35 protein-coding genes and 1 pseudogene (1 of these 36 running past the window's edge) are annotated in these 57,671 nt (G+C 61.7%); 28 read left to right on the forward strand and 8 right to left on the reverse strand.

Going from position 1 to position 57,671, the window contains the following annotated elements:
- Positions 1-18 precede the first annotated feature (18 nt).
- Positions 19-13,455 carry a T1SS-143 repeat domain-containing protein gene (locus CIW50_RS24215; protein ID WP_207105018.1) on the forward strand — a complete coding sequence of 4,479 codons (13,437 nt, stop codon included), beginning with the start codon at positions 19-21 and terminating at the stop codon, positions 13,453-13,455.
- Positions 13,456-13,577: 122 nt separating this feature from the next.
- Here CIW50_RS24215 and CIW50_RS24220 read toward each other — a convergent pair whose 3' ends face one another.
- Positions 13,578-14,069, reverse strand: coding sequence for a hypothetical protein (locus CIW50_RS24220; protein WP_149533737.1), 492 nt, complete (start codon positions 14,067-14,069; stop codon positions 13,578-13,580).
- Between the two features lie 272 nt (positions 14,070-14,341).
- Between CIW50_RS24220 and CIW50_RS24225 the strand changes: the two genes are divergently transcribed.
- The 5 genes from CIW50_RS24225 (at position 14,342) to CIW50_RS24245 (ending at position 21,097) form a co-directional block, all read left to right on the forward strand.
- Positions 14,342-15,352, forward strand: coding sequence for a Gfo/Idh/MocA family protein (locus CIW50_RS24225; protein ID WP_149533738.1), 1,011 nt, complete (start codon positions 14,342-14,344; stop codon positions 15,350-15,352).
- Between the two features lie 76 nt (positions 15,353-15,428).
- Positions 15,429-16,580, forward strand: a complete 1,152-nt coding sequence (locus CIW50_RS24230; RefSeq protein WP_149533739.1) for a DegT/DnrJ/EryC1/StrS family aminotransferase — start codon at positions 15,429-15,431, stop codon at positions 16,578-16,580.
- Between the two features lie 43 nt (positions 16,581-16,623).
- Complete coding sequence (gene murJ, locus CIW50_RS24235; protein WP_149533740.1) at positions 16,624-18,156, forward strand: murein biosynthesis integral membrane protein MurJ; 1,533 nt, start codon at positions 16,624-16,626, stop codon at positions 18,154-18,156.
- 104 nt (positions 18,157-18,260) lie between these two features.
- A complete protein-coding gene (locus CIW50_RS24240; RefSeq protein ID WP_149533741.1) occupies positions 18,261-20,558 on the forward strand; it encodes a xanthine dehydrogenase family protein molybdopterin-binding subunit in 2,298 nt (765 codons plus the stop codon).
- Between the two features lie 92 nt (positions 20,559-20,650).
- On the forward strand, positions 20,651-21,097 hold the full coding sequence (locus tag CIW50_RS24245) for a c-type cytochrome (protein ID WP_149533742.1): 447 nt from the start codon (positions 20,651-20,653) through the stop codon (positions 21,095-21,097).
- 78 nt (positions 21,098-21,175) lie between these two features.
- On the opposite strand, the gene CIW50_RS24250 is transcribed toward CIW50_RS24245, so the two are convergent.
- Positions 21,176-21,598 (reverse strand): CHRD domain-containing protein, encoded by a 423-nt coding sequence (locus CIW50_RS24250; RefSeq protein ID WP_149533743.1) that lies wholly within the window; start codon positions 21,596-21,598, stop codon positions 21,176-21,178.
- A gap of 164 nt (positions 21,599-21,762) precedes the next feature.
- Between CIW50_RS24250 and CIW50_RS24255 the strand changes: the two genes are divergently transcribed.
- The 4 genes from CIW50_RS24255 (at position 21,763) to CIW50_RS24270 (ending at position 27,034) form a co-directional block, all read left to right on the forward strand.
- A complete protein-coding gene (locus CIW50_RS24255) occupies positions 21,763-22,683 on the forward strand; it encodes a cytochrome c (protein WP_149533744.1) in 921 nt (306 codons plus the stop codon).
- Positions 22,684-22,840: 157 nt separating this feature from the next.
- Positions 22,841-23,815 (forward strand): DMT family transporter, encoded by a 975-nt coding sequence (locus CIW50_RS24260; RefSeq protein ID WP_149533745.1) that lies wholly within the window; start codon positions 22,841-22,843, stop codon positions 23,813-23,815.
- Positions 23,816-24,089: 274 nt separating this feature from the next.
- Positions 24,090-25,520, forward strand: a complete 1,431-nt coding sequence (locus tag CIW50_RS24265) for an aldehyde dehydrogenase family protein (RefSeq protein ID WP_149533746.1) — start codon at positions 24,090-24,092, stop codon at positions 25,518-25,520.
- Positions 25,521-25,771: 251 nt separating this feature from the next.
- The gene (locus tag CIW50_RS24270) at positions 25,772-27,034 is read left to right on the forward strand and encodes a GGDEF domain-containing protein (protein ID WP_149533747.1); all 1,263 of its coding nucleotides are present in this window, start codon (positions 25,772-25,774) and stop codon (positions 27,032-27,034) included.
- Between the two features lie 4 nt (positions 27,035-27,038).
- Here CIW50_RS24270 and CIW50_RS24275 read toward each other — a convergent pair whose 3' ends face one another.
- Positions 27,039-27,998 carry an SMP-30/gluconolactonase/LRE family protein gene (locus CIW50_RS24275; protein WP_149533748.1) on the reverse strand — a complete coding sequence of 320 codons (960 nt, stop codon included), beginning with the start codon at positions 27,996-27,998 and terminating at the stop codon, positions 27,039-27,041.
- Positions 27,999-28,143: 145 nt separating this feature from the next.
- On the opposite strand from CIW50_RS24275, the gene CIW50_RS24280 reads away from it, so the two are divergent.
- Both CIW50_RS24280 and CIW50_RS24285 read left to right on the forward strand, forming a co-directional pair.
- Positions 28,144-28,962: an NAD-dependent epimerase/dehydratase family protein gene (locus CIW50_RS24280; RefSeq protein WP_149533749.1), complete on the forward strand. Its 819-nt coding sequence runs from the start codon at positions 28,144-28,146 to the stop codon at positions 28,960-28,962.
- Between the two features lie 88 nt (positions 28,963-29,050).
- Entirely contained in the window at positions 29,051-30,757 is a 1,707-nt protein-coding gene (locus CIW50_RS24285) for an IlvD/Edd family dehydratase (protein WP_149533750.1), read from the forward strand.
- A gap of 9 nt (positions 30,758-30,766) precedes the next feature.
- On the opposite strand, the pseudogene CIW50_RS24290 reads toward CIW50_RS24285, so the two are convergent.
- Together CIW50_RS24290 and CIW50_RS24295 are read right to left on the reverse strand one after the other, a co-directional pair.
- A pseudogene (locus CIW50_RS24290) lies at positions 30,767-31,672 on the reverse strand (ribokinase); the annotation flags it as partial.
- Positions 31,673-31,677: 5 nt separating this feature from the next.
- Entirely contained in the window at positions 31,678-32,571 is an 894-nt protein-coding gene (locus tag CIW50_RS24295; protein ID WP_149533751.1) for a sugar kinase, read from the reverse strand.
- Between the two features lie 204 nt (positions 32,572-32,775).
- On the opposite strand from CIW50_RS24295, the gene CIW50_RS24300 reads away from it, so the two are divergent.
- A complete protein-coding gene (locus CIW50_RS24300) occupies positions 32,776-33,618 on the forward strand; it encodes a VOC family protein (protein WP_149533752.1) in 843 nt (280 codons plus the stop codon).
- Positions 33,619-33,678: 60 nt separating this feature from the next.
- Here the strand turns inward: CIW50_RS24300 and CIW50_RS24305 are convergent, their stop codons facing one another.
- A complete protein-coding gene (locus CIW50_RS24305) occupies positions 33,679-34,443 on the reverse strand; it encodes a sulfite exporter TauE/SafE family protein (RefSeq protein ID WP_149533753.1) in 765 nt (254 codons plus the stop codon).
- A 245-nt stretch (positions 34,444-34,688) separates the two neighbouring features.
- On the opposite strand from CIW50_RS24305, the gene CIW50_RS24310 reads away from it, so the two are divergent.
- The 12 genes from CIW50_RS24310 (at position 34,689) to cnbZ (ending at position 49,600) form a co-directional block, all read left to right on the forward strand.
- Complete coding sequence (locus tag CIW50_RS24310; RefSeq protein WP_349636759.1) at positions 34,689-35,348, forward strand: TetR/AcrR family transcriptional regulator; 660 nt, start codon at positions 34,689-34,691, stop codon at positions 35,346-35,348.
- A 194-nt stretch (positions 35,349-35,542) separates the two neighbouring features.
- The gene (locus tag CIW50_RS24315) at positions 35,543-36,274 is read left to right on the forward strand and encodes an ABC transporter permease (RefSeq protein ID WP_502707538.1); all 732 of its coding nucleotides are present in this window, start codon (positions 35,543-35,545) and stop codon (positions 36,272-36,274) included.
- Between the two features lie 72 nt (positions 36,275-36,346).
- Positions 36,347-37,339: an ABC transporter substrate-binding protein gene (locus CIW50_RS24320; protein ID WP_149533756.1), complete on the forward strand. Its 993-nt coding sequence runs from the start codon at positions 36,347-36,349 to the stop codon at positions 37,337-37,339.
- Between the two features lie 50 nt (positions 37,340-37,389).
- Positions 37,390-38,241 (forward strand): ABC transporter ATP-binding protein, encoded by an 852-nt coding sequence (locus tag CIW50_RS24325; protein WP_149533757.1) that lies wholly within the window; start codon positions 37,390-37,392, stop codon positions 38,239-38,241.
- An 11-nt stretch (positions 38,242-38,252) separates the two neighbouring features.
- Positions 38,253-39,665: an enolase-like domain-containing protein gene (locus CIW50_RS24330; protein ID WP_149533758.1), complete on the forward strand. Its 1,413-nt coding sequence runs from the start codon at positions 38,253-38,255 to the stop codon at positions 39,663-39,665.
- Between the two features lie 2 nt (positions 39,666-39,667).
- Positions 39,668-40,819 (forward strand): Gfo/Idh/MocA family protein, encoded by a 1,152-nt coding sequence (locus CIW50_RS24335; protein ID WP_149533759.1) that lies wholly within the window; start codon positions 39,668-39,670, stop codon positions 40,817-40,819.
- Between the two features lie 8 nt (positions 40,820-40,827).
- Positions 40,828-42,027 carry a dihydrodipicolinate synthase family protein gene (locus tag CIW50_RS24340; RefSeq protein ID WP_149533760.1) on the forward strand — a complete coding sequence of 400 codons (1,200 nt, stop codon included), beginning with the start codon at positions 40,828-40,830 and terminating at the stop codon, positions 42,025-42,027.
- Position 42,028: 1 nt separating this feature from the next.
- A complete protein-coding gene (locus tag CIW50_RS24345; RefSeq protein ID WP_149533761.1) occupies positions 42,029-42,892 on the forward strand; it encodes a sugar phosphate isomerase/epimerase family protein in 864 nt (287 codons plus the stop codon).
- Between the two features lie 731 nt (positions 42,893-43,623).
- Positions 43,624-44,331 carry a TetR/AcrR family transcriptional regulator gene (locus CIW50_RS24350; protein ID WP_149533762.1) on the forward strand — a complete coding sequence of 236 codons (708 nt, stop codon included), beginning with the start codon at positions 43,624-43,626 and terminating at the stop codon, positions 44,329-44,331.
- 1 nt (position 44,332) lies between these two features.
- A complete protein-coding gene (locus tag CIW50_RS24355; RefSeq protein WP_149533763.1) occupies positions 44,333-45,529 on the forward strand; it encodes an efflux RND transporter periplasmic adaptor subunit in 1,197 nt (398 codons plus the stop codon).
- Positions 45,530-45,644: 115 nt separating this feature from the next.
- The gene (locus tag CIW50_RS24360; RefSeq protein WP_149533764.1) at positions 45,645-48,734 is read left to right on the forward strand and encodes a MexW/MexI family multidrug efflux RND transporter permease subunit; all 3,090 of its coding nucleotides are present in this window, start codon (positions 45,645-45,647) and stop codon (positions 48,732-48,734) included.
- Between the two features lie 122 nt (positions 48,735-48,856).
- Positions 48,857-49,600, forward strand: coding sequence for a 2-amino-5-chloromuconate deaminase CnbZ (cnbZ, locus tag CIW50_RS24365; RefSeq protein WP_149533765.1), 744 nt, complete (start codon positions 48,857-48,859; stop codon positions 49,598-49,600).
- A 4-nt stretch (positions 49,601-49,604) separates the two neighbouring features.
- Here cnbZ and CIW50_RS24370 read toward each other — a convergent pair whose 3' ends face one another.
- Both CIW50_RS24370 and CIW50_RS24375 read right to left on the reverse strand, forming a co-directional pair.
- Positions 49,605-51,068 carry a UdgX family uracil-DNA binding protein gene (locus CIW50_RS24370; RefSeq protein ID WP_149533766.1) on the reverse strand — a complete coding sequence of 488 codons (1,464 nt, stop codon included), beginning with the start codon at positions 51,066-51,068 and terminating at the stop codon, positions 49,605-49,607.
- A 21-nt stretch (positions 51,069-51,089) separates the two neighbouring features.
- Positions 51,090-52,331: a putative DNA modification/repair radical SAM protein gene (locus CIW50_RS24375; protein ID WP_149533767.1), complete on the reverse strand. Its 1,242-nt coding sequence runs from the start codon at positions 52,329-52,331 to the stop codon at positions 51,090-51,092.
- A gap of 161 nt (positions 52,332-52,492) precedes the next feature.
- Here CIW50_RS24375 and CIW50_RS24380 point away from each other — a divergent pair, with 161 nt between their 5' ends.
- The 3 genes in view from CIW50_RS24380 to CIW50_RS24390 are tightly spaced (each overlapping or abutting the next) and all read left to right on the forward strand, a layout consistent with a single transcriptional unit that may run on beyond the window.
- Positions 52,493-53,284 (forward strand): ImuA family protein, encoded by a 792-nt coding sequence (locus CIW50_RS24380; protein WP_149533768.1) that lies wholly within the window; start codon positions 52,493-52,495, stop codon positions 53,282-53,284.
- Positions 53,178-54,764 carry a Y-family DNA polymerase gene (locus CIW50_RS24385; RefSeq protein ID WP_149533769.1) on the forward strand — a complete coding sequence of 529 codons (1,587 nt, stop codon included), beginning with the start codon at positions 53,178-53,180 and terminating at the stop codon, positions 54,762-54,764. The genes CIW50_RS24380 and CIW50_RS24385 overlap by 107 nt, the downstream gene beginning before the upstream one ends.
- Positions 54,761-57,671: the 5' portion of an error-prone DNA polymerase gene (locus CIW50_RS24390; protein WP_246664443.1), read on the forward strand. The gene runs 437 nt beyond the window's last position; 2,911 of the gene's 3,348 nt are visible here — the first part of the coding sequence; the start codon lies at positions 54,761-54,763; its stop codon lies beyond the right edge, outside the window. The genes CIW50_RS24385 and CIW50_RS24390 overlap by 4 nt, the downstream gene beginning before the upstream one ends.

Below are 57,671 nucleotides of genomic sequence, written 5' to 3' on the forward strand. Positions count from 1 at the left end.
AGCGTGACGGCATCGCGTGTGCTCGACGATGAAGCGCAGACGGTGTTCACGCCGACCAATCCGGGTACGGGCTTCCTGAACCTGGGCGACGTGTCCCCGAACTATAATTCTGTCACCGGCGCAGCAGGTTCGCTGTTCACCGCAGGTGCCGACGGCATCAAGTCGGTGGCGCTTGCCGGACCGGCTTTCAATGTCATCTACAAGGATGCGCAGGGCTTCGCGCAGCAGGAGAGCGTGACGTGGGGGGCAGGCGTCACCGACGGCAGCGGCCACACGACGTTCACGGCGACGAGCGCGCATTATGCGGGAGCGACCGGCGCGGCGACGCTGGTGGTCGGCGTCGACGGCTCATACACACTGACGCTGTTCGCGCCGGTCGTGCAGGGTACCCAGCTTGCCGGGATCGAGGAGAACAAGACGCTGTCGTTCGGCGTGACGGTGACGGACGGCGACGGCGACCAGGCGACGGCAACCCTTCGGGTCGACGTCAATGACGACACCCCGGTTCCGGTGGCTTCGATCGTATTTGCCTCGCAGGTCATGGATGACGAGGCCCAGACTCTGTTCAGCCCGGTCAACAACGGCGGCATCGGCGACGTATCGCCGAATGTCGGCGTGGTCTCCGGTGGTGCCGGTGCGCTGTTCAATATGGGGGCCGACGGCCTTGGCTCCCTGTCGGTGGGCCTGCCGGGCTTCAATGCAATCTACAAGGCCGACGGTTTTGCCAAGGTCGAAAGCGTCGATTGGAGCAATGGCGTCCGCAGCGCGGACGGTGTCACCACCTTCACCGCAACCGGCCATGCGTCGGGCAATACGGTCGGCGTGCTGGTGATCAAGGCCGACGGTTCCTACAGCTTCACGCTGTCGGAGCCGATCGCCCAGGATCTGCAGCTCTCGGGTATCGAAGACACCAAGACCCTGACCTTCACCTATACGGCCAAGGACGGCGACGGCGATGCCGCCGTTGGTTCGCTCTCGGTCAATGTCAACGACGACGTCCCGACGGCCAAGGTCGTCACCGCCAGCACGGTGCTGGACGACGAGAAGCAGACGGTGTTTGCGGGTAATGCCGGCGGCACGGGCGACGTTGCAGATAACAATGTCGCGCATGGCGATGCGGGCGCGCTGTTCAGCGCGGGCGCGGATGGCGTCAAGTCGGTGTCGATCTCGGGCGGTTCGTTCCAGGTCGTCTACAAGGACGCGAACGGCTTTGCGCTGACGGAGAGCGTGACGTGGGGTGCTGGCGTCCAGGGGACGGACGGCACGACGACGTTCACGGCGACGAGCGCGCATTATGCGACGGCGGCGACGCTGGTGATCGGTGCCGACGGCTCCTACACCTATACGGCCTCCGCGCCGGTGGTTCAGGCGACGTCCGGCACGGCGGAAGAGAACGCGACGATCAAGGTCAACTTCATCGTCACCGACGGTGACGGCGACACGGCAGCCGGCTCGCTGTCGGTCAACGTCAATGACGATACGCCGACGGCGCACAGCGTGACGGCATCGCGTGTGCTCGACGATGAAGCGCAGACGGTGTTCACGCCGACCAATCCGGGTACGGGCTTCCTGAACCTGGGCGACGTGTCCCCGAACTATAATTCTGTCACCGGCGCAGCAGGTTCGCTGTTCACCGCAGGTGCCGACGGCATCAAGTCGGTGGCGCTTGCCGGACCGGCTTTCAATGTCATCTACAAGGATGCGCAGGGCTTCGCGCAGCAGGAGAGCGTGACGTGGGGGGCAGGCGTCACCGACGGCAGCGGCCACACGACGTTCACGGCGACGAGCGCGCATTATGCGGGAGCGACCGGCGCGGCGACGCTGGTGGTCGGCGTCGACGGCTCATACACACTGACGCTGTTCGCGCCGGTCGTGCAGGGTACCCAGCTTGCCGGGATCGAGGAGAACAAGACGCTGTCGTTCGGCGTGACGGTGACGGACGGCGACGGCGACCAGGCGACGGCAACCCTTCGGGTCGACGTCAATGACGACACCCCGGTTCCGGTGGCTTCGATCGTATTTGCCTCGCAGGTCATGGATGACGAGGCCCAGACTCTGTTCAGCCCGGTCAACAACGGCGGCATCGGCGACGTATCGCCGAATGTCGGCGTGGTCTCCGGTGGTGCCGGTGCGCTGTTCAATATGGGGGCCGACGGCCTTGGCTCCCTGTCGGTGGGCCTGCCGGGCTTCAATGCAATCTACAAGGCCGACGGTTTTGCCAAGGTCGAAAGCGTCGATTGGAGCAATGGCGTCCGCAGCGCGGACGGTGTCACCACCTTCACCGCAACCGGCCATGCGTCGGGCAATACGGTCGGCGTGCTGGTGATCAAGGCCGACGGTTCCTACAGCTTCACGCTGTCGGAGCCGATCGCCCAGGATCTGCAGCTCTCGGGTATCGAAGACACCAAGACCCTGACCTTCACCTATACGGCCAAGGACGGCGACGGCGATGCCGCCGTTGGTTCGCTCTCGGTCAATGTCAACGACGACGTCCCGACGGCCAAGGTCGTCACCGCCAGCACGGTGCTGGACGACGAGAAGCAGACGGTGTTTGCGGGTAATGCCGGCGGCACGGGCGACGTTGCAGATAACAATGTCGCGCATGGCGATGCGGGCGCGCTGTTCAGCGCGGGCGCGGATGGCGTCAAGTCGGTGTCGATCTCGGGCGGTTCGTTCCAGGTCGTCTACAAGGACGCGAACGGCTTTGCGCTGACGGAGAGCGTGACGTGGGGTGCTGGCGTCCAGGGGACGGACGGCACGACGACGTTCACGGCGACGAGCGCGCATTATGCGACGGCGGCGACGCTGGTGATCGGTGCCGACGGCTCCTACACCTATACGGCCTCCGCGCCGGTGGTTCAGGCGACGTCCGGCACGGCGGAAGAGAACGCGACGATCAAGGTCAACTTCATCGTCACCGACGGTGACGGCGACACGGCAGCCGGCTCGCTGTCGGTCAACGTCAATGACGATACGCCGACGGCATCATGGTTGGGAGCCCAGCCCGTCACCGAGAGCACCGATGTGGCGGGCGCCTTCATCCCGTCCGTCAGCACCGGCACACTGGCATTCAGCGCGGGCGCGGATGGCGGCCAGATCACCAGCGTCGTCTATCGTTTCGGCTCCGCGATCATGGAGCAGGCCGAAGGTGCCGGCGATCCGCAGAGCTTCCCGGCTCTGACCTCACACGGCGTTGCCGTGGTGATTGGCTCGGTGACAGACGGAGCAGCGTTCGGCGGCCAGGGGTCGATCACACTGACCGGTACTGCAGGTGGCCAGACGGTATTCACCTTGGTGGTGAACCAAACGACGGGTGCCTATACCTACACGCTGAGTGGCCCGATTGATCATCCAGATATCGACCAGAGCGGGGCAGCCGACGCCCTGACCATGGTGTTCGATTTCCAGGTTACCGACGGCGACGGCGACAAGACGGATGCATTCAATCAAGGCATCTTGCAGATCGACATCCGCGATGACGCACCGACGATTGCGAGCTCTACGCTGGGTGCGAATCTGATCACGAATGGTCAGTTCCTTGACAATACGGGCTTTGGTCCGCCGCAACCGGGCTGGGGCGGCGAGACTGCGACCGGCTCGATCCTGGGCTGGGCCATCAGCGGCGTTGGCCTCGAGCGGAACCCGTCGGGATGGTACGTGGCCGATCCGGTCAACGGCGGCCGTGTCGTCGATCTCGACGCATCTCCTGGCGATGTCACGATCGCGCAGACGCTGACCAATCTGACGGCGGGTGAAAGTTATACGCTGAGCTTCGACGCCGCCAAGCCGCTCGGCTTCGATGCCACGGCACAGGTCTGGTGGAACGGCGTGCTGGTTGGCACCGTCAACCCGAGCGCCAGCGGCTTCCAGCAATTCAGCTTCACGTTCACCGCGGTCACAGGATCGAACACGCTCGAATTTCGTGAAGTCGGCGTTGCCGACAACGGCGGCACCTTCCTGGCGAATGTCCAGTTGCACACCACAGCGTCGATAGTCGATGAGGACGCACTCAACGGCGGCAATGTCGGCGGGCAGGGCGATGCGCCAGGGACTGCGATTGCCACGGGCACCCTCGGTATTCATTGGGGGGCCGACAGCAGCGACACGTCTGACGCTGGCGGCGTGCAGGACGGCGCCGGCGCTACGAACAACGTTTCCGACAATGTGGCGGCCCTTACCGGACGCGCTGTTTACTTTACAGACTCGGATTCCGTCACCGGCGGACTTCAGCCGGCTGTGATCGCAACCGCGGGCGCGACGGCCATCGCACTAATGTCCCAAGGCCAGGTCGTGCACTATCAGGTGCTCGAGAATGGCACGACGGTGGTCGGCTATACCGGTACGTTCATTGCCGGCAACACGTCGAACTGGGTCTTCAAGGCCTCGCTCTCCGACGAAGCCAATGGCAGCTACAAGTTCACGTTGTTGAAGCCGATCGATCATCCCGTTGGCGGCAGCGAGGATGATATCAGCCTGAGCTTCGCTTATACGGCGCGCGATTTTGACGGCGATACGGTGTCGGGCACATTCAGCGTAACGGTGGATGACGATACGCCGGTAGCCACTGCGCCAGCCGAGACGGTCACGGTTAGCGAAGTTGGCTTGCCTCAGGTCGATGCACATACGGGGTTCCTCAATGTCAGCTGGGGCGCAGACAAGGGCGATGCCAAGCATCTGAACTTTGCCAAGGATGGCAATGGCGTCGTCGTCGGGCCCGTACTTCATTCAAATGGTGTCCTACTGGCCTATCGCGTCGAGCCGGAATCGGCTGGCAGCGATAACGAGCGCCTGATTGCCTATCGGGTTGGTGACCCGACCCAATCAGCTGTGTTCAGCATCACGCTCTACGAACCGGGCAACCCGTATTACACGGTCGCGCTGTTCGGCCCGCTCGATCATGCTCCGGGAAGCGATCCGCTGACGCTTGGTTTCACAGTTACCGCGACCGATGCCGACGGCGACTCACTGAACGTGCCGATCACGGTCCAGATTGTCGACGATGTCCCGGTTGCGATGGCTCCCGCGGAAGCCGTGACGGTCAGTGAGGTCGGCTTGCCGCTGGTCGATGCGCATACGGGCTTCCTCAATGTCAGCTGGGGAGCCGACAAGGGTGCGGCCAAGCATCTGAATTTCGCCAAGGACGGTAATGGCGCGATCATCGGACCCGTGCTGCACTCGGACGGCGCTCTGCTGGCTTATCGCGTCGAGCCGGTATCGCCCGGAAGCGATAATGAGCGACTTGTTGCCTATCGTGTCGATGACCCGTCCCAGTCGGCGGTGTTCAGCATCACACTCTACGAACCGGGCAACCCGTATTACACCGTGGCGCTGTTCGGTCCGCTCGATCACGCGCCTGGAAGCGATCCGCTCACGCTCGGCTTCACCGTGGTCGCCACGGACGCCGACGGTGACTCGCTGAATGTGCCGATCTCGGTTGTAATCGTCGACGATGTGCCGACGATTGCCGGAACGGCAACGCCGGTGAACCTGCTCACTAATGGCGATTTCGCGGGTGGCACTTTCGCGCATACCGAATCTTGGGGGCAGTGGGCCACCGACAGCACCGGCTGGAAGATCTCCGGCACGCAGCCCGGTCAGACCGGCGTTCAGCTGGAGCGTATTGAGAGCGGTTACCTGGGCGTTGTGACGTCGAACGGCCATCCGATGGTCGATCTCGCCGCATCTCCAGGTGACATCGCAATCTCGCAGACCATCAACGGCTTGCCAGTCGGCCAGTACTACACGTTGAGCTTCGAGATCGGCGCGTCCAATCCGTCATCCGCAGGACTCGAGGTCTACTGGAACGGCGTGTTGGTCCACACCTACCAGCCGACCGGGACGATGACGGTCCAGGCGCTCGACCTGACCGCGATCGCCGGGGCGAATACCGTTTCGTTCAAGGAGATCGGCAGCGCAGGCGACAATACCGGCACCTATCTGGCGAATGTCAGCCTCGTTCAGGCGTCACCAGACTCGCTGCCCGTGTTCCACGCCGATATCGGTGAGGACGGCGCTTCCGTCGTGACGTTGGTCAACGGGGTCGATTTTCACTTTGGCGCGGATGGCCCGGGCGCGGTCGCGTTCGACACTGCGCACGCCACCATGTCGACCCCGACAGGAACGACGCTCGGCATGCCGACGCTGTCCTATGACCCGGTCACCGGCAAGCTGACGGTCGACCCGGGCTGGGGCTTCAACGGATTGAGCGATGGCGAAATCGCCACGCTGTCGGTGCCGTTCACGGTCACGGACGGTGATGGCGACACCAAGTCCGGAATCTATCAATTCACGATCCACGGCAGCAACGACGCTGTAGGGACCTCGCCTGGCTTCCCTGACACCGGGACGATGACGGAATATGCCGCAACCGATCCGCGTGCCGGATCGACGACCGATCGTACATATTTCGACGATCCTGCGGGGAATGCAGGTTATAACGGCGGCGGCTTCTACATTTACGATGATCAGGGTGACACTCATACGGTCACCGTGACGCCACCGGCGGGAGCTATCGGGTTTATCACGGCCACGATCGGTGAGGAGACCGTCAATGACGGCGTAGGCTTCGTCAATTGGCAGTATCACGTCACCGACGCGCAGCTGAATTTCCTAGGCGCCGGCGAAACCGTCCAGGAAGTCTTCCGCGTCCTCGTCAGCGACGGGCATGGTACGTCGGCCTATCGCGACATTACTGTCACGCTGGTCGGCAGCAACGATAAGCCGGTGATCTCGATCGACGGGGGCGACAGCGACTATGTGTTCTTGACCGAAACCAATACCGGCCTGACTGCCAACGGCACACTGAGCGTGACGGACGTCGATCTCTCCGACACGGTCACCGCGAACGTGTTGTCGGTGACCGCATCGGGCTCTGGAATTGAATCGCACTTCACCAATGCGCAATTGCTGGCTTTCATGACGGTTGCAACCGGTGATGTGACGCCGGCTGGCAGCGGCACCGGCGATCTTGCATGGGCCTTCAATTCGCAGGGCCAGGCCTTCGATTTCCTGCCCAATGGCTGGGAATCCGTCCTCAGCTATACGATCCAGGTTTCCGACGGCCACGGCGGCACGGATACTCATGTGGTCGAGATCAAACTGCATGGCACCAACGACGCGCCGGTGGTCGATCTGAACGGCGCTGCGACAGCGGGTAACGATGTCATCGGCACCGCGGTCGAGCAGATGCCGCAGTGGATCCTGAACGAAGCGACCCTCACCGACGTTGATTCCACGACGATGCATTCGATGAAGGTGACGTTGACAACGCAGCCGGATGGGCTCGGTGTCGAGGGTCTGTCGTTCAATACGAGCGCGACGAACGCTCTGACGACGGCTGGCCTGACCTATGGCTATGACGCGACCACCGGCGTTCTCACCGTGACCGGCGATGCATCCAACGCGGTCTACCAGACCATCATGCGCGGCGTCGTCTATCAGTACACCGGCGATGCCCCGAGCGCGGGCGACCGCACTGTGACCGTGGTCGTTAATGACGGTCTGGATAACAGCATCACGCACACGGCAACGGTGCATGTGCTGCCCATGAACGATGCGCCGTCGCTGGCAGGTCCGCTCGCGGCAACAGTGACCGAGGGCGGCGTCCATACGCTCACGGCCGCCGAACTCGGGTACACCGATCCGGACAACACATCCTCCGAAGTTGTCTTCCATGTCTCGGGCGTTCAGCACGGCACCATCGCGAATGGCGGCGCTCCGGCGACGTCGTTCACGGCCGCCGAACTCGCCGCCGGGTTGATTACCTTCACCCACGACGGTTCGGACGGTTCACCGACGACCTTCCAGGTCTATGTCGAGGACGGCAATCAGGACGGCTCGACACCGGTGCCCGGCACGTTCACATTCACCGTGGACGGCGTCAACGACGCTCCGGTCAACACCTTGCCGGCCGGCCCGCTCACGGTCGCCGAGGATACCCCGCTCGCCATCACCGGCCTGTCGGTCAACGACGTCGATGCCGGTAGCTCGCCGATCCAGGTGACGTTGTCCGTCACCAGCGGCGCAGTCACCGTGCTGGGCAGTCTGGATGTCACTGTCGCCGGCAACGGCACCGGCTCGGTCATCCTCACGGGCAGCCAGGCCGCGATCAATGCGGTGCTGGCGAGCCACAATGGCGTCGTCTACCAGGATGCACTCAACCACAATGGTGGGGCCGATCTGACCATGACGACGTCAGATCTCGGAAATTCCGGGGCAGGCGGTGCCCTGACCGATACCGATACAATCCACATCAACGTCACTCCGGTGAACGACGCCGCGGTCATCACGGGGGTGACCTCTGGTACGGCCATTGAGGCTGGCACATCCGCTGGATCTCCGGCAACGGGCGATCTCAACTCGGCGGATGTCGATAACGCCGCGGATGCCTGGGCTGCCATCGCTACGGCTACTGCGACGAGCAGTGGCTATGGCAAGTACACGATCGATGCGACCGGGCACTGGACCTACACCGTCAACGACGCGAATACGACGGTGAATGCGCTGCAAGTCGGTCAGCATCTCACCGATACCTTCACCGTACAAACGGTGGATGGCACGCCGCAGGTTGTGACGGTCACGATCAACGGCGCCAATGATGCGCCTGTTGCAAATGACGACAACCTCTTTGGCGCGGGCGTGGCTCAGAATGTCATCACGACGTTCTCGACCAGCCTGCTGCTTGCAAATGATACGGATGCCGAGGGTGACACGCTCAAGGTGACCTATGTCAGTGACACGTCCGGCGCCGGTGCCAAGCTCACGCTGGACCCAGCAACGGGCGTGATCACCTATGATCCGTCCACCTACGATCCGGCGGATCAGAACTCGATCTATATAAAAATTCTGCAGCAGCTTGCCGTCGGGCAAACCATGACCGACAGCTTCACATATGTGATCGACGACGGTCATGGCGCGCTATCGGCGGCCACGGGCTATCTCACCATCATTGGTACCAACGATGCGCCGGTTATTACGTCTGTCGCAAGCGATGCCAAGGGAACGGTGGTGGAAGACGCCCCGGTCAATGCCGTCAGCGGCCAGTTGACCGCTACCGACATCGACAATGATGCGACGCAGAGTTGGACGATTTCAGGTACGCCGACCTATGGTACGATCGCGATCGATGCGACGGGCAAGTGGACCTACACGCTGAATAACAGCCTGCCGGGAATCCAAGCTCTTGCTGCTGGGCAGAACGTCGCAGAGGTCTTCACCGCGGCGGTAACGGATGAACACGGCGCAACGGCAACCCAGACGGTGACGGTAACGGTTACCGGCACCAACGATGCACCGGTGCTGACCGGTGATCATGCCGCGACCGTGGCCGAGGGCGGCACCTACACGATCCTCGCCGCGGATCTCGGCTTCTCGGATCCGGACGGCGTTGCGTCCGGCGAGACGTTCACCGCATCGTCGCTCGTCCACGGTACGCTCCTCGTCAACGGCGTGAGCGCGACGACGTTTGCCGGCACGCAACTGGCGGCCGGTCAGGTCTCGTTCAAGCACGATGGTAGCGAGACCGGTTCGGCAAGCTTCCAGATCAAGGTTGAGGACGGCAACGAGGATAACTCGACGCCGGTCAATCAGGCCTTCACCTTCACCGTAACGCCGGTGAATGACGGTCCGGCCTCCATCTCGATCACCGATACGACCCAGACCGCGACCGCGCCGAAGGTCGGCGATGTCCTGACGGCGAGCATTACCAACGATCCGGACGGCGGCAATGGCTCGGGCGGGGTGACCTATACCTGGTACCGCGATGGCTCGAACGTCGCGATCCAGACCGGTGCGGCGGCGACATATACGCTCACGGGGAACGACGTCGGCCACGCGATCACAGTGAAGGCGACCTACACCGACGGTCAGGGCTTCTCGGAAGGGACAAACGGCTCTATCAGCGCCACCTCTGCAACGGTCGTCGCGACCGTTCAGGCGAACGCTGACGCGTTGACCGACTCGAACTGGGGCTCCACGGCGCCGATCGGAACTGGCTGGACGCAGTGGACGGTCGCCTCAGGCGGCAACGGCCACTGGTACAAAATCATCAATGGCACGTCGAATATCTCTTGGGATAATGCCAACACGGCGGCTACGGCGGCTGGCGGTTATCTCGCGACGATCACCTCGGCGGACGAGAATGCCTTCATTAACGGCATTAACTGGGTCTGGAACACGCAGTTTAACCTCTGGCTGCCCACCGCAAATTACATGTGGATGGGCGCCTCGGATAAGGAAACTGAAGGCACCTGGAAATGGCTGACCGGTTCTGAAGCCGGCACTACCGTTACTTACACGAATTGGCAAATTGGCGAGCCGAACAATTCGGGCAACGAAGACTATGCCATCGTCCAGTCCAGCTATTCTCGGAATGATACCAACTCCGGTACATGGGTCGATTTCAGCGGGACCACCAGCAACGGGGTCAAGGGTTACGTTGTCGAGTATGACGGCGCCAGCGTTCTGACCGAGGATGGGAGCAAGACCTTCTCGGCCAGCCTGCTCACGACCAACGACACCGGCACCGGCATTACGGTGACTTCGGTTGGCGATGGCACTGGCCACAGCACCAAGGGAGCCACCGTCACCCTGGTCAATGGTCAGATTACCTACGATGCCTCGGCATCCACCGAGTTGCAGAAGCTCGGCGCGGGTGAAACCGGGACAGACACCTTCAGCTACACGATCACCGACAGCTATGGCGGTACATCGACAGCGACGGTGACGATCACGGTTCATGGTGTCAATGACGCACCGGTTGCCGGCGCCGATGCGATCATCACCAACGGCTCCAGCGTCGCTATCCCGACCTGGGCGCTGCTGGCGAATGACACGGATGTGGACGGTGATACGCTCTCCATCACGGCGAGCAGCGCAGGCACGCTCGGCGGCGGATCGATCTCCGGTGTTAGCAGCGGTAGCAGCTTCAACTATACGGTTTCCGATGGGTCGAAGACCGGCACCGGCAACGTGACAGTGACGCAGGATGCGGTCGGTGCCCTGGAAGGCAATGACTCGGCCAATATTCTCGTCGCGGTCGATACGCCCGTGGCGCAGGTATCGAAGATCACCTTCGCATCTAGCTATGATCAGGGTGACAAGGTCTCGATCACCCTCGACGGGGTCACATACAACTACACGGTCGCTCCCGGCGGCCAGACTGCCGAGCTGGTCTATGACGCGCTCAAGGCGGTGAGTGTGGGCGGTGTGACGCTGGCGAACAGCCTCTCGGCCAAGGGCGTCAACTGGGCGAGCGATCTGACCAGCAACGCTGTGACGCTGACCAGCACTGCAGGCGCCAGCAATGCCTTCACTGTGGCTGCTGCTGTCGACAACTCAGCGGATGTCGGCAAGCCAGGGTCGGCGACGATCGACTTCAGCAATAACCCAACCTGGAACACAAGCGAGTCGCTCGCCATTGTCATCAACGGCACGACCTATTCCATCCAGGGGAACAATAGCTCCAACAATACCTTCGATAAGGCGGCAACTAACCTGCTGACCAGCATCACTGCGGCTGGCTACACCGCTAGCTACAACAGTTCGAGCAACACCTTCTCGATCTCGGGAGCGTCGCTGACCTCGGCAAGCGGCCGCGTCTATCACGGAAGCATGACGGACGAGACGGCCGGTTCTTCGGTCACCGCTCCGGTTGCAGCTACCGACCAGACGATCACCGTCTCGACCACGCAGACCGCATCCAATGGCGGCACCGTGATGAACGGTTATGGGGGTGACGACGTCCTCGTCGGCGGAACTGGCAACGACACGCTCAATGGCGGTGCCGGCAACGACACGCTCTATGGCGGCGCCGGTGCGGATACGTTCAAGCTCAGCACGACCTCCGGCACCGATACGATCAAGGACTTCACGGTCGGAACGGACAAGATTGCGTTGCTCGATAACGGCGATGGCAATAACGGAAGCGTCAATTTCGCCAACACGACCGGTGGAAATGCGTTGAGCGCGTCCGACTTCCTGAGCGTGGCGAATTCGGCTGCGGTGGGCGATATCGATAACCGCGTCATCCTCTTCCAGACCGCGGTGACCGATGCCCAGATCAACAGCCTAACCATGAACCAGGCTCAGAGCGACTATGTCGTCATCTACAACAGCACGCAGGGCCGGGCCGAAATCTGGTTCGATGCTGATTGGGGCAACGCGACCGGACGTACCCTGGTGGCGGTGCTGCAGGGTGTGACGCTGGCGCAGGTGAGCGGCCTCACGGCTGCAAGCTTCTCGGCCTATAGCAGTGCCACGGATCCGATCGTGCTCGATCTCGATCACAAAGGCTTCTCCTTCGTTGCGGTCCAGAACGGTGTCTCCTTCGACATCAATGCGGACGGCGCGAAAGATCAGGTGGCCTGGACCTCGACGGACGGCATTCTGGCCTATGACCTGAATGGCGACGGCAAGATCAACAACGGCTCCGAGATCTTCACGACGAACTTCAACGGCGCGCACTTCGCCAGCGGTATCGCGGCGCTGGCCTCGCTCGATAGCAACCATGACGGCAAGATCGACGCTGGCGATGCTGCCTTCTCGAAGCTCTCGGTCTGGGTCGACGCCAACCACAACGGTGTCACCGATGCCGGTGAGCTGGTGTCGCTGACCAGCCTCGGCATCGCCGGCATCAATCTCGATCCCACGGCGAATACGGGGACCATCGACGGCCAGTCCGTGGCGTCGAAGGGCACCTTCACCTATGCTGATGGGTCGCAAGGCTCCTTTGTCGAGGTTAATCTCGATACGACGCTCGGGGAGGTCACGCACAATAGCGGCGACATGGTGCTTGCTGCCGGTTCGCTGACGACATTCAGCGGAGCGCTCGACAACACCGGCACCATCTCCGGCGCCGGCCAGCTTGGCGACGATCAGCTGACGCTGATCAACGAGGGGACGATCGTTGCCGACGGCAGCAACGCGCTGGTCATCGACACCGGTGACAATGCGGTGATCAACGCCGGCACGCTGGAAGCGACTGGTACCGGCGGCCTCGATGTCCATAGCGACGTCGTCAATGACGGTGTGTTGTGGGCGAATGGCGGCAATATCGATCTCGAAGGCAATGTCACCGGCAACGGTTCGGCGCTGCTGTCGGGCCATGCGAGCCTCGAACTTGGCGGTTTCTTCAGCGAGCAGATCACTTTCGACGGCTCGGCCGAAGGTACGCTGGTGATCGACCGCTCCGCCGATTTCCACGGCATGCTCTCGGGCTTCGATGGCAACGACACCATCGATCTGACGGACATTCTGGGCAATACGGCGTCGGCGAACTACACCGAAAACGCACAGGGCACCGGTGGTGTCCTGACGGTGACGGATGGCACGCATACGGCCAACATCGCTTTCGCTGGACAGTATTCGACCGCTGACTTCCACGTCAGCAGCGATGTAAGCAATCACGTGCTGGTCCAGCTCGAAAGCCAGGCCCGTCAGTTGACGAACGCAGCCTGATTGTTGCGATAGCCTTGAAGGCACAAATAAAATCGCCGGAGGATAACCTCCGGCGATTTTATTTTGATGAGCGTTATAGATGAAGGAATGGCCGCACGGGGCGGTGAGATTGGACTTTTCCGTCAGATCTTCTGCCCCGCCGGCGCTTTCGGCCCGGTTGGCGCTGCGCCGCCACTTCCGCCCACGTCGATCCTGATCCGCTGAACCTCCGTGCGCCCGGCCGGATACTTCACTTCAATGGTCACTTCATCGCTGCCGACGAAATCGGCCTTCGATTGATAGAACGCGATGAACCCGGGCACTTCGAGCGCGAGGCATTGCTTGTAGTTGGTGGCGCTCACCTTGCCGCGCTTGATACTGATGGTGCCGTTCGCAGGCGGGGTCACCATGCGCAAAGCGGGCAGGGTGCCTGAGGTGCAGTCGGGCTGGACGTTAAGATAGACGCCGACCTGGAAGTTACGCGCGGTCGGGCCCTTGGCGGTCCGCTCGACGACAGTCGGTGTCGCGGGAGACGGCGTGGGGGCCGACGTCTGCGCCCAGACGGCGGTTCCGGCACCGGTTCCCGCCAGAGCGCTTATGACGAGACTCAGCGCGACGACCGGCTTGCGAAACATGGAATTTCTCTCGATTGGCAGGTGATAACAGCGCGTCGCGACAGCCCAAGGATGCAGCAAAAGTGCTGTCATATCAATGGATCGCACACCCATGGGCTAGGTCGATGAGGGGTGTTTGGCCGGTTTCACGACTTGGTGTAATTCTTTGAATCAAAACGTGTTTGGGTAGCTCCGCCGGGCAATCGCCACATCTGTGGCGGGCATGCTAGGAGAACGCACGGCGCCGGTATGGTGAATCGCCGCGTGCCCTTAAGAATTCTGAGGTTTATTGAATGGTGTCGAAAGAAACTTCCGCAGCGAAGGATGCGGCTCGCACGCTGCGCGTCGGCGTCGTGGGCGCAGGTGTCATGGGCACCAATCATGGCCGCGTGCTGGCCGGGCTGCCGGGCATCGAAATGGTCGGCATCGTCGATCCCATGCTCGAGCATCGCACCCGCGCCGAGAAGCTGATCGGCTGCAAGACTTTTTTGGATCTTGAGGCATTGCTCATCACTGGCGTCGATGCCGTCGTCATCGCAGCCCCCACTCACCTGCATCACGAGATCGCGCTCGCCTGCATCGCCAAGGGCATCCACGCCCTCGTCGAGAAGCCGGTGGCATCGACGGTGGAAGAGGGCCGCGACATCGTGGATGCCGCGCGCAAGGCCGGCGTGACGCTGATGATCGGCCATGTCGAGCGTTTCAATCCGGCGGTCGCCGCCATCAAGAAGGCGATCGAGGGTGAGGATATTTTGTCGATCGGCATCACGCGCGTCGGCCCGTTTCCGCCGCGCATGTCCAATGTCGGTGTCGTCATCGATCTGGCCGTGCATGACATCGACCTGATCCGCTGGTTCACCGAGAGCGACATCGTCGAGGTGCAGCCGCAGCTGGCCTCCGCCGTTGCCGAGCGTGAGGACATTGCGCTGCTGCAGTTCCGCACCGCGTCGGGCGTGCTCGCGCATATCAACACCAACTGGTTGACGCCGTTCAAGGCGCGCACCGTCACCGTCGCGACACGCGGCAAATATGTGATGGGCGATCTCCTCACCCGTCAGGTCACCGAATGCTTCGGCTTTCAGACCGACGGCAGCTATTCGATGCGCCATTTGCCGGTCGGGCAGGACGAGCCGTTGCGCGCCGAACTCACTGCGTTTCTCGATGCGGTGAGGACCGGCGGCGTGCCGGCGGTGACCGGCGAGGAGGGCGTCGCCTCGCTCGAAATAGCGATCCAGTGCCTTGAAGCGCCGAAGACGCGCACGGCCACAGCATCACGTCCGGCGCCCCGCAAGGTCGTCGGCTGACGCAACAGCGAACCGGCGCATGCATGCGCCGGCGTTCAATACAGACTTCAACACGACACTCTGCAGGCCAGGTATCATGAACCAGCACACGCGCATCGACCCCGTTCCCTTTATCGACCTCAATGCGCAGCGTCAGCGGCTGGGCACGTCGATCGACGAGGCGGTCACCCGCGTGCTCAATCACTGCCAGTTCATCAACGGCCCGGAAGTCATCAAGTTAGAGGCCGAGCTCGCCAAATATTGCGGCGCCAAGCATGTGATCAGCTGCGCCAGCGGCACCGACGCGCTGATGATGGTGCTGATGGCTAAAAAGATCGGCCCCGGCGATGCGGTGCTGTGTCCGTCCTTCACTTTCTGCGCCACCGGCGAGGCCGTGGCCTTGGTCGGCGCGTCGCCGGTGTTCGTCGAAGTCGATGAAGTCACTTTCAACATCAGCGCTGAATCCGTGAAGCGCGGCATTGCCACCGCCAAAAAGGCTGGCCTGAAGCCCCGGGCGATCATCCCGGTCGATCTGTTCGGCCAGCCGGCCGATCTCGATGCGATCAACGCCATCGCCGAGGCCGAGGGGCTATTCGTGCTGGAAGACGCCGCGCAGGCCTTCGGTGCGACCTACAAGGGCAAGCGCGTCGGCACCTCGGCGCTGGCCACCACCACCAGCTTCTTTCCGGCCAAGCCGCTCGGCTGTTTCGGCGACGGCGGCGCGATCTTCACCGATGACGACCAGCTCGCCGAGGACCTGCGCAGCATCCGCATCCACGGCCAGGGCTCGGACAAATACGACAATGTCCGGCTGGGGATCACCGGCCGCCTCGACACCATCCAGGCCGCCGTGCTGCTGGAAAAGCTGAAGATCTTCGACGACGAAATCGCCGCCCGCAACAAAGTAGCCGATCGCTACGCCCGCAGCCTCGGCAATCTCGTTACCGTGCCGCGGGTCGCCGAGGGCAATACGTCGATCTGGGCCTGTTACGTGATCCGCCTGCCGAAGGGCGCGGACCGCGACGCCTTTGCCGATGCGTTGAAGGCGCAGGGCGTCCCATCAGCGATCTATTACGCGAAGTCGATGCATATGCAGACCGCCTATAGGGACTATCCGGTCGTCGATGGCGGCCTGCCGGTCTGCGAGGCGCTGTCGGCCGATGTCATCAGCTTGCCCGTGCATGCCTATCTCGATGAGGCCACCCAGGATCGTGTCATCCAGGCTGTGCGCGACGCGCTGGCGGCTTAAGTTGAGCGTTTTGTACCGCCGCTTCATGCTGTAGAAGCGGCTGATGCTGGGACGCATTTTCACCGTCGGCGGATATACGCTGCTCTCGCGGATCACCGGCTTCGCGCGCGACATCATGCTCGCCGCGATCCTCGGCGCCGGGCCGGTGGCGGATGCCTTCTTCGTCGCGCTGCGGCTGCCCAATCATTTCCGCGCGATCTTTGCCGAAGGCGCGTTCAATGCCGCCTTCGTGCCGGCCTATGCCCATGTGACGGGGAAGGGCGGCCCGCAATCGGCGCATCTGTTTGCCGACCGCATTTTCACACTGCTGTTTGCATCGCAGGTCGTGCTGCTCATTCTGGCCGTTCTGTTCATGCCGCAAGCCATGAGCATTCTCGCGCCGGGCTTCACCGATGATCCCGCGCAGCGTCATCTCGCCATCGAGCTGACACGCATCACCTTTCCCTATCTGCTGCTGATCACGCTGGTGACGCTCTATGGCGGCATGCTCAACGTGATGCAGCGCTTTGCAAGCGCTGCGGCCGCCTCGATCTTCCTCAATATCTCAATGATGGCGACACTGGCGCTGGCTGCGTTCTTCCCGAGTGCGGGCCATGCGGCGGCCTGGGGCGTGCTGATTTCGGGCTTTCTGCAATATTTCCTGCTCGCCGGCGACTTGCAGCGCCATGGCGGACTTCCTCGTTTTGCGCCGCTGCGCCTCGACGAGGATGTGCGCGGCTTCTTCCGCGCGCTCGGCCCGGCGACGCTTGGCTCCATGGGCACGCAAGTCGCATTGTTTGCCGACACCATCATCGCGACCTTCTTGCCGGTCGGCGCGCTGTCGGCGCTGTATTATGCCGACCGTCTCAACCAGTTGCCGATCGGGGTGATCGGCATCGCCATCGGCACGGTGCTCCTGCCGGAAATGTCACGGCGGATGGCGGCAGACGATCACGTCGGCGCCATGGGCGCGCAGCGCCGCGCCTTTCTGTTCACGCTGTTGTTCTCGCTGCCCTTCGTCGCTGCATTCCTCGTGGTGCCTGATGTCATCATGCGCGCGATGTTTGCCCGCGGGGCCTTCACCAAGGCCGATGCGGCCGTCGCTGCGGCGACGCTGGCCGCTTATGCCATTGCGCTGATCCCCTTCGTGATGATCCGCAGCGCGGTCGCAACCTTCAATGCCCGCAAGGACACCACGACGCCGATGATTGCCGCGCTCACCGGCATCGCAGTCAACGTCGCGCTGAAGATTCTGCTGATGGGGCCGCTGGCGCAGATCGGCCTCGCGCTTGGCACCGCGGCTGGTGCCTGGATAAATTTGCTGCTGGTTATCTTCTTCGCCATGCGGGCCGGCTATCTCGAATTCGACCGTGCGTTCCTGCTGGCACTCGGCAAATTCGCGCTGATCGGCGTGGTTCTCGCTGCGGTGCTGTGGGGCGCCGCGCGTCTTGCGGCGGAGCAGTTTGCGGGTCTCACCAGCCTCCGCGACGAAGCGACGCTGGGCGTTCTCATCATCGTGACCGTTCTGGTCTATTCGGCATTGGTCCTGACGCTTTTCGGCAAAAGCTGGCTGCGCAGCCTGGTCCGCGGCAGATAGCTCGCTTCATCGTGTCCCAAAGTCGGGCAGGACGACGCCCCCCGTGCCACTTGCCGCCATCCTCCCGCAGTGTAGATTGAGTCTAAACTGCAAGCGGAGGAACGATGGCTCCCATCAAATTCGGCGTCGGACAGAGTGTCCTGCGCAAGGAAGACGACGCTCTCATTCGTGGCCGTGGCCGCTATACCGATGATCATGCGCCCGCCACGCTGCATGCTCTTGTGCTGCGTTCGCCGCATGCCCATGCCAGTTTCACCATCGATGTCAGCAAGGCGCGGGCGCTTCCAGGTGTCGCTGCGATTCTGACGGCAGACGACACCAAGGACCTCGGCGGTCTGCCGTGCCTGTTCAATCTCGAGGATCATCCTTTCACCGGGCCGGATTATCCGATCCTCGCCGCCGGGGAAGTCCGCCATGTCGGCGACGCTGTAGCCTTCGTCGTTGCGGAGACCGTCGCGCAGGCGCGCGATGCGATTGAGGCCATCGAGGTTGATTGGAAGCCGCTGCCGTCCGTGAACGGTCTGGTCAATGCCGTCGCCGAGGGCGCGCCGCAGGTGTGGGCCAAGCATGCCGGCAACATCCTGTTCGATGTACCGATCGGCGACAAGAAGGCGGTCGATGCGGTGTTCGCCAAGGCGCCCGTGATCGCCGAAGTGAAGATCGTCAATCCGCGCGTCATCATCAACTATATGGAGACCCGCGCGGCGATCTGCGAATACGATGCCAAGCGCGATTACATGACGCTGACCATCGGCAGCCAGGGCAGTCATCGTCTGCGCGACATCCTTTGCGACAACGTGCTGAAGATGCCCAAGGACAAGATGCGTGTGATCTGCCCCGATGTCGGCGGTGGTTTCGGCACGCGGTTGTTTCCCTACCGCGAATATGCGCTGGTGGCCTTTGCCGCCAAGAAACTCGGCAAGAATGTGAAGTGGGCCGCCGATCGCACCGATCACTTCCTCGGTGACGCGCAGGGCCGTGACAACGTCACCCATGCGCGCATGGCGCTCAGCGAGGACGGCAAGTTTCTTGCCATGGATGTCGACCTGATGGCCGACATGGGCGCGTATCTGTCGACTTTCGGGCCATATATCCCGCATGGCGGCGCCGGCATGCTGCCGGGTCTCTACGATATCCAGACATTCCATTGCCGCGTGCGCACGGTGTTCACCAATTCGGTGCCGGTGGATGCCTATCGCGGCGCCGGCCGTCCCGAAGCGGCCTATGTGATCGAGCGTCTCGTCGATCAATGCGCGCGAAAACTTGGGCTGTCGCCGGATGCGATCCGCCGCAAGAATTTCATTACGCCGAAGGCGATGCCGTACAAGACCGCGACCGGCAAGATTTACGACTCCGGCGATTTCACCGCGCATATGAAACGCGCGATGGATGTCGCGGGCTGGAAGGAATTTCCAAAGCGGGCCAAGGCCGCGAAGAAGGAGGGCCTGGTTCGTGGTATCGGCATGGCTACCTATGTGGAAGTCTGCGGCACCATGGGCGACGAGACCGCCAATGTTGCTGTCGGCGCCGATGGCGACATCACTATTCTCATCGGTACGCAGTCGACCGGGCAGGGCCATCACACGGCCTATGCCCAGATCGTCGCCGAACAGTTCGGCGTGACACCGGACCGCGTTCACATCGTCCAGGGCGATACGGCGAAGGTGGCGACCGGTCTCGGCACCGGCGGCTCCGCATCGATCCCGACCGGCGGCGTCAGCGTGCAGCGCGCCACCAGGCAGCTCGGTATCAACCTCAAGGAGCTCGCAGCGGATGTGCTGGAAACCAGCGCGGCCGACCTTGAGATCGATGGCGGCGTGGTGAAGATCGCCGGCACTGATCGCTCGGTGTCATTCGCCGATCTCGCTAAAAAGGCTAATCCGTCGAAGCTCAATGCGTCGGAAACCTTCAGCAGCGCCGACGGCACCTTCCCGAACGGCACCCATCTGGTCGAGGTCGAGATCGATCCCGCCACGGGTAAGATTGCCATCGTCAATTACGTCATCGTCGACGATTTCGGCGTCACGCTGAATCCGTTGCTGCTGGCCGGCCAGGTTCATGGCGGCACCATGCAGGGTATCGGCCAGGCGCTGATGGAGCAGGCGATCTATGATCCCGAGGACGGCCAGCTCGTCACCGGCACTTTCATGGACTATGCGCTGCCGCGCGCGGCCGACGGCGCGCCGATCTCGTTCGAAACCCATAACATTCCCTGCGTCACGAACCCGCTGGGGGTGAAGGGAGCAGGCGAGGCCGGCGCCATCGGCTCTTGCCCCGCGGTGATGAACGCCATCGTCGATGGCCTCTATCGCGAATACAAAATCGAGCACATCGACATGCCCGCAACCCCGGAAAGGGTGTGGATGGCGATTCGCGAGCACGAACGGCTCCACAGGCTGTAGGGCGCCGTCGCCGGGAATAGCCGGATGGCGGCGGGGTTCATCTACATGTTGCAAACTAGTCCTAGTCGAATTCCAAACAGGGGTATTGGTTGATGAAACGTGCGCTTCTCGTTGTCGGAGCTCTGCTGTTGGGTGTGGGCGCGGTCTCGGCCCAGCAGGAGATCGTCAAGGAACGCCAGACGCTGATGAAGTCCAATGGGCGCGCTCTTGGCGGCACGCTCAGCGCGATGGCCAAGGGCGACAAGCCCTATGATCAGGCGGCCGTCGATGCGGCTTTCGTGGTCCTCGAGGACACCGCCAAGAAGCTGCCATCGCTCTTTCCCGACAGCACCAAGGGGCTGAAAGGTGAGGGCGATTACTCGTCGTCGCCGAAGGTCTGGGAAGACAAGGCTGGCTTCGCCTCCCATGTCGAGATCTTCAGCAAGGCGGTTGCGGAGACCAAGGGTAAGGTGAAGGATCTTGACAGCCTCAAGGCCAATGTCGGAGCCATCGGCAAGGCATGCGGAGGCTGCCACGAGACGTTCAGGTTGAAGGTCTGAGCTCCACTGTAAACTCTGAATGAGAGGGCGAGTGCCGTAGCGCTCGCCCTCGTTGTCAAACCGAACGCCGCGGGATTGTTACTTCGTCACCTGTCCGCGGATCTCGCCGCCTTTGTTGGCCTCAGTGTGGACGTTGACATAGTACTTGCCGGCCAACAGGTCGGCGGCCTGTGCGTCGGTCAGCGTGGCGCTGCCTTCAGAGCCGGATGTGGCCGGTGTGATCGGGACGGCGACGCCGGCATTCTTGCCGGCTTCGGCGGGGCCGTGGAAATGCGCCATGGTCGCAGGACCCGTAAGACCGGAATAGGTCAGCTTCCAGGTGAGCTTCTTGGTAGCGGGATCGAAATCGATATCGGCGTTGCCCTTGCCGGCGCTGGTGGTGGCGGGCACTTCGGAAGCGCCATCGAGGGTCGCCTTCATCTTCTCGGCGGAAGCGGGGCCGGCAAGGGCGATGCTGGCGCCGATTGCGAGGGATGCGAGCATGATGGAACGAGGTGACATGGTTTTCTCCCTGATGGTAGCGAGGTCGTCATGGCTGGAAACATCCGAGACGCCAATTCATTCCCCCAAAAGCCTAAGGGATGGATCACGGTTTCGTTCCGGCAGAGGTTGTTCGACGGGCTGCATTTGCTGAAGTTCGACCAGGCTACCGATTGGACATGCACGTGCTGAAACGGCTTTTCATTCTTGCAGTTGTCGCCGCGGTCGTCGGCCTCGGCGCGTTCTGGTGGCTGACGATTCCCGCAACGGTGGCTGCGAGCACGCTCCCGGCGCACACGCCCGATCCCGGCAATGGTGCGGTGGTCTTCAATGCCGGTGGCTGCGCGTCCTGCCACGCCACGCCGGCGCAGCAGGATCGGCTGAAGCTCGGCGGCGGCCTGCCGCTGACATCGCCGTTCGGCACGTTCTACGTGCCCAACATCTCGCCCGATCCGGTCGCGGGGATCGGCCGCTGGAGCGAGGTTGATTTCGTCACGGCATTGTTGAAGGGGACATCGCCGAACGGCTCGCATTACTTCCCGGCCTTTCCTTACACGTCGTACCAGCAGATGAAGGTGGAAGACGCGCGCGACCTGTTCGCTTTTCTGAAGACGCTGCCACAAGTCGCGAGCAAGGCGCCGGACCATGCCGTGCCGTTCCCGTTCGACATTCGCCGCAATCTCGGCATCTGGAAATCCCTGTTTCTCGACGGCAAGCCGTTCGTGGCGGATACGTCGAAGTCGCCGCAGTGGAATCGCGGCAGCTATCTGGTCAATGCGCTGGGCCACTGCGCCGAGTGCCACAGCCCGCGCAACGCGCTGGGCGGCATCGTGACGGCACAGCGCTTTGCCGGAGGTCCGAACCCCGACGGCGAGGGCTGGGTACCGAACATCACCCCGAAGCGCCTCGGTGACTGGAGCGAGAAGGACATCGCGTATTTTCTCGAAACCGGACAGACCCCGGACGGCGACACTGCCGGCGGCTCCATGGCTCGCGTGATCCGCAATACCTCCCAGTTGAGCGCCGAGGATCGCTCGGCAATGGCGCTCTATCTGAAGTCGCTGCCCCCGGTTGAAGGGCCGCCAAGGCCCGCTAAAAAGGGCTAAAATCGGCCGCGCAAGGTTGGGTTGTGGCGAGGTGCAGCCTTGCATGGAAACCCGCCAAGCCATGTCGCATCGGCGGTTTTCGTGACGGGCCTCACGTGATTGTGTGCTGCAACATGAAGGCCCCCGCGATTCCCCCGATCTCCATTCCCCCGATCTCATGAACATCCTTAAAGCCGTGTCGCTGAAGATTGCCAGCACCATGGCGTTTGCCATCATGGGCGCTCAGGGCCGCTATCTCGGCAGCGACGTGCCGCTCGGCGAGATCGTATTCGCCCGCGGACTGTTTGCGCTGATCCCCATCGTGCTGTTCTTCGGTTGGCGCGGCCAGTTGCGCGGAGCGCTGCGCACGAACCGCGTCTCTGCGCATCTGGTGCGTGGCTCGTTCAGCGTCATCGGGACGTTCTGCACCTTCGGTGCACTGGCGCGGCTGCCGATCGCGGATGTCACGGCCATCGCCTTCATCGCGCCGCTGATCACCGTGGTCTTTGCGGCGATCTTCCTGAAAGAGGAGGTCCATGCCTATCGCTGGTCGGCTGTGGCGATCGGCTTTTCCGGCGTCATCCTGATGCTGTCGCCGTATTTCCACGACCATGCAGCGTTGACCACATCAATGATCATCGGTCTGTCGCTGGCGTTGCTGAACGCCTTCTCGTCGGGCGGAGCGACCATTCAGATCCGCCGGCTGACCGCGACAGAATCGTCCTCGGCCATCGTGATCTTCATGACGCTGATCGTGATGGCGGCGTCGCTGCTCACCGCGCCATTCGGCTGGCGCTGGCCGACGGACTTCGAACTGGCGCTGCTGGTCGGCATCGGCATTTCCGGTGGGCTCGGCCAGATGCTGTTCACCGAGAGCTATCGCTATGCGCCGGCGTCCTTTCTGGCGCCGTTCGACTACACCGCGATGCTGTGGGCCTTCCTGCTCGGCTTCTGGATGTTCGGCGAGGTACCGACGCCTTACGTGGTGGGCGGTGCGGTGATCGTCGCGGGGGCGGGCATTTTCGTTATTCTGCGCGAGCGGCATCTCGGCTTGAAGCGGCTGCGTGACACACCGATGTCGCCGATCTCCACCATGGCCGATGATGAGGCCGACCCGGATGCGCCCATCGCAGTTCGCGTAAAGTCGCGCTGATTTCTTGTTCAATTTGCTGCAATGCACACCACGTTTTAACGGCAAGTTGCGGGATCTCGATTTTAGAACGCGCGCAAAACTCGGGGCCTTGCTCCTGCCACGCGGCTGGATTTATATGCATTTGCTGCTTTCACGCGGCATCCCGTGCATGACGGGCTCATGAGGCGAAATGACCGCGCAAGGGTGCTTGCCGGACGTGTCGTTCTTTCCCAGATAGATCCGGCTGCACAGAATTTTCTGACGACAGACGTTCCCGAAATCAAAGAGGTTACCAATGGTCAACCGCCTGCAATTCTACATCGATGGCGCCTGGGTCGATCCCGTCGTCAAGAAGACTACCCCTGTCGTTAATCCCGCGACCGAAGATGCGATGTACGACATTGCGCTGGGCTCCAAGGCCGACGTCGACAAGGCTGTCGCGGCTGCCAAGCGCGCCTTTGAGACATTCTCCCAGACCACCCGCGAAGAGCGCATTGCGCTGCTCGAAAAGATCATCGCGGTCTACAAGACCCGCATGTCGGATATCGGCGCGTCGGTCTCCGACGAGATGGGCGCTCCGCTGCCGATGGCCGAGAAACTGCAGGCCGGTGCCGGCCTCGGTCACCTCGTCGCCACGCTCGACGTGCTGAAGACCTACAAGTTCGACGAGCCGCACAACGCCGCCATGATCACGAAGGAGCCGATCGGCGTCGTCGGCATGATCACGCCGTGGAATTGGCCGCTGAACCAGATCGCCTGCAAGGTCGCGCCTGCGCTCGCCGCCGGCTGCACCATGCTGCTCAAGCCGTCGGAATACACCCCGACCTCGGCCTTGATCTTCGCGGAAATCCTCCATGAAGCCGGCGTGCCGAAGGGCGTGTTCAACCTCGTCAATGGTTTGGGCCCTGACGTCGGCGTTGCCATGAGCGAACATCCCGACATCGACATGATCTCCTTCACCGGCTCGACCCGCGCCGGGATCGACGTTGCCAAGCGCGCCGCAAACACTGTGAAGCGCGTCAGCCAGGAACTCGGCGGCAAGTCGCCGAACGTGATCCTCGACGGCGCCGACTTCGTGAAAGCCGTCACCGGCGGCGTCGCTCACATGTTCAACAACTCCGGACAGTCGTGCAACGCGCCGAGCCGCATGATCGTGCCGCAGGCGAAGATGAAGGAAATCGCCGCCATCGCGAAGACGCAGGCCGACAAGACCAAGGCCGGCGATCCGCGCGCTGATGGCACTGTCATCGGTCCGGTGGTCAATCGCGGCCAGTGGGACAAGATCCAGGGCCTGATCCAGAAGGGCATCGAGGAGGGCGCCACGCTGGTCGCCGGCGGTCCCGGCCTGCCGGAAGGCGTCAACAAGGGCTTCTATGTGCGTCCGACGATCTTCGCCGACGTCACCGAGAACATGACCATCGCGCGCGAGGAAATCTTCGGGCCGGTGCTCGTGATCATGGGGTCCAAGGACGAAGCCGATGCGCTCCGCATCGCCAATGACACCCCGTACGGCCTCGCTGGTTACGTCTCCGCCGACACGGTTGAGAACGCCCGCAAGTTCGGCCGCCGCATCCGCGCGGGCAACGTCAATCTGCAGGGTGCTCCGAACGATCGCACCGCGCCGTTCGGTGGCTACAAGCAGTCCGGCAACGGCCGCGAATGGGGCAAGCACGGTCTCGAGGACTTCCTCGAGGTCAAGGCAATCGCCGGCTACACCGCGGCGTAAGACCGCGTCATCGAAGCGAGAGCTTCGTGACTGAAAACGCCGGTGCAGGAAACTGCATCGGCGTTTATGTTTTTCGCGAGAACTGACAACGCCGCTCGTTGGTTTGCGCCGACCTGCACTCCCATCGATCGACTTGCCGCATGCTGTTAACGCATCGTTTATAATGTCCCGATCGATCCTGCCGAATATACCAGTCCGTTAGACATCGAGGGCATGATCGCGGCCGGGGCTTATGTTGATTGAGTTCGGGCATGATGTGGCTGGTCGGAAGACAGATGATGGAGAGCCTGCGCGCGCAAGTTGCCGCGATGCGCCGCGTGATGTCATCAACGGCAGGTTTGATCGGATCCGACTACGCGACGAAAGAGCAGGCGTGGGAAATGCTGGAGGGGCTCTTTAGCCCGTTCGCGCACGCATTGACCGCGACCGCGATCGCGCTCATCGCCTGGTATAACTGGTACGCCGACGGCTCGCTTGCCTCCGTTCCGGCTGCTGTCATGGTTTTAGGAACGTTCAGTCTTCGCGTGGTTTTTGCTCGCCGTTATCATAGGCGTGGGCCGGACGCACGGGTTTCTGACTGGATTCGTCTATCGGCCAAATCGAGCTTCATCGCCGCACTGGGCTGGGGCTCCAGCCTGTCAATCCTGATTTTTACGACCGAGGGGCCGGCCCGCTTCGCTGTCTTCGCGTTGATCAGCGCGCCGATTCAGGGAGTCACCGCGCGCGCCTACGCGATGCCGGCCGTGGTGATCGTCCATATCAGCATCGTGCTTGGAATGGTCGGTATGGCCGCCACGATTTTCGGGATAGCAGTCGCAATTCCGCTCGTGCTTCTCTATCTGTGGTACCAGATCGGTTTCGTTTTCGAATTGGTCGCACTGCGCACGAAAATGCTGAAGGCCGATCACGATCGGGTCGCGTTGCTGGGCCAGGTGACGCGCTACAATTCAGATCTTGCGGTCGTGAATGCGCGGCTATCGACGTTCGCGCTCACCGACGGCTTGACCGGCGTCAGTAATCGGCGGGATTTTGACCAGAAACTGAAACTCTGTCTGCAAGATCAGACGACGTGCGCCGCGCCGCTGGCTTTGCTGCTGATCGACGTCGATCATTTCAAGCGCTTCAACGATACATATGGGCATCTGGTCGGCGACGAATGCCTGAAACTGGTGGCGGCTGCGATCCGAACCGCGGGGCGCGTCAACGATTTCACGGCGCGCTACGGCGGTGAGGAATTCGCGCTTATTCTGCCCGCGACGACGCACGCCGACGCGCTGGTGATCGCCGAACGGGTGCGGCAGGCCGTTGAAACCATGGACCGCGCAGCGTTGCCGCAACCGGGTGAGCGATTGACCGTCAGCATCGGTGTTGGCATCGTGGCGGCCGGCGCGAGTATTCAACCGCACGAGCTGGTCGAGGCGGCTGACAGTGCCTTGTATCTGGCCAAGCAGTGTGGACGTAACTGCGTCAAGGATGGCGTTGCGGCACGACAACCGCTGCAGCAGATTGCCTGATCCATCAGCCGCCAAGCGCGCCCTGCGTATTGACATAGACCGCATAGATCGACTGGCTTGAGGCCATGAACAGCCGGTTACGTTTCAAGCCGCCGAAACAGACATTGGCGCAGCGCTCGGGTAGCGCGATGCGGCCGATCTGTTCGCCGTCGGGCGCGAAGATGAAGACACCGTCCAGCTCCGGCTTGCCCATGCCCCAGCCGCACCAGAGATTGCCGTCTATATCACAGCGCATGCCGTCGGGCGTACCCGGGCCCGCATCGATCAGCACGCGCTTGTTCTTCAGCGTCTTGCCGTCGTCGGCAACGTCGTAAGCGAGAATCTTGCGGTTCGGCACGCCGCGCGATTCCACGACATAGAGCAGCTTCTCATCCGGCGAGAAGCACAGTCCGTTGGGACCGAGCACATCGTCGGCGACGATGGTGGACTTCAACGTGTCGCCGTCGATGCGGTAGATATTCTGGCCGATTTCGGACGGCGCTTTGTTGCCCTCATACTCGCTCATCAGACCGAAGGGCGGATCGGTAAACCAGATCGAGCCATCGGATTTCACCACGACATCATTCGGCGAGTTCAGTTTCTTGCCTTCGAAATTATCCATCAGCACGGTGATGGCGCCGTCATATTCGGTGCGGGTGATGCGGCGACCGTGTTCGCAGGTGATCAAACGTCCCTGGCGATCCCGCGTGTTGCCGTTGCCGTAATTCGACGGCTTGCGGAAATCGCTGATCGCGCCGGTTTCCTCTTCCCATTTGATGATGCGGTTGTTGGGAATGTCCGAACACAACAGATAGCGCCCGTCGCCGAACCACACCGGCCCTTCGGCCCAGCGCATGCCGGTGGTGATGCGTTCGATGGCGCCGAGCTTGATCCAGTATTTTTCGAAGCGAGGATCGAGAGCGTGAATGGCGGGGTCGGGATAATAGGTCGCCGGGCGCCAGCCGGGCGATGACAAGTCGGACATTGGTGTCTCTTTCTTTGCCGTTTCCTCACCCCGTTGCTAGCATCGGTAGGGATGGGCGGCAAGCAACGCCGGTTGCGCCGCCTTGCTGAGACGTCGGCGCTGCGCCATACTTGTCTGACAACTGACAACATTACGAGGGACGGGAATGCCAAGGATCTTGATGACTGGTGCATCGGGCGGAATCGGCACGCGCTTGCGGGAACTGCTGCCGCCGATCTATCCGGACCTCGTACTCAGTGATCTCACGCCGCCGCCAAAACTCAAGCCGACCGAGAATTTCAAACAGGCGGATCTCGCCGATCTCGCAGCAGTCGAAGCGATATGCGAGGGCGTCGACGGCATCCTGCATTTCGGAGGTTTCTCGGTGGAGGGTCCGTGGGACACGATCCTGCAGGCCAACATTATCGGCGGCTACAATCTGTTTGAGGCCGCGCGCAAGAAGGGCGTCAAGCGCATCATCTTCGCGTCGTCGAACCATGCGGTCGGCTTCTATCCGCGCCACAGCAGGATCCCGCCGGACGTCACCGCACGACCGGACAGCCGCTACGGCGTCAGCAAGGTGTTCGGTGAGGCGGTGGGCTCGCTCTATGCCGACAAATATGGACTGTCGGTGACATGTCTGCGGATCGGCAATTTCGGCGACAGGCCACTGGACCAGCGCCGGCTGTCGATCTGGCTGAAGCCTGAGGATCTGGTGCAGCTCTGCCGGATCGGCCTCGAACATCCCGCGATCCATTTCGAGGTGCTGTATGGCGCCTCCTATAACGAGCGCGCCTGGTGGGATAACTCCCGTGCCTACGAGCTCGGCTATCGTCCGACCGGCAAGGCGGAAGATCACCGCGAGCACGCGATGGCGGAACAGGCAAAAATGAAGCCCGATGCCGTCAGCGACTTCTATCAAGGAGGCGCATTTTGCAGCGCCGAATTCGCCGGTGACTTCAGCAAGGTGTGGGAGCCGAAATAGGGCCCAGCCAGTCCGTTCCGCACATTGACAAGAATTTTGGCAGCTTCATAAGAAGCATTCAAAAACAAGCTTGGAATGGGAACGCGACATGGCCGACGGATTGCGCAAGGGGCTGACCAGTTACGGCGATGCCGGCTTTTCGCTGTTTCTGCGCAAGGCTTTCATCAAGGCCATGGGCTATTCCGACGATGCGCTGGACCGGCCGATCGTCGGCATCACCAACACCCATAGCGATTACAATCCCTGCCACGGCAATTCGCCCCAGATCATCGAGGCCGTGAAGCGCGGCGTGATGCTCGCCGGTGCGCTGCCGATGGTATTTCCGACCATCTCGATCGGTGAAAGCTTCGCGCATCCGACCTCGATGTATCTGCGCAATCTGATGGCGATGGATACCGAGGAGATGATCAAGGCGCAGCCGATGGATGCGGTCGTCGTGATCGGCGGCTGCGACAAGACGCTGCCGGCGCAGATCATGGCGGCGCTCTCGGTCGATCTGCCGACGGTTGTGATCCCGGTGGGCCCGATGGTGGTCGGCCATCACAAAGGTGAGGTGCTAGGCGCCTGCACCGACTGCCGGCGCATGTGGGGCAAGTTCCGCGCGGGCGAGATCGACCAGCAGGAAATCGACGACGTCAATGCGCGCCTCGCGCCGTCCGTCGGGACCTGCATGGTGATGGGCACGGCCTCGACCATGGCCTGCATCACAGAAGCGATGGGCCTGTCGCTGCCGATGAGCGCGACGATTCCCGCACCGCATGCGGAGCGTTTTCGCTCCGCCGAAGCCAGCGGCAAGGTCGCAGCGACACTCGCCAGGAACAAGGGACCGAAGCCGAGCGAGTTTCTCACGCCGGGTTCCTTCCGCAATGCGCAGGTGGTGCTGCAGGCGATCGGCGGCTCGACCAACGGGCTCATTCATCTGACCGCGATGGCCAACCGCACGCCGAACCGGATCGATCTCGCGGCCTTCGATGAACTTGGTCGTGATGTGCCGGTGCTGGTCGATCTGAAGCCGTCAGGCGATCACTATATGGAGCACTTCCATCATGCCGGCGGCGTGCCGAAGCTGATGCAACAGCTCGGCGATCTCATCGATCTCGATGCAAAATCCGTCAACGGCGAGACGCTGCGCGAGATCGTGGCGAATGCCGAAGAGGTGCCGGGTCAGGACGTGATCCGCTCGAAGGACAATCCGATCAAGCGCGAAGGCGGGCTGGCGATACTGCACGGTAATCTGGCGCCGCGCAGCGCCGTCATCAAGCATTCCGCCGCGTCGCCGAAGCTGATGCAGCACACCGGCCGTGCCGTGGTGTTCGAGTCCGTCGAGGACATGACCAACCGCGTCGATGACCCTGATCTCGATGTAACTGCCGATGACGTGCTGGTGCTGCGCAATGCCGGTCCGAAGGGTGCGCCGGGCATGCCGGAGGCGGGCTATCTGCCGATCCCGATGAAGCTGGCGCGTGCCGGCGTGAAGGACATGGTCCGCATTTCGGACGCGCGCATGAGCGGCACGGCCTTCGGCACCATCGTGCTGCACATCACGCCGGAGAGCGCGGTGGGCGGGCCGCTGGCACTGGTGAAGAACGGCGACATGATCCGGCTGGATGTGGCGAAACGGTCGATCGATCTCCTGATTGACGAAGCCGAGTTCGCGAAGCGGGCTGCTGCACTCGTGCCAGCCGAGACGCCGGACTGGGCGAAGCGCGGCTACGCACATCTGTTCCACACCACGATCCTGCAGGCCGATGACGGCTGCGACTTCGATTTCATGACGGCGAAGGGGAAAGGCTGACGCTATTCGGAGCGCGGCCGACACATCTTGCGCGGTCGGCATCGCTGGCCCGGCGCCCATCCGCTGTACGCAAAGCGAGGCGGCGACATTGGCATAGCCGATGGCGCTCTGCAGTGAATATCCATCCGCAAGCTGCGCGGCTATAGCACCGACGAAGCAATCGCCGGCGCCGGTGGTATCGATGGCCTTGACGAGGCGGGCGGCTTCAAGATGGACCTGTCCGTCGATCAGCGCGATCACGCCGCGTTTCCCCAGCGTGACACAAATGTTTGGCCGATGATCTATCTGCAACGTCGAAGCAGCGTCGATGAATAGCACATCCGGAGCCGTGTCGCGCAGTTCGACACCTGCGAGCAGGCCGAGCTCGCTTTCATTGAGGATCAAGACATCGACCAGGGCCATGAGCTCACGGCCGATCGGCATCGCCGGTGCCGGATTGAGAATTGTGGTTGCACCGGATGCGCGCGCCCGCGTGAAGAAAGCCGTGATGGCGGGCTGCGGAATTTCAAACTGGCTGACGGCAACATCACCCTTCCGGAGCACGGGCGCGCTCACATCTGCGGCGTTCACCAGCGCATTGGCGCCGGGCACGACAATGATGGTGTTGTCGCTATTCGCAACGGTGATGATGGCCGTTCCGGTGCTAACGCCTGTGACCTCACGCACGTAAGCGAGATCGACGCCCTGCATGGCCAGAAATGCCCTGGTGTCACGCCCGAAGGCATCCGCACCCGTACAGCCGATCAATATGGTCGCTGCGCCGAGTTTCGCCGCAGCAACGGCCTGATTGCCGCCCTTGCCGCCGGGAAAATACAACACCTCGCGGCCTGCCACGGTTTCGCCGATCGCCGGATGGCGATCAGCTGTTGCGACCACGTCCGTGTTGATGCTGCCGGCGACGAAAACCTGGCCCATGGTGCTCACACCTGTGCCCGATACTCCTCACGGACCGCCGCGATATCCGACAATGTCGGTAGTCCCGCTTCGTTGCCCAGCCGCTGGATCTTGAACGTCGATGCGGCGCGCGCGAATTTGAAATGCTCGGCCCAGCTATCGCCGGGATTGGCAAGATACGAATAGACGTAAGCGCCGTGGAATACGTCACCGGCGCCGTTGGTGTCGATCACCTTCTCACGCGGGATCGGTAGTGCGGGCAGCGTATGCACCGTGCCGGCCTCGTCATACCAGAGCAGGCCCTTCTCGCCGAGGGTGACGCCGCCGACGCGGCAGCCGCGGGCCTTGAGATAATCGAGCATCTTCTCCGGCGTCAGATCCATCTGCTCGCACAGACGTTCGGCGACGATGGCGACGTCGATGAACTCCAGCAGCTCATGGGTGTTGGTGCGCAAGCCGCCGCCGTCGAGTGAGGTGAGGATGCCGGCCTCGCGGCATAGTTTCGCATAGTGGATCGCGGCATCGGGCTGATGGCCATCGATATGCAGTGCGCGGCAGGCGCCGAGATTGAGCAGCGGGAAAGGATGGATGTGTTCGTCGTCGCGGCAGCGGACGATGGCGCGCTTGCCGTCTTTCGGCATGATGAAGGACAGCGATGAACTCGCCACTTTGCGCGGATGGACCTCGATGGCGTATTTCGCCGACATGTCCATGAACATGCGGCCGAGCCAGTCATTGGCCACTGTGGCGATCAGATCGGGCACGATGCCCAGCTTGGCGCAGCAGAAGGCCGCCGTCACCGCATTGCCGCCGAATGACACGGCATAGTCGGAAGCGACGTGTTTCTCGTCGCCGGTCGGCATATGGTCGGTGATGAACGTGACGTCGATATAAGTCTGTCCGATAAAGAGTGCCTTCATGAATCCGTCCGTCTCGCCTGAGGGATGGCTGCATCCGTCCGGAGACGGCGCATCCGTCAGCTTAACAGCGCCTGCGACGAGGTCACCACCGAAATTGTGCGATGCCGCAGGATGCCCTGGCCAGTTGAACGCGGTTTCCAGCATTCTCGCTGGAAAACTGGCATAGTCGGATCATAACAACACTACGACATCGGGAGGGATGCGATGATCACCGGGCTGGATCATGTCGTCATTTTGCTGGAGGACCTGGAGGCAGGGATCGCTACCTATCAGACCCTGTTTGCCCGTGCGCCCGCCTGGCGCAGCACGGGCGAGGGGGCGGCAATGGCGATGTTCACGGTCGCCAACATGTCGGTCGAGCTGATGGCACCCGTCGGCCATGGTCCGGCGGCTGATCGTATCCGCGCTGTGCTGCCGGAGCAGGGCGCCAGTCTGGCCAGCATCTGTTTCCGGACCGGCGATATTGCCAAGATGCATCGCCGGCTCGATCGCCTGGCACTCAAGCCTGATCCTATCGCCGAGGTCGAGAGCAGGGATACCGAGACCGGCGCCACGCTGTCGTGGAAGCGCACCCGTGCAGCGACGGATACGACGCGTGGTGTTCGGCAATTCTTTCTCGAAATGTCCGACGAGCGACCGGTGTCGTCCGCGGTGGGTGATGCGCCGTTCCTTGGCCTCGACCATATCGTTGTCGCCACGCAGGATCCCGAGCGCGCGGCCGCGCTCTATGGTGCGCGACTGGGCCTCGACATGGCGCTGGACCGTTCCAATCCGGAATGGGGCCATCTGATGTTCTTTCGCTGCGGCGATCTGATCGTCGAGGTGGTGCATCGTCCCGACGACAAGGCGGACAGGAATCGCGACAAGCTCTGGGGCATGACCTGGCGCGTTGCCGACGTCGATGCCGTCCGCGAGCGCTTGCTCGCCGCGCATGTCAATGTGTCGGAGGTGCGTAACGGCCGCAAGCCGGGCACCCGCGTCGTCAGTCTGCGCGACGGCACCTGTGGAATTCCAACGCTGTTGATCGAGCGGACGGGGAAGGATTGATGCAGTGATCGTAGGGTGGGTAGAGCGGAGCGAAATTCATCCTACGCAATCGCGTTTCCACTACCCCCGCCACAACACCGAACACCCCTGCCACAGCAGTACCAGCGAGATCACAAACAGCAGCGCATATGCGATGTTGTAGAACAATGCGGTGGGCGTGTGCTTCACCAGCCAGATGCCCATGAAATTCGCGACGATGGCCATCGGCAGCAGCGCTACCGATGTTGCGAAATTGCCGGCGTGAAATTGGCCGAGGGCGAAGTAGGGCACGATCTTCAGCGCGTTGACGACAGCGAAGAAAATCGTCGTGGTGCCGACCAGCACCAGCTTCGGCAGCCGCTGCGGCAGCACATAGACCTGGAACGGCGGACCGCCAGCCTGCGTCATGAACGACGTGAACCCCGACACCGCGCCCCAGAATACGCCGCCGGCCGGACCCATGCGCGTTGGCTCGATCCTGGCGCGCTTGCGCCAGACATCGATCACGAAGATGAGGCCGATCAGGCCGACGGTGATGCGCACTGCATTGTCGGAAATGTAGGAGGCGAGCAGCCACGCCAGCGTCATGCCGGCGACCGCGCCGGGCAGCATGATCTTCAGATTCGAGGCATCCCATTCGCGCCGATAGACATAGATCGAGATCAGGTCCTGCGTGATCAGCACCGGCAGCAGCAAGGCGGCCGCCTCCAGTGGTGGCAGATACAGGGCCAGCAGCGGCGTGGCGGCAATGCCGACGCCGGAGAAGCCGCCCTTGGAGAGGCCGAGAAAAATCACCGCGGGAATGGCGACGACGTAGAAGAACGGGTCTGTGATGATGGCGGGCACGGGCAGGTCCGGTTGGGGCAGGGCAGTGATAGCGACGGTACCCGCAAAAGGCGATGCCCGTTTGCGCATATGGGCCAGAAGATGCTTTGTTCTCAAGGGCGCAAACGCGTGCTACACGCGAAGAGCGTGTAGCTGTGGACTTGCGGCTGTTGCGTCATTCCGCTGAGCGACGGGATCCGGGTTTGGCAAAAACAACTAAAAAAGCGCCGAAGAAAGCATTGAAGTGGCAGCGCGACCCGGAAGGGATGCGCTTGCGCATTCTCGAAGCCGCCAAGAAGGAGTTCGCAAGCAAGGGCCTCGCCGGTGCGCGCGTCGATCGCATCGCCGCGCAGGCCGGTGCCAACAAGCGCATGCTCTACTACCACGTCGGCAACAAGGATGCGCTCTATCTTGCGGTACTCGAAGGTGCCTATGAGCAGATCCGCGCCGAAGAACGCACGCTCGATCTCGAACATCTCGATCCGCCTGAGGCCATCGAGAGCCTGATCGGTTTCACCTGGAACTATTTCATCCGCAACCCGGAATTCCTCGCGCTGCTCAACACCGAAAATCTGGAGCGGGCGAAGCACATCAAGCGCTCCACCAAAGTGAAGTCGATGCATTCGCCGTTCGTGGAGATGATCCGTACGGTGGTGTTGCGCGGCGTTGCGTCGGGCGATTTCAAGGTCGCGATGGATCCGGTGCAGCTCTACATCTCCATCGCCGCACTGAGCTTTTTCTATATCGGCAACAACGCCACGCTGAGCGTGATCTTCGGCCGGGACCTCCTGGCGAAAGAGGCGCGGGACGAGCGCCTGGCCCACATGGTGGCGTTGGTTCTGGCGGCACTCACCGGGCGTTCGGTCGCCGAATTCCAGTTGCCGCCGACATCGGTTGTCCACACCCCGACGCGTCAAACCGCCTGAAATCGCTACGTAATTTCCGCTAGTTCAGCGCGCAATTGACAACAGCGAAGGCATGCGCTGTATTTATCCAACGAGTTAAATGCGACCGCGAAGCCGGCATCTGGGAGACGAAACGCGTGAGTGAGAAGAAAGCACCCGGCAGTGTATCGAAGCTGCTGAACGCCTCATGGCTGCGTCCCTTCGTGCTGTTGGTGATGATCGTCGTCGGCTGGGATCTCGCAATCCGCATCTTCAACATTCCCGCCTATCAGATCCCTGCGCCCGGCGATGTCGTGAAGGTGCTCTATACCGACTGGCCCGAGCTGCTCGCGCAGTCAGGGCCGACGACTTACGCAACGCTGCTCGGCTTTCTGGCGTCTGCCGTGTTCGGCATTCCGATCGCCATGCTGATCGCCGGTTCGCGGACCGTCGAGAGCTATGTCTATCCGCTGCTGGTGTTCTCGCAGTCGATTCCGAAGGTCGCCATCGCACCCTTGTTCGTGGTGTGGTTCGGCTTCGGCATCGTGCCGAAGATCATTGCCGCCTTTCTGCTCGGATTCTTTCCCGTCGTTGTGTCGGCGGTGCAAGGCTTCAAGTCGGTCGATCCCGACATGGTCGATCTCGCCCGCGCCATGAAGGGCAGCCGCTTTCGCGTGTTCTGCGCGGTGAACCTGCCGCACGCGCTGCCGGCGATCTTCTCCGGCCTCAAGGTCTCCGTCACGCTCGCCGTCGTCGGCGCGGTGGTCGGTGAGTTTGTGGGCTCAAATTCCGGCATCGGTTATGTGCTGCAGCGGTCGATCGGCACCTTTGATTTGCCGACGATGTTTGCGGCTCTCGTGATCCTCGCGCTGCTCGGCGTCATTCTGTTCTGGCTTGTCGATCGTATCGAACGCTTTGCGATACCCTGGCATGTCAGTCAGCGCGCGGATGTCTTCGTCGGATCCTGATCGGGACGTGCAATTCCAAACAAGCGGTCCGGCGAAACGGGCCGCAATCACTGCTTCAATGGGAGGCTACAAATGCTGAAATGGGTTACTGCTGTTTCGACAGCTGCGATCACCGTCACGCTCGCACTCGCCACGCCGGCCGCTGCCGCCGACAAGGTGACGCTGATGCTCAACTGGTATGTCTATGGCGAGCATGCGCCGTTCTATTACGGCAAGGCCAAGGGCATCTATGAAGCCGAAGGCATCGATCTCGACATTCAGGAAGGCCGCGGTTCAGCTGCGACCGTGCAGGCCGTCGCCGCCAAGAGCGTGAATTTCGGCTATGTCGATGTCCCCACCATGATGCGCGCGGCCGTGAAGGGCGCCCCGGTGATCGCCACCGGCGTGCTGCTGCAGACCTCGGCCATGTCGGTGATGGGCTTCGTCGACAAGAACATCAAGAAGCCGGACGACATCAAGGGCAAGACCGTGGCGATCACGCCGGCGGATTCCATGACCCAGATCTGGCCGCTGTTCCTCAAGAAGGCCGGCCTCAAAGAATCGGATTTCAAGACCGTTGCCGGTGACGGACAGACCAAGCTCAACGCCGTCATCAACGGCCAGGCTGACCTGCTGCTCGGTTACGTTATGGACCAGTCCATGAAGATCAAGGATGCCACCGGCAAGGATGTCTATCCGATCAAGTTCGCCGATTACGGCATTCATCTGGTGTCGTCGGGCATCATCACCAACACCGATTATGCCAAGGCCAATCCGGATCTCGTGAAGCGCTTCATGTCGGCGACCACCAAGGCCGTAGAAGCGGCATCCAAGGAGCCGAAGGCTGCTGCGCAGTCGATCCTCGATGCCAACCCGAAGGGCGGCAAGATCGAGACCCTGACTCAGGGGTTCGAACTCACCATCCCGCTCTACACGACGCCGGAAACCAAGGGTAAGCGCCCGTTCCAGGTCACCGACCAGAACATGAAGGACTCGGTGGACCTGATGGTCGAATACGGCGGTCTGGAAGCCAAGGCCAAGGAAAACCCGAAAGCCTTTTACACCAACGAATATCTGCCGAAGTAACCGGCCCGGTTGCTTCGACCGAACTGACGAAACCAACAGGACTAGCCTTCATGACTGCAGCGATGAGGACCATGAGCGTCGATCAACCGAGTGCGCATCTTCGCGTCGTATCAGAGCAGTCCGCGCCATCGACGACGTCGGGGATCAATCTCTCCGGCGTCTCCAAGACCTATGGGACCGGCGACGGCAAAGTGCCGTCACTGCGTCCCCTGGACTTCCACATCAATGACGGCGAGTTCTTCGTCGTGGTCGGCCCATCGGGCTGCGGCAAGTCCACGCTGCTCAAGATGATCTCGGGACTGCTTCCACCGACGACCGGCGAAATCCACGTCGACGGCAACAAGGTCACCGAGCCGCATGGCGATGTCGGCATCGTGTTCCAGAACGCGCTGTTGCTGCCGTGGCGCAACATCATCAATAACGTGTTGATGCCGATCGATATGAAGAACCTGCCGCGCGCCGATTATATGGACCGCGCCAAGCAGCTTCTGAAAATGGTTGGCCTCGAAGGCTTCGAGAAGAAGCTGCCGTGGCAGCTCTCCGGCGGCATGCAGCAGCGGGCCTCGATTTGCCGTGCACTGGTTCACGATCCCAAGATCATGATGATGGACGAGCCGTTCGGCGCGCTGGACGCCATGACGCGCGAGAAGATGAATGTCGAGCTGTCGCGCATCCAGCGCACCACTGGCAAGACGATCCTCCTGATCACCCATTCGATTCCGGAAGCCGTGTTTCTCGCCGACAAGGTGCTGGTGATGACCGAACGCCCCGGCGGCATCGCTGCGATTTACGACGTGCCGCTCGGCCGCGAGCGCACCCTCGATGCGATGGCCAACCCGATCTTCATCGATCTCGTTGCGCGCATCCGCAAGCATTTCATGACCAACAGCGCGCTGGACTAAGGCACACTTCCATGTCGCCACGCATCGCCTTGCGAGACATTACGCTGTTCGAGCGCCACGTGGCGTTCGTGCGGCCGTTTCGCTTTGGCGCCGTGACGGTCAATGCCGCGCCGCAGGCTTTCGTGCGCGTCGAGCTCGAGGTCGAAGGCAAGGGCGTGTTTGTCGGCGCCTCGGCCGAGCTGATGGTGCCGAAGTGGTTCGACAAGCGGCCGCATCTCGCCGTTGATGACACCGTGAATGAGCTCCGGCAGTCGCTGGTCATCGCCAAAGAACTCTATCGCGCGCAATCCGGTTTCATTTCCGCCTTCGGTCTGCATGCGGCTTGTATCGGCGAACAGATGAAGGCCTGTGCTGAACTGGACATTCCACCTCTGGCCGCAGGCTTCGGCCCGGCGGAAATCGACAAGGCTGTGCTGGACGCGCTGCTGCGTGGTCTCAATCTGAATTTCTTCGACGGCATGGTTGCAAATGTCGCCGGCCTCACGGTGCGTCTTGCGCCCGATCTCGGCGCTGACGACATCGCGACGTTCCTCGCGGGCCGTGAGCGGCTCGAGCGCGTCGCGCTTCGCCATACCGTCGGCCTCGATGATGTGATCGAAGGCGAGGGCGGTGTCGCCGACCCCCGCGAAAACAGCGGCGCACGCTACTTCAAGCTGAAGATGAACGGCGATCCGGAAGCCGATGCAGCACGGCTGACACGCATTGGTCAGGCACTGACGACGCTGCCTTGCGATTATCAGGTCACTCTCGACGCCAACGAACAATATGCCGATCTTCATGCACTCGGGGCACTGGTTGATCGTCTCGATAACGACAGCGCACTTACGACCATCGCATCGAAACTCCTGTATATCGAGCAGCCGATGCCGCGCGACATTACGCGGGAGTCGCCGTTGGGCCGACTGTCATCGCGAAATTTCATCATCGACGAGGCCGACGATAACTGGGACGCATTCCCCGCCGCCAAGGCGCTGGGCTATCGCGGCATTTCCTCAAAATCCTGCAAGGGCTTCTACAAGTCCGTCGCCAATGCGACGCGCGCCGCGGCGTGGAGCGCGCAGGGCGTCGAGCATTTCATCACCGGCGAGGATCTCACCTGCCAGGCCGGGCTCGGTGTGCAGCAGGATCTCGCGCTCGGTGCGTTGATCGGTGTCACCCATGCCGAGCGCAACGGCCACCATTACGTCGATGGTTTCGGCAGCGCGCCGGATGGCGAGGCAGAGGCATTCCTCAGGGCTCATCCCGATCTCTACAGCCGGGATGGCGACACCATCCGTCTGTCGATTCACGACGGCGATCTCCTCACGGGATCGCTGACCTCTGCCGGATTTGCATCCGGCGCATATCCGGACTGGTCGGTGCTGTCGCCGCTCCAGCTCGCTTCATCCGATCATTCCCAAACTAAAGTTCTCCAGGAGTCCTGACTATGGCTGTCCACCGCCTCGGCATCATCATGAACGGCATCACCGGCCGTATGGGTCTCAACCAGCATCTCGTGCGCTCGATCGTTGCGATCCGTGCGCAAGGTGGCGTGACCCTGAAGAACGGCGACCGCATGATGCCGGATCCGATCCTGGTCGGCCGCAATGCCGAGAAGATCGAGGGCCTCGCCAAGAAGTACGGCATCGAGCGCTGGACCACCGATCTCGACAAGGCCTTCGCCGACAAGAACGACAGCATCTTCTTCGACGCGGCGACCACGCAGGCACGCCCGGGTCTGCTCAACCGCGCCATCGAGGCCGGCAAGCACATCTATTGCGAGAAGCCGATCGCGACCAATCTGGAAGCGGCGCTCGACGTCATCAAGAAGGCGAACGCCAAGGGCCTCAAGCACGGCACGGTGCAGGACAAGCTATTCCTGCCAGGCCTGAAGAAGCTGGCGATGCTGCGTGACTCGGGCTTCTTCGGCAAGATGCTCTCGGTGCGCGGCGAGTTCGGCTACTGGGTGTTTGAGGGCGACTGGCAGGAAGCCCAGCGCCCGTCCTGGAACTACCGCGCCGAAGACGGCGGCGGCATGATCCTCGACATGGTCTGCCACTGGCGCTACGTGCTTGATAACCTGTTCGGCGAAGTCGAGAGCTTGACGTGTTTGGGCACCACCGACATTCCGGCGCGTTGGGACGAGCAGGGCAAGAAGTACACGGCGACCGCCGACGATTCCGCCTATGCGACCTTCAAGCTGAAGGGCGGCGTCATCGCCCATATGAACATGTCCTGGGCCACCCGCGTCTATCGCGATGACCTCGTGACCTTCCAGGTCGATGGCACCCACGGTTCGGCCGTTGCCGGTCTCACCGAGTGCATGATCCAGGCCCGTCAGGCGACGCCGCGCCCGATCTGGAATCCCGACGAGAAGCGCACCCACGATTTCTATGCCGACTGGCAGAAGGTTCCGGACAACGCCGTCTACGACAACGGCTTCAAGGAACAGTGGGAAATGTTCATTCGGCACGTCTGCGAGGACGCGCCCTACAAGTACACGCTGCTCGAAGGCGCCAAGGGCGTGCAGCTCGTCGAATGCGCGCTGGAAAGCTGGAAGGAGCGTCGCTGGATCGACGTTCCCGCACTCAAGGTCTGAGGTTCGCCATGAACAAGCCAGTCATGCCCACATCGACCGCGTCGTCGCTGTCGCTGAAACTGCCGAAGGCTGATCGTTCGATCGAGACCTATCGTCTCGCAGCGTCGCGCACGTTTCCGGCCAAGTTGGACGGCACGCTGAACCGCATCGCCTTCTCGGCGGCGCATATCGTCGCCGACCCGCTGGCGGAGTGCGATCCGTGGCTCAATCAGACCATCGATTGGGACCGCACCATCGCGTTTCGTGAGCATGTCTGGGATCTCGGTCTTGGCGTCGCGGAAGCGATGGACACCGCCCAGCGCGGCATGGGCATGGACTGGCCGACCTCGCTCGAACTCATCACGCGCTCTGTCGCGGCGGCGAAGCCGCGCGGCGCGCTGGTGTTCTCGGGTGCCGGCACCGATCACCTCGCGGTGGAAGACGCAAAGTCCATTGATGATGTGATCAAGGCGTACGAACAGCAGTTCGAAGCCATCGAGAAAATCGGCGGCCGCATCATCCTGATGGCGTCGCGCGCGCTGGCCAAGCTCGGCAGGAGCGCCGAGGATTACGGCCGCGTCTATGACCGCATCCTGTCGCAGTCGGCGCAGCCGGTGATCATCCACTGGCTCGGCGACATGTTCGATCCGGCGCTGGCGAATTATTGGGGCACGCCGAGCCTCGACACCGCGATGGATATCGCGGTCGACGTCATCAACCGCAACGCCGCCAAGGTCGACGGCGTCAAGGTCTCGCTGCTCGACGCGCAGCGCGAAATCGACATGCGTCGTCGTCTTGATCCCAAGGTCAAGATGTATACCGGCGACGATTTCAACTATGCCGAACTGATCGCCGGCGACGACAAGGGCTTTTCGCACGCGCTGCTCGGCATATTCGACGCTATCGCACCGGCCGCGTCCTATGCATTGTCGCGTTTGGCGGCGGGCGACGAGGCCGGCTTCCACGATGTGCTGGGTCCCACGGTGCCGCTGTCGCGTCACATCTTCAAGGCGCCGACGCGGTTCTACAAAACGGGGATCGTGTTCATGGCCTATCTCAACGGCCATCAGGACCACTTTGCCATGATCGGCGGCCAGGAAAGCACGCGCTCGACGCAGCATCTCGCCGAGTTGTTCCGTCTCGCCGACAAGGCCGGTCTCTTGGCCAATCCCGAACTGGCGACGCAGCGCATGAAGGCGATTATGGTCACACGCGGGATCGAAGCCTGAGATGCGTGATTTCTCGAATGACCATCGCTGGCTGTCGCTGAATACGGCGACAGTGCGCAAGCAGGGCGACTTCGTCGCCATCGCCGAGGCCTGTGCGCGTCACAAGATCCGCGGTGTTTCGCCGTGGCGCGATCAGGTCGCGCTTGTCGGTCTCGACAAGGCCGTGAAGGCGGTCAGGGATCACGATCTCGAACTGTCCGGCTATTGCCGCGGCGGCATGTTCGTCTCCGACGAAGCCCATCGCCAGCAGCAGCGCGATGACAACAAACGCTGCGTCGATGAAGCGGTAGCATTGGGCTCACCTTGCATCGTGCTGGTCGTCGGTGGCCTGCCGCAGTATTCGCGGCCGGGCTCTGCGCCATCGAAGAACATCATCAATGCGCGCGCGCAGGTCGATGACGGCATCGCCGAAATGATGGAATATGCCAGGCAGGCGAAGATGCCACTGGCCATCGAGCCGCTGCATCCGGCCTATGCGGCCGACCGCGCCTGCGTGAATACGACGGAACAGGCACTCGATATCTGCGACCGGCTCGATCCCAACCGCACCGGCATGCTCGGCGTCGCCCTAGACGTCTATCACATCTGGTGGGACCCGGAGATGCATGGGCAGATCGCACGGGCAGGACAGGACCGTCTGCTCGCATTTCACGTCTGCGACTGGCTGGTGCCGACGAAGGACATCCTCAACGACCGCGGTATGATGGGCGACGGCGTCATCGATATCCGCAGCGCACGTGCTGCTGTGGAAGCGCAGGGCTTTGCCGGTTATTCCGAGATCGAGATCTTTTCGGAGAACTGGTGGAGCAAGTCGATGGACGAGGTACTGACCACCTGCATCGAGCGACACAAGACGGTGGTATAGTAGCTGAACTCGTCATTCCAGGGCGTGCTTCGCGGCGAAGCGGGCAAAGCACGAGCCCGGAAGCTCGATATGTTTGGCGCAGTCAGAGCTTCCCGTGTCGGGATTCTCAGCCACTCCAAGTAGAGTGCTGAGGCTCTGTGCCGTCGCCTTCTGCGCCGGTGCCACCCCGGAATGACAGTTTGGGACTAGAGCACCTAAACATTTTTTTCCTATTTATTTTTGACAATAATCCAGAAAGGGTTGTAACCCGCGCACCTCGTTCGCGAGGGGGCGCTTCGAGAGGCGTCTCGAGGCGGAGCGGGATGTGGCGCCTGCGGGCGAGGGAGGACGTATCCATGCGTAACCGGGAGGCCTCGGGTCGCCGTCCGGGGCCACTACAGGGGTCTGCCGCTATCGTGCGGCTTATTGGTGCGGGTGAAGGCGGGAAAACCGCTGGTTGACGGGCGCGATGCCCATGCCCAGTACAGGAAGAATGGTCCCGTCGCCCAAGATCGCCACGGTGGCGCGCCCTCAAGGCGTTGCGCGGGAGCCTCACGGCCTCGCGCCACAAACCATCCCTTGCGCCTTATGGCGCGCCGCCACCCCTCATCTTGAGGGACTGCTCACATCTCGACGCTCCGGCGTCGCGAGAATGCAACACTGTGGCGGCGCGATACCACCTGCAGTCATTCTCCTGACGCGACGCACCATTTTGTTGACAGAAACTTGGGTGAGTGCTTACTCACGACGCTATGAGCACACTTCGAATGACCCATGACCTCAGGCGCGAGCTGATCCTCAGCGCAGCGAAGCGATGCTTTGCGCGCAATGGATTTGCCGGCACCACGACCAAGAGCGTCGCGGCTGCAGCGTCGATTTCGGAAGGCCTGCTGTTCAAGCACTTCCCGACCAAGTCTGCGCTCTATGCCGAGATCCTGGCGGAGGAATGCGAAGCCGACCCCGGGCTCAACAAGCTGCTCGGTCTGCCGCCGTCGACCGAGACGCTGGTGATTCTGATTCGCGGCATGGTCGGACACTTCCTCGACATTCCGCGCGATCCCGATCCCGATCATGAAGAGGCGCAGCGCCTGCGGCTGATGGTCATCAGCCAGTTGCAGGACGGCGAATTCGCCCGGCTGCTGTTCGACAAGATCGGCGAACTGATTGGCCCGACCTTTACGGCGTCACTGGAGCACGCTGTCGGGACGGGTGACGCGGTCCGGGTCGGAAGAGAGCCGATGGGTCTTTTCTGGTTCGCGCACCACACCGCGATGATGGCGGCATTATCGCGCCTTCCCTCGGTTCCCTGTTTGCCTTATGCCAGCACCGCCGATAATGAGCGGCAACTTTGCGAATTTATTCTCCGCGGAATCGGACTGAAAGACACGGCGATCGCGACGTATATCGATCGCGAGCTTCCGCCGGACCTGATGCCAGCGAATACGACAGAAAGCGCATGACATGACACTCACGACCGAACCCAACAGCACTACGGCGCCGCGTGCGACTGTCGAGAAGCCCCGTCCGCGTCCGCGGATGGTGCGTTGGTTCATCATCGTCGGCATTCTGCTCGCGATCCTGGTGGGCGGCCTTGTGGGCTTCAACGCGTTCCGCGCCCACATGATCAAGCAGTTCTTCGCCACCATGAAGCCGCCGCCGACTGTGGTGAGTGTTGCGGATGCCAAGTCCGAAGTCGTGCCCAACCTGATCAGCGCCGTCGGCGATCTCGCCGCTGTGCATCAGGTCAACGTCACCTCTGACGTCAATGGCCGCATTACCGATATTCAGTTTACCGCGGGCGCGACCGTCAAGGCCGGGCAGCCGCTGGTGCAACTGTTCGACGGTCCGGACCAGGGCGACCTCGCCAACTTCAAGGCGGCTGCCACCGTGGCGCGCATCAATCTCGATCGCGCCAAACAGCTCGCCGAGCGTCAGGTTGGTCCGCAGGCCACCGTCGACACCACGCAGGCCGCGTATGATCAGGCGCAGGCCAATATCGCCAAGACCGAAGCGGTGATTTCGCAGAAGCAGGTGCGTGCGCCGTTCGACGGCGTGCTCGGCACGCGTCGGGTCGAAGTCGGCCAGTACCTGACGGCTGGCACGCAGATCGTGTCGCTCACCGATCTGTCCGCCGTCTACAACAACTTCACGGTCACGGAAAAAGACTCCGGCAAGCTGCAGGTCGGTCAGGCTGTGCGCATTTCGGTCGATGCTTATCCGGGCCGCAAGTTCGAGGGCAAGATCACTACGATCGAGCCGCAGATATCAGCCGATACGCGCAACATTCGCGTCCAGGCGACGCTGCAGAATCCGGAAGGCATCCTGAAGCCGGGCATGTTCGCGACCACGACCGTCGTGCTGCCGAGCAAACCGGCTGTCATCACCGTGCCGGAAACCGCAGTCGACTACACGCTCTATGGTGACTCGGTTTATCTGATCACCGAGAAGAAGAGCGACGATGGCAAGACCGAACTCTCGGCGGTGCGGACCTTCGTGCGCACTGGCGATCGTCTCGAGGGCCGCGCCGTGATCACGCAAGGCCTGAAGGCCGGCGATCGTGTCGTCGCGGTCGGCCAGCTCAAGCTGCAATCCGGCGCGCTGGTGTCGATCTCGACCGATCCGATCCCGCAGATTCCGGCGAAGCCGCCGCTGAACTGAGACCCGATGGACGGGCCGCGACATGCGGTCCGTCCCGGTTCATCTGAATGATTTTCTCGCATCGTCGCGCGGCCTGTGATGGCCGGCTGATGATGCCGATGACGGAGCGACCGCAATGGTCTTCACGGATATCTTCATCAAGCGCCCGGTGCTGGCGCTGGTCGTCAGCCTGCTGATCCTGCTGATCGGTTTCAAGGCTGCAACCAGCCTGCCGATCCGTCAGTATCCGAAACTGTCGAACACCGTGATCACCGTCACCACGGTATATCCCGGCGCGTCGCCGGACCTGATGCAGGGCTTTATCACCACGCCGATCGAGCAGGCCGTCGCGGCTGCTGAAGGCATCGACTACATGACGTCGGCATCGACGCAGGGCCAGAGCCTGATCTCGGTCTATATCAAGCTCAACGTCGATCCCAATGCCGCGCTGACCGAAGTTCTGTCGAAGGTCAATTCGGTCAAATACCTGATCCCGAAGGAAGCCAACGATCCTGTGATTCTGAAGTCTACCGGATCGACCACGGCGGTGATGTATCTCGGCTTCTCCAGTGAGGAACTGTCCGGTTCGGCGATCTCCGATTATCTGACGCGCGCGGTGCAGCCGATCCTGTCGACGGTCGACGGCGTGGCATCGGCCGAAATTCTCGGCGGTCAGACCTTCGCGATGCGCCTGTGGCTCGATCCGCTCCGCATGCAGGGCCGCGGTGTATCTCCGGATGATGTAGCTGCGGCGATCCGCGCCAACAACTTCCAGGCGGCAGCCGGTCAGACCAAGGGCTATTACATCGTCTCCAATGTGACGGCGAATACCGACCTGCAGAATGTCGACCAATTCAAGCGCATGACGGTGAAAGCCAAGGACGGTGGCTTTGTGCGTATGGAGGATATCGCCACCATCGAGCTTGCCGCGCAGAGTACGGACGCGAGCGTGGCGTTTAGTGGCGAGCGCGCGATCTTTATCGGCGTGCAGTCGACGCCGCTCGGCAATCCGCTCAACATCGTCAAGGGCGTGCGCGCGCTGTTCCCCGAACTTGAGCGCAACCTGCCGCCGTCGCTGAAGATGAAGGTCGCCTACGATTCCACCAAGTTCATCACGTCGTCGATCGAGGAAGTCGAGCACACGCTGATCGAAGCGGTCGGCATCGTGATCGTGGTGATCTTTCTGTTCCTGGCTTCGTTCCGCTCGGTCATCATTCCCGTCGTCACCATTCCGCTGTCGCTGGTTGGCGTCTGCAGCCTCATGCTCATCATGGGCTTCAGCATCAATCTGCTGACCCTGCTGGCGATGGTGCTCGCCATCGGCCTCGTGGTCGACGACGCCATCGTGGTGGTGGAGAACATCCACCGCCATCTGGAGGAGGGCAAATCGCCGGTGCAGGCGTCGCTCGAAGGCGCGCGCGAGATCGTCGGTCCGGTCATCTCCATGACCATCACGCTGGCGGCGGTGTATGCGCCGATCGGCTTCATTGGCGGTTTGACCGGTGCGCTGTTCCGCGAATTCGCCTTCACGCTGGCGGGCTCGGTGATCGTATCCGGCGTTATCGCGCTGACGCTGTCGCCGATGATGTGCTCGGTGCTGTTGAAGCAGGAAGAGCCGGGCTGGTTTGCCAAGAAGGTGGACAAGGTTTTCGGCGCCACCACGCGTTGGTATGGCCGGCAGCTTGATCGCTCGCTGGACTATCGTCCCATCACGGCCATGTTCGCCGTTGTGATCCTCGGTCTCGTCGGCTTCATGTACATGAATACGTCGAAGGAACTGGCGCCCGAGGAAGATCAGGGCATCCTGTTTGCGGTGACCAAGGGGCCGAAATACGCCAATATCGACTACGCGGATTTCTACGGCGATCGCATGGACGAGGCGTTCAAAAAATTTCCGGAAACCGACCTGCGCTTCATCATCAACGGCACCAACGGTCCGAGCAACGGCATCGCCGGCATGCTGTTGAAGCCGTGGGACGAGCGCAAGCGTTCGTCCACACAGCTGAAGCCGCTGGTGCAGGCCGAACTCAGCAAGATCGAGGGTGTCAACGCCTTCGCATTCAACCTTCCCGCGCTGCCGGGCGGTCCTGGCGGTTTGCCGATCCAGATGGTGATCAGCTCGACCAACGGTTTCCAGTCGGTCTATGAGGAGATGGTCAAGTTGAAGGACACCGCGCGCAAGAGCGGCCTGTTCATCGTCAGCGACAGCGATCTCGATTTCAATCAGCCGGTGGTTCGCGTCTCCGTCGATCGTTCCAAGGCCAACGATCTCGGCATCACCATGGCGAGCATCGGCAACACGCTGGCGACGCTGCTGGGCGGCAATTACACCAACCGCTTCAACCTGGAAGGGCGTTCCTATCAGGTGATCCCGCAGGTGCCGCGCGGCATGCGGCTCTCGCAGGATTCGCTGGCGAACTACTATGTGCCGACGACCACGGGCCAGCAGGTGCCGCTGTCGACGCTGGTCAAGGTCGAGACCGGGACCAATCCGAATGCCCTGTCGCACTACAATCAGCTGAACTCGGCGACCTTCCAGGCCGTGCCGATGCCGGGCGTGACGGTGGGGCAGGCGGTCGACTTCCTGGAGGGCGCCGCCAAGCAACTGCCGGCGGGTTTCAACCACGATTATCTCGCGGACAGCCGGCAGTATGTGCAGGAAGGCAACCAGCTCGCGGTGGCTTTCGGTTTCGCGCTGATCATCATTTTCCTGGTTCTGGCGGCGCAGTTCGAAAGTCTGCGCGATCCACTGGTGATCATGATTACGGTGCCGATGGCGATCCTGGGTGCGTTGATTCCGCTGTTCTTCGGTCTGGCGACGATCAACATCTATACCCAGGTGGGTCTGTTGACGCTGGTCGGCCTGATCTCGAAGCACGGCATCCTGATGGTGGAGTTCGCCAACGAACTGCAGCTCAAGGAAGGCCTCGATCGTCGCTCGGCCATCGAGATGGCCGCCCGGGTGCGTCTGCGTCCGATCCTGATGACCACGGCTGCGATGGTCACCGGTCTGCTGCCGTTGCTCACCGCTGCGGGTGCAGGTGCAGCGAGCCGCTTCTCGATCGGCCTCGTGGTCGTCTCCGGCATGATGATCGGCACGCTGTTCACACTGTTCGTGCTGCCCGCGGTGTATGTGGCAATCGCCACCGATCACCGCGCCGGCAAGGAAACGGAACGTGCCAAGCAGATCGCGGAATTCGATCTGGAGCACACGCGGACGGCCTGATCGTATGACGCGGTCTTGAAGCTGAGCTTGCAGGGCCACACGGTTTGAGGTTGGATGGCGGATCGCTTCATGCGATCCGCCATTCGCTTGTGGCGGCCCGGATGCTCCACAGGACCCGCCCCATGACGCGTGATTTTCCGGCCGGCAATTATCGCTACATTCCCGCAGTGTTTCAGTATTCGAGCGGCGTTGCGGCCCATGCGGATTTCGAGATCGAACGCGTTCGCTTCGACAAATGGCTGCCATTGGCCGATGGCTTCGCGCGCATTGCCGATTACATCCTCGCGGCCGATCGACCGCTGACATCTTTCTGCGCCTGCGAACTGCGCTCGCCTGCGGTGGTCGATGAAGCCGGTTTTCGGAAGTTCAACGAGCACTATGTGAAGACGCTTGCGGAATGGGGCATCTTCGACGGGAGCAACAATCCCGTGGCGCGCAGCAATGTCTGCCTCGAAATCGATCCGCCGACCGAACCGTCGTTCTACGCATTCTCGTTCACGCGGCCGGCACTCGGCGCGAAGCCAAGCTTTGTCATTGCCGGTGGCGCTGAAGCGCGTGGCGGACCTGGAACATATCCCGAGCGCATCACGCGCTATCGCGAGACCTCGCCCGACGCGTTTCGCGAGAAAACGCGGATGACCATGAGCAATATGGAAGAGCGCCTCGGCGCCTTCGGCTTCTCATGGAAGGATACGACGGCGACCCAGATCTACACGGTACAGGATTTCCATCCCGTGGTGGCCGATGAACTGATCGAGCGCGGCGCATCACGGCAAGGCATGACCTGGCATTTTGCAAGGCCGCCGGTGGTGGATCTAGAATTCGAGATGGATACGCGGCGCGTGATGCGCGAATTCGTGATCTGACATATCAGGTTGCGTGCGCTGATTTTCTGAGATGCTTGGCGACGATCCGAAGGTCATCGACAAAGTGCGCATATTCGCGCGCCTTGGCATCCTCGTCGGGCAGTCGTAGCAGATATGATGGATGCACGGTCACGAGAACCTGTGTGCCGTCGTCAGCCTCGAAGATCCGGCCGCGCGTCTTGCCGATCGGCGTGATCTTGCCGAGCACGCTTTGCGCGGCTGTCGCGCCCATCGCGACGACGAGTTCTGGTTTCATAGACGCTTTTTCGCGCTCATACCAGGGACGGCACGCCTTGATTTCCGGCGTTGCCGGCTTCTGGTGCAGACGGAATTTTCCACGCGGCACGAATTTGAAGTGCTTCACGGCATTGGTGACATAGACCTTGCCCCTGACAATGCCGGCTTCCTTCAGCGCCTTGTCGAGCATTTGTCCGGCCGGTCCGACGAACGGCTTGCCGGCAAGGTCTTCCTTGTCGCCGGGCTGTTCGCCGACCATCATCACAGAAGCCTGCTGTGGGCCTTCGCCGAACACGGTTTGCGTCGCGTCTTTCCACAAATGACAGGCGCGGCAGTCGGCGGCTTCCTCGCGCAATGCGGCAAGACTTTCCTTCCCGGTATGTTCGGCAATTTCGGGCGCATGTGACTTGACCATCGTCTCCTCCCGACGTTGCGGCTTCTTCGGCACGCTGGCTTCGGCCGCGATCATGTCGCCCGTAACGCGCTCGGCTTCCGCGATCAGCGGCTTGATCAACGCGGCTTCGGGCAAGTTGCGCCAGTATTTCTTCGGCATCTCGTTCTGCATCGCCTTGGTCTTCAACCGTGCCGGGTTGAAGATGTTGGCGTAATAGGCCAGCCACACGTCTTCGAGCCGATCCTTCGTCGGCGCATCCGACTTGCTGACGCCGGGCGTGATCGAAATCGCGTGACCGTCCCAATGCGCGCAGAGATCCGGCGTCAGGATCGACCACGCCATGTCGGCGAAGCGCCGCGCGAAGAACGGAGCGGCGAGTTCGACGATGTGATGTTCGGGCTCGAACCAGGCGACGAAGTGCGACTTCGGCTCACGGTCGATTTCACGAAATCGTACGAAAGCATGCATCTTGTGCTCGTCGCGCCGGACAGCCTTGGCCATCGCCTGCAATTTAGCGACGTCGGAATCAATCGCGACGTGGATCAAATCGGGATTGTCGCGCAGCCGCCACAATAGACGATAGAGCAGGGCGAAGCGTTCGGGATCGCGATACAGGACCGCAGTCTCGGCAAGTTCGACGAATTTGGCCGGCACGTTGAACGTGCCTTTTGCAGCGTCGGATAGCGACGTTGCTGGCGAGGCGGAGAACAATTCAGGCTCGGTGCCTGCAACCTTCCATGTCACATCGCCGGGAGCAATGTCGTTGAGCGCCAGTTTGCGTGCCGCCTTGCGCCAGCCTGCGAAATCGGTGTCGCTCTCCAGCACGATGGTGTGCATCGGATCTCCTGAAATGAAATCCTAAAATCCAAATCCCAATTGGGTTGCCTTCGGTTTGAACCGCTCCGCCAGCTTCGCGCTGTCCAGCAAATTCACGGCGGGGCGATGATCCGGAAGAACGATGAAAGGCAGTGCCTTGTTCCGCGGAATATGCAGCCGGGCTAGGTCGCCGACGCGGATCGACGAAATGCGGCGGGTTTCGATGATGCGCTGCACGGCTTTTGCGCCAAAGCCGGGTACGCGCAGAAGGTCCTCGCGACTGGCGCGATTGACGTCGAGCGGGAAGCGGTCGCGGTGGCGCAGCGCCCAGGCGAGTTTCGGGTCCATGTCCAGCGACAGCATGCCGTGGCTGTCATCGACGATTTCGTCGGCTTCGAAGCCATAGAAGCGCATCAGCCAGTCGGCCTGATACAGCCGATGCTCGCGGATCAGCGGCGGCGCGCGCAGCGGCAGCGAACGGCTCGCATCGGGGATCGGGCTGAAGGCGGAGTAATAGACGCGCTTCAGATTGTAGGATCCGTAGAGATTGGCGGAGGTCCGGATGATGATTGAATCATTGGCGCTGTCGGCGCCGACGATCATCTGCGTGCTCTGGCCGGCCGGCGCAAAACGCGGCCCGACTTTGCCGCGTGACGTCGGCTTCTGTCCTTCGCGGGCTTCGTCGAGTTTCAGCCGCAGGCGTCCCATCGTTCGTCGGATAGCGCGAGCGTCTTTTTCCGGAGCCAGCTTGGCGAGGCTGTCTTCTTCCGGCACCTCTATATTGATCGAGAGCCGGTCGGCATATTTGCCGGCCTCGGTGATCAGCGCATCATCGGCTTCCGGAATGGTCTTGAGGTGAATATAGCCGCGGAAGTGATGCTCCTCGCGCAGTTTTCGCGCGACGGCGACAACCTGTTCCATCGTGTAATCGGCGCTGCGGATGATGCCCGACGAGAGAAACAGTCCCTCGATGTAATTGCGCCGGTAGAAATCCAGCGTCAGTTGCACCACTTCGTCGACGGTGAAGCGGGCGCGCGTCACATTGCTGGAGGCCCGGTTGACGCAATAAAGGCAATCGTAATTGCAGGCATTGGTGAGCAGGATCTTCAGCAGCGAGATGCAGCGGCCGTCCGGCGTATAGGAATGACAGATCCCCATGCCTGCATCGGTCGAGCCGATGCCTTTGCCGTCGCGGGAGTCCCGTTTCTCGGTACCGCTGGACGCACAGGACGCGTCGTATTTCGCGGCATCCGCCAGGATTTCCAGCTTACGCTTCACGTCCATGTTCAAAATCCCTTTAATTTCAAATGCTAAAAAAGTGGCTGATGATCCCGATTGACTCGGCTTGCCATCTTAGCTTTATATTAGAACATATCATGAACAAATGGGCCGGCAACGGGTTCATTAAAAACCCGCCAACGGCAAAACGATTTGAGGAGCGGCGCATGACCGGCGCACGCATGGACACGCTCGCGCAATTGCGCGGCAGTATCGAACGCATTGAGACCCATAGTGATACCTACGCACCGGCTCGCGTGTCGCTCGGTCATACCGAGGCGGACGCGGCGCTGCAGGGCGGGCTTGCGCGCGGTACGATGCATGAGGTCTTCGCCGAAGGCCGTCACAACGCGGCGGCGACGGGCTTTGTCGCCGGCCTTGCGCATCGCGTCTCGGCAAAGAGGCCGCTGCTGTGGATCCGGCAGGATTTCTCCGAACGCGAATGCGGCGCGCTGGCCATGAGCGGCTGGCGCGAGCTCGGTCTCGATCCCCGCTTGCTGGTCACCGTGCGCGCGCCTGATGTCGAGACGGCATTGCGGACCACGGCTGATGCGCTGGCCTGCGATGCGCTGGGCAGCGTCGTGCTGGAGACCTGGGGCGACAGCAAACAGTTCGATCTGGTTGCCAGCCGCAAGCTCACGCTGGCAGCGCGGGGGTCGGGCGTCACGTGTCTGTTGCTGCGGACTGCAGGCGTTCCGGTCTCGAGTACGGCAGAGACGCGCTGGATCATCCGCTCCGCGCATTCGCCGCCATTCCGGCCCTGGCAATCATGGGGCGCGCCAATGCTCGACGTGCAACTGGTTCGAAATCGTCACGGCCCGAACGGGCAATGGATCATGGAATGGAAGTGTGATGAGTGCGTTTTCCGTGACACATCGGCGCATCCTCAGCCTGTGGCTGCCGCGCCTGCCAACCGATCGCATCAAACGTCAGCTCGCGCGCAACGGCGCGCCAGCTAATCTGCAAGCAAGTATTGTCGTCGCCAAGCAAAGCAATGCGCTGCAGATCTCCGCGCTGGACGATGCCGCGGCGAAGCTCGGCCTTGAATCAGGTCTGCCGCTCGCCAATGCCCGTGCGGTCTGTCCGGACATTCAGGTGTTCGATGCTGATCCTGTCGCCGATACGCAGGTGCTGACCGACATTGCCGATTGGTGCGACCGCTTCACGCCACTGGTGGCGCTGGATCTGCCGCATGGCCTGTTTCTCGACATCACCGGCTGTGCCCATCTGTTCGGTGGCGAGGCCGCACTGATGGAGCAGCTCTGCGCGGCGCTGTTGCGGCAGGGTTTTATTGTCAGTGCAGCGATTGCGGCGACATCGACATGCGCGCGCACGCTCAGTCGATATGCACATGGCCGGATCATCGTCGCGGGCGAGGAGGCCAAGGCAGTGACGCCGCTGCCGCTGTTCACGCTGGGCGCCGATGAGGCGATCATCCGTGGATTGCGCCGCGCCGGCTTGAAGACCATCGGCGATGTCGCCTCGCGGTCGCGCCCTGAAATCACTGCGCGCTTCGGCGCGGAATTCACGACACTGCTGGAACAGGCGCTGGGGCACAGCGATGCGCCGATTTCTCCGCGTAAACCGCTGCCGGATTATATCGTCGAGCAACGCTTCGCCGAACCGATCGCCACCGATGGTGTAATATCCATCACGCTGGCCAATCTGGCGCGCACGCTGATCGATGCGATGGGCAGGCAGGGCAAGGGCGCGCGGCGGCTGGAAGCTGCGTTCTTTCGCACCGACGGCGCGGTGCGGGTGATCGCCGCGGAAACCGGCCTGCCGGTGACCAAAGGGGAGGTGATCGACCGGTTGTTTCGCGAGCGGCTAGACGCGATTGCAGATCCACTCGATCCCGGCTTCGGTTTCGATATGATCCGCCTATCAGCTAGCCGCACGGAAATCGTCGTGCAGCAGCAGCGCGACCTCGATGCCAATGTTCACGCCAATGACGAACTGGCCCATCTGATCGACCGTATCGCCGCGCGGATTGGTCCTCGACGTGTGTTGGTTTATCTGCCTGTCGAGAGCCACATTCCCGAACGCGCGATGCTGGCGGTGCCGGCACAGCATCATCTGGCTGCCGTCATGCAGGCAGTATGGCCAGTGCGTGAAGACGAACCGCCGTTGCGGCCGTTACGGTTGTTCGAGCAGCCCGAACTGATCGACGTCCCGCTTGCGGAGTTTCCAGACAAGCCGCCTAAGAAATTCACCTGGCGACGGGTGTCTCATAACGTCGTTCATGTGGAAGGCCCGGAGCGTGTGTCGATGGAGTGGTGGCGCGCGCAGGAGGCGATGCCGACGCGCGATTACTTTCGCGTTGAGGATGAGGCAGGGCAACGGTTTTGGCTGTTCCGCGACGGACTTTATGGTGAGATCAAAGATGCGGACGATCAAGCCGTTTCGCCGCAATGGTTCGTGCATGGGCTGTTCGCATGAGCACGGGCGGCGCCGGCGCGCCTGATTATGCCGAGATTGGTGTCACCAGCAATTTCTCGTTCCTGCGCGGTGCGTCGCATCCGCAGAACTATGTGCATCAGGCCAGTAACGAGCGACTTTATGCCATCGGGATTGCCGATCAAAACACCATGGCCGGTGTGGTGCGCGCCTTTGCCGAACTGGATCACAAGGATCTTGTCTACAAACCGAAGCTGCTGATCGGCACACGGTTGGTCTTCAACGACGGCACGCCGGACATCCTTGCCTATCCGTGCGACCGCGCTGCCTATGGCAGACTGTGCCGGTTGCTCAGCATGGGCAAGCTGCGCGGCAACAAGGGTGAATGCCTGCTTCAGCTCGGGGATCTCGGGGAGCTCAGCGAAGGGCTATTGCTTGTGCTGATGTCGACCTATCGCATCGACAGCAGTCTTGTCCTGCGCACGTTTGACGCCCTGTCTCGATTTTCGACAGGTGGCGTCTGGCTCGGCGCCAGTCCGTTTCATCGCGGGGATGACAAGCGTCGTCTGGCAAAGCTGCAGCGCATTGCATCCACTGCGCGCGTGCCCCTGATTGCTACCAATGATGTGCTCTATCACACGCCAGAGCGCCGTATCCTGCAGGACGTGGTCAGTTGCATCCGCGAAAAGACCACCATCGAGCAGGCCGGCCGCGTGCTGGAAATGAATGCCGAGAGGCATCTCAAGCCGGCTGCTGAAATGGTGCGGCTGTTTCGCGATTATCCGGATGCGATCCGGGAGACCATCCGTTTTGCCGATCGCATCACGTTTTCACTGAACCAACTCCAATACCAATATCCCGACGAACCGGTCCCGCCGGGAAAAACCGCGCAGCAGCATCTCGCGGATCTGACCTGGGAGGGATATGCCCGGCATTTCCCGAATAGTGTCGATGAGACGCTCGAAGCCACCTTACGCAAGGAGCTCGCGCTCATCGCCGAGCTCGGCTATGCGCATTACTTCCTGACCGTCCACGATATCGTTCGCTATGCGCGCAGCCAGAACATTCTGTGTCAGGGGCGGGGATCAGCGGCAAACTCGGCGGTCTGCTACATGCTCGATATCACCTCGGTCAATCCCGCCGAGGTCGACCTTTTGTTCGAGCGCTTCATCTCCAAGGAGCGGCTTGAGCCGCCGGACATCGACGTCGATTTCGAACACGTCCGGCGCGAGGAGGTGATGCAGTATGTCTACAAAAGATATGGCCGTCATCGCGCGGCAATCATCGCCACCGTCATCCACTACCGGCCGCGCTCGGCGATCCGCGATGTCGGCAAGGCGCTGGGATTGACCGAGGACGTCACCTCGGCATTGGCCGATACTGTCTGGGGCAGCTGGGGCAAGGGCCTCAACGAGATGCAGGTCAAGCAGGCCGGCCTCGATCCGTCCAATCCGATGATCGTGCGCGCTGTCGAGCTTGCCGCCGAGCTGATCGAATTCCCGCGCCACCTGTCGCAGCATGTGGGCGGCTATGTGCTGACGCAGGATCGGCTCGACACCTATGTGCCGATCGGGAATGCGGCGATGGACGAACGCACCTTCATCGAATGGGACAAGGACGACGTCGACACGATGAAGATGATGAAGGTCGATGTGCTCGCACTGGGCATGCTGACCTGCATCCGGAAGTGTTTGGATCTGGTCGCGGACCACAAAGGGAAGCGCTACGGCCTCAAAGACATCAAATCGAAGGATGACGATCCGGTCTACAGAATGCTTCAGCGTGGCGAATCCCTCGGCGTGTTTCAGGTCGAAAGTCGCGCGCAGATGAATATGTTGCCGCGCCTGAAACCACGCACCTTCTACGATCTCGTCATCGAAGTCGCGATTGTTCGCCCGGGCCCGATCCAGGGCAACATGGTGCATCCCTATCTCAAGCGGCGAGCGATGAACCCTGATGATATCGAATATCCATTTCCGAAGGGGGGCAACAAGGACGAACTGAAGAATGTCCTGCATAAGACCCTTGGCGTGCCGCTGTTTCAGGAACAGGCGATGCGCATTGCCATCCAAGCGGCACATTTTACTTCAGAAGAGGCCAATGGTCTGCGCCGCGCCATGGCGACGTTCCGCAATGTCGGTACCATGCATACGTTCGAGGCGAAGATGGTCGGCAAGATGGTCGACCGCGGCTACGATCCGGTATTTTCCCAGAGCTGCTTCGATCAGATCAAAGGTTTTGGCAGCTACGGTTTTCCGGAGAGCCATGCGGCTAGCTTTGCGCAACTTGTCTATGTCTCGTCATGGCTGAAACATTATCATCCGGATGCATTCTGCTGCGGACTGTTGAACTCTCAGCCGATGGGGTTTTATGCACCTTCGCAGATCGTGCGTGATGCGCGCGACAACGGCGTCGATGTGCGCGAGATCGACGTGTCCTTCAGCCATTCGCAGAATACTCTGGAAGAACGAAGCAGAAATCATTGCGCTGTTCGCCTTGGCTTTCGCCAGATCGATGGATTCAAATGGGCTGATCCTGATGAGGAGAGAGAAAGGAAGGAAAAAGGAAAATCTGCCGTTGAGGATTGGGGCCAGCGCATCGTCGCTGCGCGCGAGCGCGGTCCTTTCACCTCGCTGGAAGATTTCGCCCGCGACACCGCCCTTCCGAAGCGCGCGCTGATCATGCTCGCCGAGGCCGATGCATTTCGCTCCATCGGCCTGGATCGCCGTGCAGCATTATGGGCGGTGAGGCGCTTGCCGGATGACGTGCCGCTACCGCTGTTCGAGATTGCGAGTGCCCGCGAACAGCCGGACGAACATGCGGCACCGCTGCCGCAGATGCCTTTGCCCGAACAGGTGGTCGCCGATTATCAGACTATCCGTCTGTCCCTGAAGGGCCATCCGATGGAGTTCCTGCGCGCGCGTTTCACGCGGGAAAAAGTGGTGACCT

This window comes from Tardiphaga sp. P9-11 (genome assembly GCF_008329525.1).
Classification (GTDB): Bacteria; Pseudomonadota; Alphaproteobacteria; order Rhizobiales; family Xanthobacteraceae; genus Tardiphaga.

Coding starts and splice junctions, on each gene's coding strand:
- CIW50_RS24220 (WP_149533737.1), bottom strand. CDS start 14,069: ATGTTTCGCAAGCCGGTCGTCGCGCTGAGTCTCGTCATAAGCGCTCTG.
- CIW50_RS24225 (WP_149533738.1), top strand. CDS start 14,342: ATGGTGTCGAAAGAAACTTCCGCAGCGAAGGATGCGGCTCGCACGCTG.
- CIW50_RS24230 (WP_149533739.1), top strand. CDS start 15,429: ATGAACCAGCACACGCGCATCGACCCCGTTCCCTTTATCGACCTCAAT.
- murJ (WP_149533740.1), top strand. CDS start 16,624: ATGCTGGGACGCATTTTCACCGTCGGCGGATATACGCTGCTCTCGCGG.
- CIW50_RS24240 (WP_149533741.1), top strand. CDS start 18,261: ATGGCTCCCATCAAATTCGGCGTCGGACAGAGTGTCCTGCGCAAGGAA.
- CIW50_RS24245 (WP_149533742.1), top strand. CDS start 20,651: ATGAAACGTGCGCTTCTCGTTGTCGGAGCTCTGCTGTTGGGTGTGGGC.
- CIW50_RS24250 (WP_149533743.1), bottom strand. CDS start 21,598: ATGTCACCTCGTTCCATCATGCTCGCATCCCTCGCAATCGGCGCCAGC.
- CIW50_RS24260 (WP_149533745.1), top strand. CDS start 22,841: ATGAACATCCTTAAAGCCGTGTCGCTGAAGATTGCCAGCACCATGGCG.
- CIW50_RS24265 (WP_149533746.1), top strand. CDS start 24,090: ATGGTCAACCGCCTGCAATTCTACATCGATGGCGCCTGGGTCGATCCC.
- CIW50_RS24270 (WP_149533747.1), top strand. CDS start 25,772: ATGATGTGGCTGGTCGGAAGACAGATGATGGAGAGCCTGCGCGCGCAA.
- CIW50_RS24275 (WP_149533748.1), bottom strand. CDS start 27,998: ATGTCCGACTTGTCATCGCCCGGCTGGCGCCCGGCGACCTATTATCCC.
- CIW50_RS24280 (WP_149533749.1), top strand. CDS start 28,144: ATGCCAAGGATCTTGATGACTGGTGCATCGGGCGGAATCGGCACGCGC.
- CIW50_RS24285 (WP_149533750.1), top strand. CDS start 29,051: ATGGCCGACGGATTGCGCAAGGGGCTGACCAGTTACGGCGATGCCGGC.
- CIW50_RS24295 (WP_149533751.1), bottom strand. CDS start 32,571: ATGAAGGCACTCTTTATCGGACAGACTTATATCGACGTCACGTTCATC.
- CIW50_RS24300 (WP_149533752.1), top strand. CDS start 32,776: ATGATCACCGGGCTGGATCATGTCGTCATTTTGCTGGAGGACCTGGAG.
- CIW50_RS24310 (WP_349636759.1), top strand. CDS start 34,689: ATGCGCTTGCGCATTCTCGAAGCCGCCAAGAAGGAGTTCGCAAGCAAG.
- CIW50_RS24315 (WP_502707538.1), top strand. CDS start 35,543: ATGATCGTCGTCGGCTGGGATCTCGCAATCCGCATCTTCAACATTCCC.
- CIW50_RS24320 (WP_149533756.1), top strand. CDS start 36,347: ATGCTGAAATGGGTTACTGCTGTTTCGACAGCTGCGATCACCGTCACG.
- CIW50_RS24325 (WP_149533757.1), top strand. CDS start 37,390: ATGACTGCAGCGATGAGGACCATGAGCGTCGATCAACCGAGTGCGCAT.
- CIW50_RS24330 (WP_149533758.1), top strand. CDS start 38,253: ATGTCGCCACGCATCGCCTTGCGAGACATTACGCTGTTCGAGCGCCAC.
- CIW50_RS24335 (WP_149533759.1), top strand. CDS start 39,668: ATGGCTGTCCACCGCCTCGGCATCATCATGAACGGCATCACCGGCCGT.
- CIW50_RS24340 (WP_149533760.1), top strand. CDS start 40,828: ATGAACAAGCCAGTCATGCCCACATCGACCGCGTCGTCGCTGTCGCTG.
- CIW50_RS24345 (WP_149533761.1), top strand. CDS start 42,029: ATGCGTGATTTCTCGAATGACCATCGCTGGCTGTCGCTGAATACGGCG.
- CIW50_RS24350 (WP_149533762.1), top strand. CDS start 43,624: ATGAGCACACTTCGAATGACCCATGACCTCAGGCGCGAGCTGATCCTC.
- CIW50_RS24355 (WP_149533763.1), top strand. CDS start 44,333: ATGACACTCACGACCGAACCCAACAGCACTACGGCGCCGCGTGCGACT.
- CIW50_RS24360 (WP_149533764.1), top strand. CDS start 45,645: ATGGTCTTCACGGATATCTTCATCAAGCGCCCGGTGCTGGCGCTGGTC.
- cnbZ (WP_149533765.1), top strand. CDS start 48,857: ATGACGCGTGATTTTCCGGCCGGCAATTATCGCTACATTCCCGCAGTG.
- CIW50_RS24370 (WP_149533766.1), bottom strand. CDS start 51,068: ATGCACACCATCGTGCTGGAGAGCGACACCGATTTCGCAGGCTGGCGC.
- CIW50_RS24375 (WP_149533767.1), bottom strand. CDS start 52,331: ATGGACGTGAAGCGTAAGCTGGAAATCCTGGCGGATGCCGCGAAATAC.
- CIW50_RS24380 (WP_149533768.1), top strand. CDS start 52,493: ATGACCGGCGCACGCATGGACACGCTCGCGCAATTGCGCGGCAGTATC.
- CIW50_RS24385 (WP_149533769.1), top strand. CDS start 53,178: ATGAGTGCGTTTTCCGTGACACATCGGCGCATCCTCAGCCTGTGGCTG.